The sequence below is a fragment of the Chromobacterium sp. W521 genome (genome assembly GCF_052805975.1).
Map to the genome: position 1 here is coordinate 111,472 of NZ_JBRBAF010000011.1, position 56,055 is coordinate 167,526.

Annotated in this window: 53 protein-coding genes (2 of these 53 cut by a window edge); 30 read left to right on the top strand and 23 right to left on the bottom strand. The window is 61.9% G+C overall.

From position 1 onward, the window contains the following. Positions 1–65, top strand: partial view of a hypothetical protein gene (locus ACUXV1_RS18030; protein ID WP_043638583.1) — the 3' end only. Its footprint begins 409 nt before the window's first position; only the last 65 of its 474 coding nucleotides appear in the window; the start codon falls outside the window, past its left edge; it ends in the stop codon at positions 63–65. A gap of 2 nt (positions 66–67) precedes the next feature. Continuing rightward, on the top strand, positions 68–481 hold the full coding sequence (locus tag ACUXV1_RS18035) for a YchJ family protein (RefSeq protein WP_081551014.1): 414 nt from the start codon (positions 68–70) through the stop codon (positions 479–481). Positions 482–488: 7 nt separating this feature from the next. On the opposite strand, the gene ACUXV1_RS18040 is transcribed toward ACUXV1_RS18035, so the two are convergent. Both ACUXV1_RS18040 and dcd read right to left on the bottom strand, forming a co-directional pair. Then, positions 489–983: a glutathione peroxidase gene (locus ACUXV1_RS18040; RefSeq protein ID WP_081551046.1), complete on the bottom strand. Its 495-nt coding sequence runs from the start codon at positions 981–983 to the stop codon at positions 489–491. A gap of 270 nt (positions 984–1,253) precedes the next feature. After that, positions 1,254–1,823: a dCTP deaminase gene (gene dcd, locus ACUXV1_RS18045; protein WP_019100498.1), complete on the bottom strand. Its 570-nt coding sequence runs from the start codon at positions 1,821–1,823 to the stop codon at positions 1,254–1,256. 174 nt (positions 1,824–1,997) lie between these two features. Between dcd and ACUXV1_RS18050 the strand changes: the two genes are divergently transcribed. From ACUXV1_RS18050 to ACUXV1_RS18065, 4 genes are all read left to right on the top strand, one after another. Then, positions 1,998–2,261, top strand: coding sequence for a FeoA family protein (locus tag ACUXV1_RS18050; protein ID WP_043638578.1), 264 nt, complete (start codon positions 1,998–2,000; stop codon positions 2,259–2,261). Further along, positions 2,258–4,030 (top strand): ferrous iron transport protein B, encoded by a 1,773-nt coding sequence (gene feoB, locus ACUXV1_RS18055; RefSeq protein ID WP_446016126.1) that lies wholly within the window; start codon positions 2,258–2,260, stop codon positions 4,028–4,030. Before ACUXV1_RS18050 ends, feoB begins: the two co-directional genes overlap by 4 nt. Positions 4,031–4,109: 79 nt before the next feature. After that, on the top strand, positions 4,110–4,577 hold the full coding sequence (gene bfr, locus ACUXV1_RS18060; protein WP_043591049.1) for a bacterioferritin: 468 nt from the start codon (positions 4,110–4,112) through the stop codon (positions 4,575–4,577). Positions 4,578–4,720: 143 nt separating this feature from the next. Continuing rightward, positions 4,721–5,653 (top strand): dihydroorotate oxidase, encoded by a 933-nt coding sequence (locus ACUXV1_RS18065; RefSeq protein ID WP_446016127.1) that lies wholly within the window; start codon positions 4,721–4,723, stop codon positions 5,651–5,653. Positions 5,654–5,737: 84 nt separating this feature from the next. Here ACUXV1_RS18065 and ettA read toward each other — a convergent pair whose 3' ends face one another. The 8 genes from ettA to gpmI form a co-directional block, all read right to left on the bottom strand. Beyond that, positions 5,738–7,405 (bottom strand): energy-dependent translational throttle protein EttA, encoded by a 1,668-nt coding sequence (gene ettA, locus ACUXV1_RS18070; RefSeq protein ID WP_039753826.1) that lies wholly within the window; start codon positions 7,403–7,405, stop codon positions 5,738–5,740. A gap of 87 nt (positions 7,406–7,492) precedes the next feature. Beyond that, on the bottom strand, positions 7,493–7,972 hold the full coding sequence (locus ACUXV1_RS18075) for a DUF456 domain-containing protein (RefSeq protein ID WP_019100492.1): 480 nt from the start codon (positions 7,970–7,972) through the stop codon (positions 7,493–7,495). Between the two features lie 47 nt (positions 7,973–8,019). Further along, positions 8,020–10,077, bottom strand: coding sequence for a polyphosphate kinase 1 (gene ppk1, locus ACUXV1_RS18080; RefSeq protein ID WP_043638572.1), 2,058 nt, complete (start codon positions 10,075–10,077; stop codon positions 8,020–8,022). Between the two features lie 71 nt (positions 10,078–10,148). Continuing rightward, on the bottom strand, positions 10,149–10,421 hold the full coding sequence (locus ACUXV1_RS18085) for an oxidative damage protection protein (RefSeq protein ID WP_019100565.1): 273 nt from the start codon (positions 10,419–10,421) through the stop codon (positions 10,149–10,151). A gap of 223 nt (positions 10,422–10,644) precedes the next feature. Beyond that, positions 10,645–11,949 carry an amino-acid N-acetyltransferase gene (argA, locus tag ACUXV1_RS18090; RefSeq protein WP_446016128.1) on the bottom strand — a complete coding sequence of 435 codons (1,305 nt, stop codon included), beginning with the start codon at positions 11,947–11,949 and terminating at the stop codon, positions 10,645–10,647. 143 nt (positions 11,950–12,092) lie between these two features. Further along, the gene (locus ACUXV1_RS18095; RefSeq protein WP_043638566.1) at positions 12,093–13,514 is read right to left on the bottom strand and encodes a S41 family peptidase; all 1,422 of its coding nucleotides are present in this window, start codon (positions 13,512–13,514) and stop codon (positions 12,093–12,095) included. A gap of 42 nt (positions 13,515–13,556) precedes the next feature. Next, complete coding sequence (locus tag ACUXV1_RS18100) at positions 13,557–14,885, bottom strand: murein hydrolase activator EnvC family protein (RefSeq protein ID WP_043638563.1); 1,329 nt, start codon at positions 14,883–14,885, stop codon at positions 13,557–13,559. A 100-nt stretch (positions 14,886–14,985) separates the two neighbouring features. Next, positions 14,986–16,509, bottom strand: coding sequence for a 2,3-bisphosphoglycerate-independent phosphoglycerate mutase (gpmI, locus tag ACUXV1_RS18105; protein WP_194427814.1), 1,524 nt, complete (start codon positions 16,507–16,509; stop codon positions 14,986–14,988). Between the two features lie 103 nt (positions 16,510–16,612). Between gpmI and ACUXV1_RS18110 the strand changes: the two genes are divergently transcribed. Continuing rightward, complete coding sequence (locus ACUXV1_RS18110) at positions 16,613–16,909, top strand: ArsR/SmtB family transcription factor (RefSeq protein ID WP_019100570.1); 297 nt, start codon at positions 16,613–16,615, stop codon at positions 16,907–16,909. A 125-nt stretch (positions 16,910–17,034) separates the two neighbouring features. On the opposite strand, the gene ACUXV1_RS18115 is transcribed toward ACUXV1_RS18110, so the two are convergent. The 3 genes from ACUXV1_RS18115 to ACUXV1_RS18125 form a co-directional block, all read right to left on the bottom strand. After that, positions 17,035–17,265 carry a hypothetical protein gene (locus ACUXV1_RS18115; RefSeq protein ID WP_081547255.1) on the bottom strand — a complete coding sequence of 77 codons (231 nt, stop codon included), beginning with the start codon at positions 17,263–17,265 and terminating at the stop codon, positions 17,035–17,037. A gap of 150 nt (positions 17,266–17,415) precedes the next feature. After that, a complete protein-coding gene (gene ubiA, locus ACUXV1_RS18120; RefSeq protein ID WP_081555437.1) occupies positions 17,416–18,288 on the bottom strand; it encodes a 4-hydroxybenzoate octaprenyltransferase in 873 nt (290 codons plus the stop codon). After that, the gene (locus ACUXV1_RS18125) at positions 18,285–18,812 is read right to left on the bottom strand and encodes a chorismate--pyruvate lyase family protein (protein WP_231138306.1); all 528 of its coding nucleotides are present in this window, start codon (positions 18,810–18,812) and stop codon (positions 18,285–18,287) included. Before ACUXV1_RS18125 ends, ubiA begins: the two co-directional genes overlap by 4 nt. A 134-nt stretch (positions 18,813–18,946) precedes the next feature. Here ACUXV1_RS18125 and ACUXV1_RS18130 point away from each other — a divergent pair, with 134 nt between their 5' ends. The 3 genes from ACUXV1_RS18130 (at position 18,947) to ACUXV1_RS18140 (ending at position 20,584) form a co-directional block, all read left to right on the top strand. Beyond that, positions 18,947–19,303 (top strand): CidA/LrgA family protein, encoded by a 357-nt coding sequence (locus ACUXV1_RS18130; RefSeq protein WP_043590991.1) that lies wholly within the window; start codon positions 18,947–18,949, stop codon positions 19,301–19,303. Further along, a complete protein-coding gene (locus ACUXV1_RS18135) occupies positions 19,296–20,012 on the top strand; it encodes an LrgB family protein (protein WP_043590992.1) in 717 nt (238 codons plus the stop codon). The genes ACUXV1_RS18130 and ACUXV1_RS18135 overlap by 8 nt, the downstream gene beginning before the upstream one ends. A 113-nt stretch (positions 20,013–20,125) precedes the next feature. Beyond that, positions 20,126–20,584: a SixA phosphatase family protein gene (locus tag ACUXV1_RS18140; RefSeq protein WP_043590995.1), complete on the top strand. Its 459-nt coding sequence runs from the start codon at positions 20,126–20,128 to the stop codon at positions 20,582–20,584. A gap of 59 nt (positions 20,585–20,643) precedes the next feature. Here the strand turns inward: ACUXV1_RS18140 and metE are convergent, their stop codons facing one another. Beyond that, positions 20,644–22,935, bottom strand: a complete 2,292-nt coding sequence (metE, locus tag ACUXV1_RS18145; RefSeq protein WP_446016130.1) for a 5-methyltetrahydropteroyltriglutamate--homocysteine S-methyltransferase — start codon at positions 22,933–22,935, stop codon at positions 20,644–20,646. A gap of 95 nt (positions 22,936–23,030) precedes the next feature. Between metE and ACUXV1_RS18150 the strand changes: the two genes are divergently transcribed. Continuing rightward, positions 23,031–23,957: a LysR family transcriptional regulator gene (locus ACUXV1_RS18150; protein ID WP_043638542.1), complete on the top strand. Its 927-nt coding sequence runs from the start codon at positions 23,031–23,033 to the stop codon at positions 23,955–23,957. Positions 23,958–24,098: 141 nt separating this feature from the next. Here ACUXV1_RS18150 and ACUXV1_RS18155 read toward each other — a convergent pair whose 3' ends face one another. The 5 genes from ACUXV1_RS18155 to glnA form a co-directional block, all read right to left on the bottom strand. After that, positions 24,099–24,839, bottom strand: a complete 741-nt coding sequence (locus tag ACUXV1_RS18155) for a substrate-binding periplasmic protein (protein ID WP_081555441.1) — start codon at positions 24,837–24,839, stop codon at positions 24,099–24,101. Between the two features lie 29 nt (positions 24,840–24,868). Continuing rightward, entirely contained in the window at positions 24,869–26,326 is a 1,458-nt protein-coding gene (ntrC, locus tag ACUXV1_RS18160) for a nitrogen regulation protein NR(I) (protein ID WP_446016131.1), read from the bottom strand. Between the two features lie 212 nt (positions 26,327–26,538). Then, positions 26,539–27,591 carry a nitrogen regulation protein NR(II) gene (glnL, locus tag ACUXV1_RS18165; RefSeq protein WP_194427819.1) on the bottom strand — a complete coding sequence of 351 codons (1,053 nt, stop codon included), beginning with the start codon at positions 27,589–27,591 and terminating at the stop codon, positions 26,539–26,541. 122 nt (positions 27,592–27,713) lie between these two features. Continuing rightward, complete coding sequence (locus ACUXV1_RS18170) at positions 27,714–28,196, bottom strand: DUF4124 domain-containing protein (RefSeq protein ID WP_081555443.1); 483 nt, start codon at positions 28,194–28,196, stop codon at positions 27,714–27,716. A gap of 110 nt (positions 28,197–28,306) precedes the next feature. Beyond that, positions 28,307–29,725, bottom strand: coding sequence for a glutamate--ammonia ligase (gene glnA / locus ACUXV1_RS18175; RefSeq protein WP_043591002.1), 1,419 nt, complete (start codon positions 29,723–29,725; stop codon positions 28,307–28,309). A gap of 374 nt (positions 29,726–30,099) precedes the next feature. Between glnA and ACUXV1_RS18180 the strand changes: the two genes are divergently transcribed. The 6 genes from ACUXV1_RS18180 (at position 30,100) to ACUXV1_RS18205 (ending at position 35,590) form a co-directional block, all read left to right on the top strand. Next, positions 30,100–30,552: a rhodanese-like domain-containing protein gene (locus tag ACUXV1_RS18180; RefSeq protein WP_081555597.1), complete on the top strand. Its 453-nt coding sequence runs from the start codon at positions 30,100–30,102 to the stop codon at positions 30,550–30,552. 192 nt (positions 30,553–30,744) lie between these two features. After that, positions 30,745–31,566, top strand: coding sequence for a shikimate dehydrogenase (aroE, locus tag ACUXV1_RS18185; protein WP_043638522.1), 822 nt, complete (start codon positions 30,745–30,747; stop codon positions 31,564–31,566). 117 nt (positions 31,567–31,683) lie between these two features. Beyond that, entirely contained in the window at positions 31,684–32,367 is a 684-nt protein-coding gene (mtgA, locus tag ACUXV1_RS18190; RefSeq protein ID WP_446016143.1) for a monofunctional biosynthetic peptidoglycan transglycosylase, read from the top strand. Positions 32,368–32,568: 201 nt separating this feature from the next. Further along, a complete protein-coding gene (mgtE, locus tag ACUXV1_RS18195; RefSeq protein ID WP_203389316.1) occupies positions 32,569–34,008 on the top strand; it encodes a magnesium transporter in 1,440 nt (479 codons plus the stop codon). Positions 34,009–34,016: 8 nt separating this feature from the next. Further along, positions 34,017–34,835: a peptide chain release factor N(5)-glutamine methyltransferase gene (prmC, locus tag ACUXV1_RS18200; protein WP_446016144.1), complete on the top strand. Its 819-nt coding sequence runs from the start codon at positions 34,017–34,019 to the stop codon at positions 34,833–34,835. Further along, positions 34,835–35,590, top strand: a complete 756-nt coding sequence (locus tag ACUXV1_RS18205) for a phosphatase PAP2 family protein (protein WP_446016132.1) — start codon at positions 34,835–34,837, stop codon at positions 35,588–35,590. Before prmC ends, ACUXV1_RS18205 begins: the two co-directional genes overlap by 1 nt. 264 nt (positions 35,591–35,854) lie before the next feature. Here the strand turns inward: ACUXV1_RS18205 and ACUXV1_RS18210 are convergent, their stop codons facing one another. Further along, positions 35,855–36,334 carry an FKBP-type peptidyl-prolyl cis-trans isomerase gene (locus tag ACUXV1_RS18210; RefSeq protein ID WP_081547288.1) on the bottom strand — a complete coding sequence of 160 codons (480 nt, stop codon included), beginning with the start codon at positions 36,332–36,334 and terminating at the stop codon, positions 35,855–35,857. Positions 36,335–36,473: 139 nt separating this feature from the next. Between ACUXV1_RS18210 and ACUXV1_RS18215 the strand changes: the two genes are divergently transcribed. Next, positions 36,474–37,607: a ribosomal protein uL16 3-hydroxylase gene (locus tag ACUXV1_RS18215; RefSeq protein WP_081547290.1), complete on the top strand. Its 1,134-nt coding sequence runs from the start codon at positions 36,474–36,476 to the stop codon at positions 37,605–37,607. 699 nt (positions 37,608–38,306) lie between these two features. On the opposite strand, the gene bamC is transcribed toward ACUXV1_RS18215, so the two are convergent. Both bamC and dapA read right to left on the bottom strand, forming a co-directional pair. Continuing rightward, the gene (gene bamC, locus ACUXV1_RS18220) at positions 38,307–39,434 is read right to left on the bottom strand and encodes an outer membrane protein assembly factor BamC (RefSeq protein WP_043638514.1); all 1,128 of its coding nucleotides are present in this window, start codon (positions 39,432–39,434) and stop codon (positions 38,307–38,309) included. 31 nt (positions 39,435–39,465) lie between these two features. Further along, on the bottom strand, positions 39,466–40,341 hold the full coding sequence (gene dapA, locus ACUXV1_RS18225) for a 4-hydroxy-tetrahydrodipicolinate synthase (protein WP_081555602.1): 876 nt from the start codon (positions 40,339–40,341) through the stop codon (positions 39,466–39,468). 175 nt (positions 40,342–40,516) lie between these two features. Here dapA and ACUXV1_RS18230 point away from each other — a divergent pair, with 175 nt between their 5' ends. Next, positions 40,517–42,148, top strand: a complete 1,632-nt coding sequence (locus tag ACUXV1_RS18230; protein WP_039755612.1) for an ABC-F family ATPase — start codon at positions 40,517–40,519, stop codon at positions 42,146–42,148. Between the two features lie 253 nt (positions 42,149–42,401). Continuing rightward, positions 42,402–43,142 (top strand): 3-oxoacyl-ACP reductase FabG, encoded by a 741-nt coding sequence (gene fabG, locus ACUXV1_RS18235; protein WP_043638508.1) that lies wholly within the window; start codon positions 42,402–42,404, stop codon positions 43,140–43,142. Positions 43,143–43,209: 67 nt separating this feature from the next. On the opposite strand, the gene cysB is transcribed toward fabG, so the two are convergent. Beyond that, positions 43,210–44,154, bottom strand: coding sequence for an HTH-type transcriptional regulator CysB (cysB, locus tag ACUXV1_RS18240; protein ID WP_081555603.1), 945 nt, complete (start codon positions 44,152–44,154; stop codon positions 43,210–43,212). A gap of 112 nt (positions 44,155–44,266) precedes the next feature. Here cysB and ACUXV1_RS18245 point away from each other — a divergent pair, with 112 nt between their 5' ends. The 10 genes from ACUXV1_RS18245 to ACUXV1_RS18290 all read left to right on the top strand — a co-directional run. Further along, the gene (locus ACUXV1_RS18245) at positions 44,267–44,971 is read left to right on the top strand and encodes a phosphoadenylyl-sulfate reductase (protein WP_446016133.1); all 705 of its coding nucleotides are present in this window, start codon (positions 44,267–44,269) and stop codon (positions 44,969–44,971) included. A 19-nt stretch (positions 44,972–44,990) separates the two neighbouring features. Continuing rightward, positions 44,991–46,649, top strand: coding sequence for a nitrite/sulfite reductase (locus tag ACUXV1_RS18250; protein WP_203389320.1), 1,659 nt, complete (start codon positions 44,991–44,993; stop codon positions 46,647–46,649). Further along, positions 46,633–47,145: a DUF934 domain-containing protein gene (locus tag ACUXV1_RS18255; RefSeq protein WP_446016134.1), complete on the top strand. Its 513-nt coding sequence runs from the start codon at positions 46,633–46,635 to the stop codon at positions 47,143–47,145. The genes ACUXV1_RS18250 and ACUXV1_RS18255 overlap by 17 nt, the downstream gene beginning before the upstream one ends. Positions 47,146–47,383: 238 nt before the next feature. Then, entirely contained in the window at positions 47,384–48,061 is a 678-nt protein-coding gene (locus tag ACUXV1_RS18260) for an OmpA family protein (RefSeq protein ID WP_043638494.1), read from the top strand. A 173-nt stretch (positions 48,062–48,234) separates the two neighbouring features. Continuing rightward, a complete protein-coding gene (locus ACUXV1_RS18265) occupies positions 48,235–49,170 on the top strand; it encodes a bifunctional riboflavin kinase/FAD synthetase (RefSeq protein WP_043638490.1) in 936 nt (311 codons plus the stop codon). Next, positions 49,167–51,944, top strand: a complete 2,778-nt coding sequence (ileS, locus tag ACUXV1_RS18270) for an isoleucine--tRNA ligase (RefSeq protein ID WP_081555608.1) — start codon at positions 49,167–49,169, stop codon at positions 51,942–51,944. Before ACUXV1_RS18265 ends, ileS begins: the two co-directional genes overlap by 4 nt. A 132-nt stretch (positions 51,945–52,076) precedes the next feature. Further along, positions 52,077–52,565 (top strand): signal peptidase II, encoded by a 489-nt coding sequence (lspA, locus tag ACUXV1_RS18275; protein WP_039755611.1) that lies wholly within the window; start codon positions 52,077–52,079, stop codon positions 52,563–52,565. Between the two features lie 27 nt (positions 52,566–52,592). After that, positions 52,593–53,534: a 4-hydroxy-3-methylbut-2-enyl diphosphate reductase gene (ispH, locus tag ACUXV1_RS18280; RefSeq protein WP_043638479.1), complete on the top strand. Its 942-nt coding sequence runs from the start codon at positions 52,593–52,595 to the stop codon at positions 53,532–53,534. 161 nt (positions 53,535–53,695) lie between these two features. Beyond that, positions 53,696–55,597 carry a molecular chaperone HtpG gene (htpG, locus tag ACUXV1_RS18285; RefSeq protein ID WP_107732727.1) on the top strand — a complete coding sequence of 634 codons (1,902 nt, stop codon included), beginning with the start codon at positions 53,696–53,698 and terminating at the stop codon, positions 55,595–55,597. 128 nt (positions 55,598–55,725) lie between these two features. Beyond that, positions 55,726–56,055 carry the 5' portion of a hypothetical protein gene (locus ACUXV1_RS18290; RefSeq protein WP_446016135.1) on the top strand. It continues 1,176 nt past the right edge of the window, so only the first 330 of its 1,506 coding nucleotides appear in the window; it begins with the start codon at positions 55,726–55,728; its stop codon lies off the right edge, out of view.

A 56,055-nucleotide genomic window follows, 5' to 3' on the forward strand; every position in this document is an offset into this window, starting at 1 on the left:
CGGCGGATCCCGCGTTCACTAACTTCCTGCTCAAACTCTACGGCTTGCCGGCCTTGGGAGCTTGAACATGGGCAAGAAAGCCAAGCCGGACGCTGCCGGCTGTCCCTGCGGACTGGGCGGCGATTACGCGGCCTGTTGCGGCCGTTACCTGAGCGAGGGCGGCGAGCCTGCGCCCACGGCGGTGGCCTTGATGCGTTCGCGCTATACCGCTTACGCGCGCGGCGACGAGGCGTATCTGCTGGCGAGCTGGCATCCCAGTACCCGGCCGCAGGCGCTGGACCTGGCCGCGGATGCAGGCGTGGTCAAATGGCTGGGCCTGGAGGTGCTGGCGACAGAGGCCGGCGGCGAGGCCGACGCCGAAGGGTGGGTGGAGTTTACCGCGCGCTATAAAGTGAGCGGCAAGGCCGAGCGCATGCGCGAGCGCAGCCGCTTTGCGCGCGAGGACGGCCGCTGGTTCTACGTGTCCGGCGAGTTGAGCTGAACTCGGTTCAGGCGGCGGATGTCGGCAGCAGGCTTTCGATCACGCGCTCCAGCGCCGCCGGCTTGACGTAGGGGGCGAAACGCCCGCGGATGCGCCCCTCGCCATCGATCAGAAACTTGGTGAAATTCCATTTGATGCGCCGGCTGCCCAGTAGACCAGGCTTGGCGGCGGCGAGATAGCGCCATAGCGGATGCGCATCCGCTCCATTGACATCAATCTTGGCGGACAAGGCGAAACTGACGCCAAAGTTCTTTTGACAGAACTGACCGATGGCGGAGGCGTTCCCCGGTTCTTGGCCGCCGAACTGATTGCAGGGAAAGCCGATGATTTCGAGGCCTTGATCGCGGTGGCGCTGGTACAGTTGTTCCAGGCCTGCCAATTGCGAGGTGAAGCCGCATTCGCTGGCGGTGTTGACCAACAGCAGCACTTTGCCGCGATAGTTCGCCAGCGGCAACGTCGGTCCGTTTAAAGTCTCAATGGAAAAATCATATATGTCCGGCATGTTTCCGCCCTTCGCCAAAGCGAAGATCATGGCAAGAAACCGGAAGAAGAGCAATTGAGCAGGGAGATAAAAAAAGGGGCGCAACGGCAAGGGGGAACCGCTACGCCCCAAGAAGAAATCAATTGCTGTACAAGGGCCGACCAACCGGGAAAGTCAGCTAACCCTCTGTTTATCCTAGAACATTAAGGTGAAATTGCGAGGACGGATTTGGCGTTGTTTAAATGACAAAGGGATGGCCAGGCCATCCCTTTTTTGCAGGTGGGAAGCGGTTCAGGGGCGCGGAAGCGTCACGCCCACCTGGCCCATGTATTTGCCGGCGCGGTCACTGTAGGACACGTCGCAAATTTCATCGGATTCAAAGAACAGCACCTGGGCCACGCCCTCGTTGGCGTAGATTTTGGCCGGTAGCGGCGTGGTGTTGGAGAACTCCAGGGTTACGTAGCCTTCCCATTCCGGCTCGAACGGGGTGACGTTGACGATGATGCCGCAACGGGCGTAAGTGGACTTGCCCAGGCATACGGTCAACACCGAGCGCGGAATGCGGAAATATTCGACGGTGCGAGCCAGCGCGAAGCTGTTGGGCGGGATGATGCAATAGCCCTTGCCGGAGACTTCCACGAAGGAGTTGGGGTCGAAGTTTTTAGGATCGACGATGGTGCTGTTGATATTGGTGAATACCTTGAATTCGTCGGCGCAGCGGATATCGTAGCCGTAGCTGGAGGTGCCGTAGGAGATCACCTTCTGGCCATCCACCATCTTGATCTGGTTGGCCTCGAAGGGTTCGATCATGTTGTACTCGTCCGCCATCCGGCGAATCCATTTGTCCGATTTGATGCTCATTGTCTTTGGCCCGTAGCTTGTCGATTGATTGTCCGCGATTTTAACCGCAAGCGCTGTGGGCGGCTATCGATAATCCAAGGCTGATCCGGATAGGACAATGCTATTGATGCAGGTCAAGCAGCGCGGGAATTGCCGCGGTTGGCCGATATTCGCGTGGTTTGGCTGGATATACTAATGCAAACCATTCTCGTTATTGATCGGATCATCATGTTGACTTTGGATGTATTTCCCGCTGGCCGCCACGGCGTGGTCGACCGTCTGGAGCTGGCCGAAGAGGCCATGCGTCGCGTCGCCGCCTTCGGTCTGACGCCGGGGTGCCGTTTTTATTTGCGCCGGGCGGCGCCCTTGGGCGGACCTTTGTTGCTGGATGTCGGCGCCACCCGCTTCCTGCTGCGGCGCAGTCTGGCGCGTTTCATCGTGGCGAGGGTGGAAGCATGAAGCGTTTCGCCCTGATCGGCTTGCCGAACACCGGCAAGTCCACTTTATTCAACCGCCTAACCGGCATGTCCCAGCGCGTTGGCAACTGGCCGGGCCTGACCATAGAACTGAGCAGCGCGCGGGTGTTGCTGGGCGGCCACATGGTGGAGTTGGTGGATTTGCCCGGCGTTCATGATTTAACCGGCTATTCCGACGATGAGGCGGTGGTGCGCGACGTGTTGCTGGCCAGCGCTTTCGACGGCGCCATCCTAGTGCTCAACGCCAGCCAGTTGGACCGGCAATTGCCGCTGGCTTTGCAGGTGTTGGCCAGCGGTCTCAATTGCCAGCTTGTGCTGAATATGGCGGACGAGGCCAAGGCATTGGGCGTGAGCCTGGACGTGGAGCGTTTGTCGGAACGTCTGGGCGCGCCGGTATCGCTGGTGTCGGCCAGACATATGCAAGGCTGGCCGCCGCTGATGGCGAGTTTGAACCGGCTGGCCAACGACGACGCTCCAGCCGCGAGAGCCATGCTGGACGCGGTACCGGATACCCAGGCGGCGATGGCGGAGGCCAAACACTTGCTGGACGGCTGCTGGGCCTTGCCGCCGATGCTGCCGGCGAGGCTGACCGAAAAGATCGACCACTGGCTGATGCATCCGTGGCTGGGTTTGCCGCTGTTCTTCGCATTGATGGCGCTGTTGTTCAATCTGACTTATCAGATCGGCACGCCTTTGCAGGAGCTGGCCGGGGCCGGGCTGGACTGGGTCAAGGAGCAGGCGCTGGCGCCCTTGCTCGCGCCGTTGCCTGAGATTGTGCAGAGCCTGGCGCTGGACGGGATCTGGCAGGGCGTGTCGACGGTGCTGACCTTCGCGCCCATTTTGCTGGTGTTCTTCGTACTGATGGCGATGGTGGAGGATTCCGGCTATCTGGCGCGCGCCGCCTATCTGACCGATGCCTTTATGGCTCGATTGGGGCTGGATGGCCGCGGCTTCGTGATGCAGTTGATGGGGTTTGGCTGCAATGTGCCGGCCATCCTGGGCACCCGGGTGATGCGAGAGCGCAAGCAGCGGCTGCTGACCATGCTGGTGATTCCATTCTCGTTGTGCTCGGCGCGACTGCAGGTGGTGGTGTTTTTCGCCGGATTGCTGTTCACGGCGGCGCAGGCGCCGTGGGTGTTGATGGGGCTTTATCTGATGAGCTTCGCCGTCGCGGTGTTCACCGCTTGGGTGTTCAAGCGTCGCTACGCCGGGGGCGAGGCCTTCTTGCTGGAAGTGCCGCCGTATCGGCTGCCCGGCTTGAGCCATTTGCTTGGCCGGGCGGTGGGCGAGGTGCGGGCCTTCCTGCAGCTGGCTTCCAGCTTCATCCTGTTGGGGGTGGTGTTGGTCTGGTTGCTGACTCATGTGCCGGCCGGCGATGGCAAGACGCTGGCCGACGTCTTGGGCAGCCTGTTGGCCCCAGTGTTGGACCCGATCGGCATTCGCCACGAGCTGGCGGCGGCCTTGTTGTTCGGTTTCATCGCCAAGGAAATTCTGCTGGGCAGCCTGGCTGTGATCTACGGGGTGTCGGAGGCGGGTCTGGGCGCTGTCCTGCTGCAACATCTGGACTGGCGTTCGGCGATGAGCTTCCTGATCTTCACCTTGATCTACGTGCCTTGCCTGTCCACGGTGGCGGCGATGTACCGCGAGTCGCGCAGCAAGTCCTATACCGCGATGGCGGTGGCGTGGTCGGTGGGCCTGGCCTGGCTGTTGTCGTTCGTGTTTTACCAAGCCAGCGTGCATCTGTGGCCTTGAGGGCTTAGAATGAATGGCTTGCGAATTCCGTTCGCGCCGGCGGATAGCCGGCGTCATTGAACTACAACAAGAGGTCGTTATGCAAGGTGATCCCAAAACCATCGAGTTGCTGAACGAACTGCTGGCGGAAGAACTATCCGCCGCGGACCAGTATTTCATCCACGCCGAGATGTACAAGGACTTCGGCCTGCACAAGCTGTTCGAGCGCATCGACCATGAACGCGAGGACGAGCTGTCGCACGCGCGGGTGCTGATCGCGCGCACCCTGTTCTTGCAAGGCAAGCCCAATGTGGCCAAGCGCGTGCCCATCGTGGTGGGGGAGAACGTGCGGGCGATGCTGGCCAGCGATCTGGAAGTGGAGTACCGCGTCGGCAATCTGCTGAAAAAAGTAGTCGCCCACTGCGAGAGCGTGAAGGACTACGTGACGCGTCAGGAACTGATGGTGTTGCTGGAAGAGACCGAGAACGATCACGCCCACTGGCTGGAGCAGCAGCTGCGTCTGATCGATATGGTGGGCGAACAGAACTACATTCAGTCACAAATGTAAGCGCAGGGTATGTTGACCTTGAGACGGCCGCCTTTCGAGCGGCCGTTTGTTTTGCCGCCGCCGCGCGGGTTTTGACATGGCGCAGCATGGCCGGGCCCGTCTCCGTCTATCATCGTCGGCAGATAAATTTGCCGGAGGGCGCGATGTCGCTGGATCTATCCGTTTCCTGGCTGGGCATGAAGATGTCCAGCCCCTTGTTCAACGCTTCCGGCGTCTATTGCCGCACGCGGGAGGAACTGGAGCGGGTGCGCCGTTCCGCCGCCGGCGCGGTGCTGACCAAGAGTTGCACGCTGGAAGCGCGCGCCGGCAATCCCGAGCCGCGTTACCGACGCACCGCGCTGGGCAGCATCAATTCCATGGGCCTTCCCAACGAGGGCTACCGCTATTATCTGGACTACGCCCAGGCTTACGACGACCCCAAGCCGCTGTTCCTGTCCGTGTCCGGCATGACGCTGGACGATACTCTGACCATTCTGGCCGAGCTGGCGGCGCTCAAGCTGCCTTGCCTGCCCGAGGTCAACCTGTCCTGCCCCAATCTGCCGGGCAAGCCGCAGTTGGGCTATGACTTCGCCGCCAGCGCCGAGGCCCTGGAGGCGATCAGCCGTGGCTATGCTCGGCCGTTCGGCGTCAAGCTGCCGCCGTATTTCGATCCGGCGCATTTCGCCGCCATGGCCGCGGTGTTGAACGCTTTCCCGCTGTTGCGCTTCGTCACCTGCATCAACTCGGTGGGCAACGGCCTGGTGATAGACCTGGACAGCGAGTCCGCGGTGATCAAGCCCAAGGGCGGCTTGGGCGGGCTGGGCGGCGATTATGTTTTGCCGACGGCGCTGGCCAATGTGCGCGAGTTCGCCGTGCTGCTGACGGACAAGCATGTGATCGGCTGCGGAGGCGTGAAGAGCGGAGCCGAGGCATTCATGCATATCCTGGCCGGCGCCACCGCCGTGCAGGTGGGAACCTGCCTGCACGAGGAGGGCGTCGGCGCCTTCGACCGCATTGAGGCGGAACTGGCCGCCATCATGCAGGCCAAGGGCTATCGGCGGCTGGAGGACTTCCGCGGGCGTCTGAAGACGCTGTGAGCACATGAAAAAAGCCCGGAGAGTCCGGGCTTTTTCTAAGGACCTGTTTACGATCGCGCGACGCAGCGGATCGTCAACACCTCCTTAGCGGGTGATCGGCTTGTAGCGGATACGTTTGGGCTTGGCGGCTTCCTCGCCCAGGCGCTTCTTCTTGTCGGCTTCGTATTCCTGATAGTTGCCGTCGAAGAAGGTCCATTGCGACTCGCCTTCCGCCGCCAGAATATGGGTGGCGATGCGGTCCAGGAACCAGCGGTCGTGCGAGATCACGAACACGGTGCCGGCGTATTCCAGCAAGGCGTCTTCCAGCGCCCGCAAGGTTTCCACGTCAAGGTCGTTCGACGGTTCGTCCAGCAGCAGCACGTTGCCGCCCTTGAGCAGGGTTTTGGCCAGGTGCAGGCGGCCGCGTTCGCCGCCGGAGAGCATGCCCACTTTCTTCTGCTGGTCGGCTCCCTTGAAGTTGAAGCGGCCGAGATAGGCGCGGCTGGACATCTCGAATTTGCCGACGGTGAGGATGTCGGCGCCGGCGGCCACGTCCTCGAACACGGTCTTGTCGCCGTCCAGGCCCTCGCGGGTCTGCTCGACAAAGGCCATCTGCACGGTCTGGCCGATGCTGACTTCGCCGCTGTCCGGCTGTTCTTTGCCGGCGATCATCTTGAACAAGGTCGATTTACCCGCGCCGTTGGGGCCGATGATGCCGACGATGGCGCCCGGCGGAGCCTTGAAGCTCAGGTTGTCGATCAGCAGGCGGTCGCCGAAGCCCTTGGACACGCCTTTGAACTCGATGACTTCATTGCCCAGGCGCTCGGCCACGGGGATGAAGATTTCCTGGGTCTCGTTGCGTTTTTGAGTTTCGTAGCTGGACAGCTCTTCGAAACGGGCCAAACGCGCCTTGGACTTGGCTTGGCGGCCTTTCGGGTTCTGACGCACCCATTCCAGCTCCTGCTTCATCGCCTTCATGCGGGCGCCTTCGCTCTTGGCTTCCTGCGCCAGGCGGGCTTCCTTTTGTTCCAGCCAGCTGGAGTAATTGCCTTTCCACGGAATGCCTTCGCCGCGGTCCAGTTCCAGAATCCACTCGGCGGCGTTGTCCAGGAAGTAGCGGTCGTGGGTGACGGCCACCACGGTGCCGGGGAAGCGCACCAGGAATTGTTCCAGCCATTCCACGGACTCCGCGTCCAGGTGGTTGGTGGGTTCGTCCAGCAGCAGCATGTCGGGTTTGGACAGCAGCAGCTTGCACAGCGCCACGCGGCGCTTCTCGCCGCCGGACAGCGGGCCGATCTTGGCGTCCCACGGCGGCAGGCGCAGCGCGTCGGCGGCGATTTCCAGCTGGTGTTCGACGTTGTCATTGGCGCCGGCGGCGATGATGGCCTCCAGCTTGGCTTGTTCTTCGGCCAGCGCGTCGAAGTCGGCGTCCGCTTCAGCGTAGGCGGCGTACACTTCTTCCAGGCGCTTTTGCGCGCCCATTACGTCGCCCATGCCGCTTTCCACTTCCTCGCGCACGGTTTTTTCGGGGTCCAGCTGCGGTTCCTGCGGCAGGTAGCCGATTTTGACGCCGGCCAGGTGTTGCACCTCGCCCTCGTATTCTTTGTCCGCGCCGGCCATGATGCGCAGCACGGTGGATTTACCGGCGCCGTTCAGGCCCAGCAGGCCGATCTTGGCGCCGGGGAAGAAGGACAGGGAGATGTCCTTGATGATCTGGCGCTTGGGCGGAACGATCTTGCTCACGCGGAGCATGGACATTACATATTGTGCCATCGGTATTCACGCTGGATTGAAGGGGATAAACCCGGATTCTACCAAATCCCCTGGTTTAGGCCAGCCGCGCGGCCATGGAGCCGGCCGCTAGAACAGTAGCGCCAGCGCCGCCGTGGCCAGCATGGCGAAAGCGCAGGCTACCTTGGCCACCGCGCCGACGATGAAGCCGATGAAGGTGCCGATGCCGACTTTGCCTGCTTGAAAGGCATCCTTGCGAGCGATGAACTCGCCGATGACGGCGCCGACCAGCGGGCCGAGCAGCACGCCCGCCAAGCCGAAGAACATGCCCACGATGCCGCCGATGAAGGCGCCCCACAGCGCCTGGCTGCTGGCGCCGCTGGCTTTTGCGCCAAGCAGGCCGGCGAAGAAATCTATCACCAGGCCCAATGCGGTGAGCAGGGCCATGATGATCAGACTGATCGCGCCCAGGTGGTTGAAGTTGTCCAGCCAGGCGGCCAGGAGCAGGCCGCCGAACATCAGCGGCAAGCCGGGGATGATGGGCAGCATGGTGCCTGCCAGACCGGCGACGATGAGCAGGGCGGCGAGACTGTAGCCGGCGATTTCCATGGTGGTCCTTGCGGGGATGCGCCCGCGGCGAAGCCGCGGGCCGGATGTCAGCGGGTGTACTCTTCCAGCAGCTGCAATTGCGCGCAATGCGGCTTGCCGCGGGAGGTGCGGCGCTTGTAGCCGCCGTCCGGCTGCATGTCCCAGGCGTTGACGTTGTCGTCCAGATAGAGGCGCAGCGCCTCTTTGATCACCCGGCGCTTGAGCTTGGCGTCGATGATGGGCACGCAGGTTTCGATGCGGCGGAAGAAGTTGCGGCCCATCCAGTCGGCGCTGGCGATCAGCAGGTCTTCTTTGCGGTCGTTGTGGAAGTAGAACACGCGCGGGTGTTCCAGGAAGCGGCCGACGATGGAGCGCACGCTGATATTCTCGGACAGCCCCGGCACGCCCGGCCGCAGCGCGCACACGCCGCGCACGATGAGCTGGATCTTGACCCCGGCCTGGCTGGCGCGGTACAGCGCGTGGATCACCTGGCTTTCCAGCAAGGCGTTCATCTTGGCGATGATCTGCGCCGGCTTGCCGGCCTGGGCGTGGGCGATTTCGCGGTCTATCGCCTCCATTACCATGCTGTGTAGCGTGAACGGGCTCTGGAACAGCAGCTTGAGCTGGCTGGCGCGGCCCAGGCCGGTCAGCTGCACGAAGATGTCGTTGACGTCGCTGGCGATCTGTTCATTGCAGGTCAGCAGGCCGAAGTCGGTGTAGAGGCGAGCGGTGCGCGGGTGGTAGTTGCCGGTGCCCAAGTGGACGTAGCGGCGAAGGCCGTGTTCTTCGCGGCGCACCACCATCAGCATCTTGGCGTGCACCTTGTAGCCGATCACGCCATAGACCACGTGGGCGCCGGCGTCCTCCAGCCGGCTGGCCCAGCTGATATTGGCTTCTTCGTCGAAGCGCGCCATCAGCTCCACCACCACGGTCACCTGCTTGCCTGCGCGGGCGGCGGCGATCAGCGATTCCATCAGCACCGAGTCGGTGCCGGTGCGGTACACCGTCATCTTGATGGCCACCACATGGGGATCGGACGCCGCCAGCGTCAGCATGTCAATCACCGGCTGGAAGCTCTGGAACGGGTGGTGCAGCAGAATATCGCCCTTGCGGATGGCATCGAACAGCGGCGTCTTCTTGCGCAGTATCTCCGGCAGCGTGGGGATGAAGGGAGTGAATTTCAGGTCCGGCCTATCCACCAGGTCCGGCACCTGCATCAGCCGCACCAGATTGACCGGGCCGTTGACGCGGTAGACGTCGCGCGGCTTCAGGTTGAACTGGGTCAGCAGGAATTCTTCCATATGCAACGGGCAGGTATCGGCGATCTCCAGCCGCACCGCGTCGCCGAACTGGCGCTGGCGCAATTCGCCTTGCAGGGCGGTACGCAGGTTTTTCACGTCTTCGTCTTCCACCGTCAGTTCGCTGTCGCGGGTGACGCGGAACTGGTAGCAGCCCTTGACCGCCATGCCGCTGAACAGCTCATGCACATGGGAATGGAGGATGGAGGACAGGAAGACGAAGGTGTGGCGATGGCCGTCGCTGACGTCCGCCGGCAATTTGATCACCCGCGGCAGGATGCGCGGCGCCTGGACGATGGCGATGCCGGAGGCGCGGCCGAAGGCGTCGCGCCCTTCCAGCTCCACCGCGAAGTTCAAGGATTTGTTCAGCACCTTGGGGAAGGGGTGGGACGGGTCGAGGCCGATGGGGGTGAGGATGGGCATCAACTCGCGGAAGAAGAAGTCCTTCACCCATTGCTGTTGAGCGGGGCTCCATTCGTTGCGGCGCAGGAAGATGATGTTTTCCTCGCGAAGCGCCGGAAACAGCACTTCGCTCATCACGGCGTACTGGTCGCGCACCAGTTGGTGCGCGGCGGTGGCCACCTTGGCCAGCGCCTGCTCAGGCGTGGTGCCGTCCGCCAGGATGCGCTCCGGCGTGACCTCGGCGGTTTCCTGCAGCCAGGCCACTCGCACTTCGAAGAACTCATCCATGTTGGAGGACACAATGCACAGGAATTTCAGCCGTTCCAGCAGCGGCAGGTTGGCGTCTTCCGCCTGGGCCAGCACGCGGCGGTTGAATTCTAGAAGGCCAAGTTCGCGGTTGATCAGCAGGTCTTGCGTGTGTGACATACGAGGTTCAAGCCAACAGTGGAGAGTTCAGGGAAAAATAAAGCCCTCGCTTGGAGGGCTGGGCATGGCGATTAGTTCTGCGGCGGAGTGTAGCCGGCGGGAGCGTCGGCGCCGTCGCCGAAGAAGTAGGCTTCCAACTGCGCGGCCAGATACTGGCGGGCGCGGGCGTCGGCCAGGCTCAGGCGGTTTTCGTTGATCAGCATGGTCTGATAGCGCAGCCAGCCTTGCCAGGCTTCTTTCGAGACGTTGTCAAACACTCGCTTGCCCAGTTCGCCCGGCAGCGGCGGGAAGTCGAGGGCTTCGGCTTCGCGGCCCAGCTTGACGCAATTGACGGTTCTGCTCATGGCGCAATCCTTAAAATATCAGAAAAAGGTTAATTCAATATTGTGTCACAGAGATGAAACGCTTCCAACCACGATGCGGCCCGAGAGCCCGTTCACGATCTTGTGAGCCAAGACGAAAACGGCTGAGAAAGCGGAGCGTAGGAGCGGTACATGAGCATTTCAAAGGGATACTCAGTGTGTAACGCTCCACAACGCGCAGCAGATCGTGAACAGGTTCTTGGATTCACAAGGCCTTGACGAACACCTTTGATCGACGCTGATAGTTATAGAACTGCTGCCGCGCCAGCGGCAGCGCGCTCTTGTCCGCTTCGGCGAAGCCCCGCTCCACGAACCAGTGCGCGGTTTGGGTGGTAAGCACGAACAGCGACTGCAAGCCTTGGGTGCGGGCCTGGTATTCCACGTGTTTGAGCAGCATCTCGCCAAAGCCGCCGTCGCGTTTGTCTTGAGCCACCGCCAGGCAGGCCAGTTCGGCGGTGCCGGCGTCGGGGAAGGGGTGCATGGCCACGCAACCATAGATCTTGCCGTCGTGCTCCAGCACCGAATATTCGCCGATCTCCACCTCCAGATGCTCGCGGCTGCGCTTGACCAGCACGCCTTGCTCTTCCAGCGGCTGGATCAGGCCGATGATGTCGCCGATGTCTTCGATGCTGGCGTTGCGCACTCGCACCAGCGGGTCGCGGGCGATCATGGTGCCATTGCCGCCGCGGGTGAAGTGTTCCACCAGCAGCGCGCCGTCGGCGTGACGGCTAATCAAGTGGGCACGGGGAATGCCTTCTCGGGTGGCGCGGATGGCGTAGGGCAGGTAGGCGCTGACGTCATCCTGCAGCCGGCCGGAGGCCAGCAGGTCTTCGGCCTGCTGTGCGGTCAGCGTGCTGATCAGTTCCTCGTCCAGCATCACGCCGCGCTGCTCGATCACGAAAATCAGTTTTTCCGCTTTCAGGGTAATGGCGACGTGGGTGGCCAGTTCTTCCATGGTCAGATTGAAGGCCTCGCCGGTCAGCGAATAGCCGATGGGCGACAGCAGCACCAGCTCGCCGTGGTCGAGGCGGGCGCGGATGGCGGCGCCGTCGGCGCGGCGCACCTGGCCGGTGTATTGCATGTCCACGCCATCGAGCACGCCCAGAGGCTGGGCGGTGACGAAGTTGCCGCCGGCCACGCGCAGGTGGGCGCCGTGCATTGGCGAATTGGGCATGCCCATGGACAGCAGCGCCTCGATGTCGCAGCGGGTGGCGCCGGCCGCTTTCTTGACCACGTCCATGGTGGCGGCGTCGGTGACGCGGCGGTCGCGGTGGAAGAGGCGGGCGATGCCGTGGCGTTTCAACAGGCCCTCGATCTGCGGACGGATGCCGTGCACCAGCACGATGCGCACGCCCAGGCTGACCAAGAGGTTGATGTCCTGCGCCAGGCTGGCGAATTCTCCGTCTTGCAAGGTTTCGCCGCTGACGGCCAGCACGAAGGTCTTGCCGCGGTAGGCGTTGATGTAGGGGGCGGCTTCGCGAAAGGAAAGCACGAATTCGCGGGTAAGCATGGGTCAGCGGCTCCGGCCGGAAAACTAGGGTTAAGCCGGATAGCGTAGCAGGAATGACGGTGTTTTGCAGGAGGACAATATAGCACGCGCATGAAAAACGCCCCTGGCGAAACCAGGGGCGCGTTGTGGCCTCGGAAGCGGGGTCAACTGCCTTTTTTCTGCAGGATCTGTTGTACCTTGAGGATGTTCAGCGCCTGCGACAGCTGGTTGTCGTTTTTAGGGTTGGGGTCGCGCGGGCCGAACTGGCTCTTTTCTTCCGGCTTGGCCTTGTCCTTGCCGTCGTCCGGCTTGGCGGGGGCGGGTTGCGGCGCTGGCGCGGGTTTGGCGTTGCTCTTGGGCGCCGGCTTGTCCTCGCCGTTGGGGTTGGCCAAGTGGTTTTCCAGGTCCGCTTCGCGAACGCGGATGGCTTGCTCGGCCGCGGTCAGCGTGCCGTCTTCCACTACCACGTCGGGCACGATGCCCTTGGCCTGGATTGAGCGGCCGTTCGGCGTGAAGTAGCGGGCGGTGGTCAGCTTGATGCCGCCGGCGTTGCCCAGCGGCATGATGGATTGCACCGAGCCCTTGCCGAAGGTCTGCGTGCCCACCAACACCGCGCGTTTGTGGTCTTGCAGCGCGCCGGCGACGATTTCCGACGCCGAGGCGGAGCCGCCGTTGACCAGCACGACCAGAGGCACGTTGCGGGCTTCCACCGGCAGCCGGGCCAGCGGATCGCTGCCGTTGGGACGGGCGTAGTTCTGCAGATTGGCGGTCAGCCGCATCTTGGCGTCCGGGGTGCGGCCTTCGGTGTAGACCACCAACTGGTTCTTGGCCAGGAAGGCGGCCGACACGCCAACCGCTCCGTTGAGCAGGCCGCCCGGATCGTCGCGCAGGTCCAGCACCAGGCCTTTCAGCGCCTGTTTGTTTTCCTTGTAAAGCGCCTGCACGCCGGCGGCCAGGTCCTCGGAGGTGTGCTCTTGGAATTGGGTGATGCGCACATAGCCGAAGTCCGGTTCTAGCAGCTTGTATTTGACGCTCTTGGTCTTGATCACCGCGCGCGCCAGCGTGAACACCAGGGGCTTGGTTTCAGACTTGCGGGCGATGGTCAGCGTGACCTTGGTGCCCGGCTTGCCGCGCATTTTCTTCACCGCGTCGGTCAGGGACAGACCGCGCACCGGGGTGTCGTCGATCTTGATGATCAGGTCGCCGCTCTTGATGCCGGCCTTCTGCGCCGGGGTGTCCTCGATGGGCGACACCACCTTGACCAAGCCGTCCTCGGCGCCGATTTCGATGCCGAGGCCGCCAAATTCGCCCTGAGTGCCTTCCTTGAGTTCCTTGAAGGCTTCCGGGTCCATGTAGTCGGAGTGCGGGTCCAGGCCGGTCAGCATGCCCTTGATGGCCGCGGTGATGAGCTTCTTGTCTTCCACCGGGTCGACGTAGTCTTGCTTGATGCGGCCAAACACTTCGGCGAAGGTGCGCAGCTCGCTTAGCGGCAGCGGGGATTCGCCCTTGTCGGCAAAGGCTTGCATGCTGAGCGTCAGCACGCCGCCGGCCATGGCGCCGGCCACTAGCCAGGCAATCTTCTTCATTCTTTGGCTGCTCATGTTTGTTATCTGTCTCCGTTGCCTGGCTCAGCGCGCCCAGGCTTGCGGGTTTAGGGGGCGTCCCATGTGTCGGATTTCAAAGTACAGGCCGGATTCGCCGCTGTCCAGTGTTCCAGTGTTGCCGATCGTGTCGCCGGCCTTGACGCTGCTGCCTACGGATTTACCTATTACGGATAGTCCGGTATAGACCGTCATATAGTTGCCGCCATGGTCGACCAGGATGGCATTGCCGAAGCCGCGCAATTGATCGGCGAATACTACGGTGCCGTCGGCCACGCTGCGAACCGGGGTGCCGTTGGCGGTTTGAATGAACACGCCTTTCCAGCTGACGCCTTGCTGGCGCGGTTTGCCGAAGCGGCCTACCAATTGTCCGGCCACCGGCATTTTCATTCTGCCCTGCAGGCTGACGAAGGCGCGGCCGGCGGCGCTGTCGTCGGCCACGTCGGTGATGGCTTCCTCTTTCACTGTCACTGTCTGCTTGGCTTCCTCCGGCACAGGCTTGCCTTGTTTCTTGGCGTTTGCAGCCAGCTTGCGGCGGCGTTCGTTCTCTTTGCGAGCCGCTTCGCGGGCGGCGGCCAGCTTGGCCTTGCGTTCTTCCGCCGCCTTGCGCGCGATCTCCGCGCGGCGGCGCTGGATTTCCCGGTTGATCTGGGCGATCAGGCCAGTCAGGCGTTTTTCGTTTTCCTGCAACTGGCTCAGTTTGCTCTGCCCGGTCTTGATTTCACCGGTGACCTTGTTGAGTTCTTGCTGCTGGCTGGCCTTGTCCTGCTGCAAGGAACTCTTTTCCTGGCTCTTGCGGTTTGACAGCGAGTTAAGGCGGGCCAGTTCCTGTTCCAGTTGGAAGGACAACGCTTCCAGCTCGTGCTGGTGGGTGATCAACTGGGCGACCAACTGCTGCTGAGCGCGGGCGATGTGCTGGTAGTAGGCGAGGTCGCGAGCGCTCTGATTGGGGTCGTTCGCGTTCATCATCAGCTTCATCGCGTCGTGCTGGCCGCTCTTGTACTGGCGCGCCAGCATCTGGCCTACGCGTTGGCGCACCGCCGCCAGGCTGTTGCGGCTGGCGTTGATCTGGGCGCGCAGCGCCTCTAGCTGCTGCTCCGAGCTGCTTTGTTTTTTCTCCAGCTTCACCAGCGCCTGGGTGGTCTGGCTAATGGCTTGTTCCGACTCCTTGATCGCCGATTGCGCCTCTTTTTGCACCGCCTGTTTTTGGGCAATGTCTTTTTTCAGCGTATCGATTTCCTTGCGCACCGATTTGAGGTCTTGCTGGTGCGGGGCGGTGGACAGCGCGGCGGAGGCCGGAGGCGCGGCGTGGCTGGCTCCGGCGATCAAGGCCGCCATCAGGACATAAGGTTTCATTGCCGGGAATATGCTTTCTACTTGGGCCGCGGACCAACAAGCGCGCCGTCCGCGGGCGGCGCGCTTGGGTCGATGACGCCGGCGGAGCCGGCGGCGGGGCTTATTGGAATTCGATCAACGATTGACCGCTCATCTCCGCCGGTTGTTCCAGGCCCATCATTGCCAGCAGCGACGGCGCGATGTCGCGCAGCGAACCGCCGGAGCGGATCCGGGCCGGACGGCCGACATAGAGGAAGGGCACCGGGCTCAAGGTGTGCTGGGTATGCGGCTGGTGGTGCTCGGCATCGTACATTTGTTCGCAGTTTCCGTGGTCGGCGGTGATCAATACCTCGCCGCCGGCGGCGCGCATCGCTTCCACACAGCGGCCGATGCAGCCGTCCAGCGCTTCCACCGCCTTGACCGCGGCGTCGAAGATGCCGCTATGGCCCACCATGTCGCCGTTGGCGTAATTGCAGATGATGGCTTGGTATTGGCCGGAGGCGATGGCGGCGACGATTTTGTCGGTGACTTCGCCGGCGCTCATTTCTGGTTGCAGGTCGTAAGTGGCCACCTTGGGCGATTGCACCAGAATGCGGTCTTCTCCAGGATATACCTGCTCTTCGCCGCCGTTGAAGAAATAGGTGACGTGCGGATATTTCTCGGTTTCGGCGATGCGCAGCTGCTTCAGACCCTGGCTGGCCAGGTATTCGCCGAAGCCGTTGCTGATCTTCTGAGGCGGGTAGGCGATGGACAAGCGGCTGTAGGCTTCGCCGTAGGAGGTCAAGGTGACGAAGTCTGCGAACTTGGGTTGGCGAGCCTGGAAGCCGTCGAAAGCCGGGTCGGTCAGCGCGCTGACCAGTTGGCGCGCGCGGTCGGCGCGGAAGTTCATGAATATAACGACGTCGCCGTCACGCATCGGGGCGGCTTCGCCGATGGCGGTGGCTTTGACGAACTCGTCGTTCTCATCACGGGCGTAGGCCGCTTCCAGCGCTTCCAGGCCGTTGCGTGAGTGGAACAGGCCTTCGCCCTCCACCAGCAGGCGATAAGCCGGCTCCACGCGTTCCCAGCGCTTGTCGCGGTCCATTGCCCAGTAGCGGCCGGTCACGGACGCCAGGCGCGCGGCGGGGCATTCGGCCAGCACCGCGTCCAGCCGCTCCAGATAGGTCTTGGCGCTGCGCGGCGGCGTATCGCGGCCGTCGAGGAAAGCGTGCACGCGGATGCGGGCGACGCCGGCAGCCTGGGCCGCGCGGATCAGCGAGTGGATGTGGTTTTCATGGCTGTGAACGCCGCCGTCGGACAGCAGGCCCATGATGTGCAGCGTCGAATCCTTGGCTTTGGCGATGGCGGAAACCAACGCGGGGTTGGAGGCGAAGCGGCCGTCTTCGATGTCGCAGTCGATGCGGCTGATGTCCTGTTGCACCACGCGGCCGGCGCCGATGTTGAGGTGGCCCACTTCGGAATTGCCGAACTGGCCGGAGGGCAGGCCGACGAAGTTTTCCGAGGCGTTGATGGTGCCGTAGGGGAAGGTCTGGCGCAGACGATTCCAGTTAGGCATCGAGGCATGAAGAATAGCGTTGTCATCGCCTTCGGTGCGATGGCCAAAACCGTCGAGAATCAACAACAACACCGGTTTGATGGATTTCATGGCATTCACATTCTGAATATTAGAAAATCTTGATGGTATTGGATTTTGTGTAGTATTGTACCGCAGTCAGACTAAATAAAATGACTCTACAGGGAGAGAAGCCTTGCTGTTCAACGATGACCAGATCGAGCAGACCTCGAGGGCGATGAAGGCCATGTCGCACCCGCTGCGTTTGAAGATCATATCGGTGCTGGAAGACCAGGAAGTGAGCGTGCAGGATATAGTCGAGCAGGTGGGCACGTCGCAGAGCAATATTTCTCAGCATTTGGCCATTATGCGCGACAAGGGCGTGTTGCGCACGCGCAAGGACGCGAACCGCGTTTATTACCGTGTTGGCGATATTCGCACGCTGGAGGTTTTGAAAATGATGCGCGAGGTGTTCTGTGGCTTCGGCGAATAATTCGCCGCCCGGCTGATCCCCGTCGTCGGCCTCTGGCCGGCCTTTGGTCGTATCAGGATATGAAAACGCCGCGGCGCATGACGAGCCGCGGCGTTTTTGCGCCGGGCGCGCGGCCCGGCGATCAATTACTTGGCGGCGGAAGCCGCTTTGTGTTCAGCTTTCTTTCCCGAATGCTTGTGTCCGGATTTCTTGTGGTGCGCGGCGCCCGAAGCATGCTTCTTGTGGTGCTTTTTGCCGGCCTGCTTGTGTTCGGCTTTATGCTCCATTTTCTTTTCTGCGGAGGGCGCGGACGCCGGGGTGGCGGCCATGGCGCTAGTGGCGAAAGCAGCGGCGATCAGAGCGGAAATCAGTTTCATGATATGTCCTTTCTTGTGTTGAAGCCGGCGGTGCATGTCGGCTGCAATTCCAAATGGGTGGAATATGCCTTCTCTGGGATTAAAGCCGTTTAGAAAAGTTCACAGAAAATAACAAAATGTTGCCGCGCCGCAAAATGATGACTTTGGGTTTTACGGCAGCCAGTAGCTGAGCGCCACGCCAATGAGGATGGCCGCGCCAACGCGGTTATTGTCGAGAAAGGCCTTAAAGCAGGCCGCTCGATCGCGTTCACGGATGTCCAGGTATTGCCTGGCCATCAAGGCGGCGGAGACCATCAGGGACAGGTAAAAAGGCCAGCCCAGCGCCAGGTGCCGGCCAATGCCGGCCATTAGCGCGAGAAAAGCGGCGTGGAACAGCATGATGGCCAGGACATCGTAGTCGCCGAAGGTGATCGCCGAGGTCTTGATGCCGATCTTGAGATCGTCAGGCTTGTCGCTGATGGCATAGGCGGTGTCGTAGGCCAGCGTCCAGCAAGCGTTGGCCAGCAGCAGCAGCCAGGCCAGCATTGGAACGGCGCCGGTCTGGGCGGCGAAGGCCATCGGAATGCCGAAGGAGAAGGCCAGGCCCAGATAGGCTTGCGGCACCGGGAAGAAGCGCTTGGTGAAAGGGTAGCTTGCGGCGATGAACAGCGCCGGCACGCTCAAGAGCAGGGTCAGGCCGTTCAGCGGCAGGATCAGCAGCAGCGACAGCAGCGCCAGGCCGGCGGCCAGCAGCAAGGCTTCCTTCTTGCCAACCGCGCCGCGGGCGAACGGCCGTTGCCGGGTGCGTTCCACGTGGCCGTCGAAGTCGCGGTCCGCGTAATCGTTGATCACGCAGCCGGCCGAACGCATCAGAAAGGTGCCGATAATGAAGATCAGCACGATCAGCGGGTCGGGCCGGCCTTGGCCGGCGATCAGCAGCGCCCACAGCGTCGGCCACAGCAGCAGGAAGGTGCCGATGGGCTTGTCCATGCGCATCAGTTGCATGTAAACGGTCAAGCGTTCATTAAGGCGGGCGGCGTTCATAGCAAGAAATTCTCCAGCTCCGGCAAAAAGAGTTCGCACACCAGCAGCGGCGCTTGCCGCAGCAGGAAGCGGCAGCGCCGCGCCGGGTAGCTGGGGTGCGGGCTGAGTTGGGCCGCCGGCGCGAACAGCGGATGATCGGCGGCAATGAGGCGATAGCGCAGCGGGTCGCGCAGCAAATCCGGCAGGCCACCGAACAATGTCAGGCCCAGTGAGCGGCTGCCTCGGTCTAGAATGGGCTGCCAGGCCGCGCAGTCCAGGCGGGTGACGCTGCGGGCGAACACGACCGGGGTGTCGTCCAGGGTCAGAGCCACCTCGCGCGCTTGCAGCGGCGCTCCGGCGGCCAGGCCGAGCTGTGGCGCCTCGTCTTCCAGACAGATGTCAGGGCCTTGCCGCAACACGCGCACGGCGAAGCGGCGACCAGTGCTTTGCAGCCGTTCGGTCAGCGAGCCGGCTTCGGTGAGGCAGGATTGCGCCGCGGCGGACAGCGCGGGCGGCTGAGGCAGCCAGAGTGGGGGATGAGACATGGCGCGCATTATGCCAAAGCCGGCGGGGGCTTGTCCCGCCCTTCTGCGGCGCGATGCGAGTCCATCTGTCTATCCCCAAGCGCGAACCGGGGCATTATCATGACGTCATCAAAGGCGGAAGGAGGAAAGATCGCATGATGGAGACGGCGCTGTGGCTGTTGGGCTATCAATTGGCGGGAGAAGTCTTGGCGCGCGGTTTGGGCGTTCCGGTGCCGGGACCGGTCATGGGCATGTTGCTGTTGTTCGCCACCTTGTGCGCGCGTCGCGGAGTGCCTACGACGCTGCAGACCCATGTGCCGCGCTTTCTTGCGCATATGTCCTTGCTGTTCATCCCGGCCGGCGGAGCGGTGCTGGCCTACCAGACGCTATTGGCCGATTACGGCGCGCGTCTGGCGGCGGTGCTGGCCTTGTCGACGCTGACCACCTTGCTGGTGCCGGGGCTGGCTTTGCATTGGATGCTGGGGCGGCGGGGCGGAGGAGGAGATGATTAGCGCCGACGTGTTGTCCGCGCTGCGGGAGTCGCCGTTGACGGGGGTTTTCGTCACTTTGCTGGCTTACCGCCTGGCCTTGGCGTTTAATCGCCGCTGTCGCGGCCATCCGCTGTCCAACCCGGTGTTGATCGGGGTACTGCTGGTGTTGGGCTGGCTGGTGCTGACGCGTACCGATTACCGCCAGTACATGCAGGGCGCGCAGTGGATACAAATGTTGTTGGGTCCGGCGACGGTGGCTTTGGCGGTGCCCTTGTACGGCAACCTGAGCCGGCTCAAGCGCGCGGCGGGGCCGCTGGCCTTGAGCATTGCCTTGGGCGGGGTCACCGGCGTCGTCAGCGCGGTGGGCTTGGGTTGGCTATTTGGTCTGCCGCATGAGGTGCTGCTATCCCTGAGCACGCGAGCGGTGACCACGCCGATTGCGATGAGCGTGTCGCAAAGCATAGGCGGGGTGCCGGAATTGGCGGCGATGTGCGTGATCCTGTCCGGCATTTTTGGCGCGGTGGCGGCGCGGCCGCTGTTCAACGGCCTGCGTCTGCGCAACGACATGGCGCTGGGCGTGGCCACGGGAATTTCCGCGCATGGGATTGGAACGGCGCGGGTGTTTCAGTTGTCGGAGACAGCGGGCGCCTTCGCGGGCCTGGCAATGGGCTTGAACGGGGTGTTCACCGCTTTGTTGGTGCCTGTGTTGCTGGCGCTGTTTCCCTTGTAGCGGGCCGGCGGCTTTTATTTCGTAGTCGCGCCAAGCCGCGCATCCCGCCTGGGGCGGGCGCTCGATTTGGCTCGCTTGCGTCTGGATTGAAAATATTTTAACGAGGGGTGTGTATGGATTTGATTTTGTGGCGCCACGCGGAGGCGGAGGACGGCTCCGATGATCTGGCAAGGGCGCTGACGCGGCGCGGGCAGCAGCAGGCGAGCCAGATGGCGGCTTGGCTGCGGGTGCGCCTGCCGCGCGATTATCTGCTGCTGGCCTCGGAGGCCAAGCGTTCGCAGCAGACAGCGGCCTTGCTGGCGAAAAGCTTTCAGACGGTGCCGGCGTTGAATCCGACGGCGTCGCCGGAAGAGGTGCTGGAGGCGATAGGCTGGCCGGAGGCGAACCGCACCGTGGTATTGGTTGGCCATCAGCCTTATATCGGCTGGTTGGCATCCACCCTGCTGTCGGAGCAGCAGCAATTGTGGAGCGTGAAGAAGGGGTCGGTCTGGTGGTTGAGTCACCGCGACCGCCACGGCATCGAGCAGACGCGTTTGAAGGCGATGATGACGCCCGGCATGTTGCAGCCTTGAGTCGGCACGCGAAAAGGCCCCTCGATCGAGGGGCCTTTTTCTTGTCAGTCTCAAACGTTTCAGACGGTGGCGTCGGCCTCCTGAGCCAGACGTCTGCGCAGCGTCTTGCTGACCTTGACCATGCTGGAGAGGGCCGCCTCCACCTCGGGCCAGCCGCGGGTTTTCAGGCCGCAGTCGGGGTTGACCCACAGTTTTTCCGGTTCGATCACTTGCAGCGCCTTTTCCAGTAGCTGCTGGATTTCAGCCTCAGGCGGCACCCGCGGGCTGTGAATATCGTAGACGCCGGGGCCGATGGCATTGGGGTAGCGGAAGTGGCCGAAGTCCTGCAGCAGCTCCATGTCCGAGCGCGAGGTTTCGATGGTGATCACGTCCGCGTCCAGCGCGGCGATGGCCGGCAGAATGTCACCAAACTCGGAATAGCACATATGGGTGTGAATCTGGGTGGAGTCCGCCACGCCGTGGCAAGACAGCCGGAAGGCATGGCCGGCCCAGTCCAGGTAGGCGGCGCGATCGGCGCGCTTCAGCGGCAGTCCTTCGCGGATGGCCGGCTCGTCGATCTGGATCACGCGGATGCCGGCGGTCTCCAAGTCGCGTACCTCGTCGTTCAGCGCAAGGGCGATCTGACGGCAGACTTCGTCGCGCGGCAGGTCGTCACGGACAAAGCTCCATTGCAGGATCGTGACCGGTCCGGTGAGCATGCCCTTGACCGGACGGGAGGTCAGGCTTTGTGCGTATTCCGCCCATTCCACGGTCATCGGCTGCGGCCGCGCCACGTCGCCGAACAAAATGGGCGGCTTCACGCAGCGGCTGCCGTAGCTTTGCACCCAGCCGCCGGCGGTGAACACGAAACCGGACAACTGTTCGCCGAAATATTCCACCATGTCGTTGCGCTCGGCCTCGCCGTGCACCAGCACGTCGATGTCCAGCGCCTCCTGGCGGCGTATCGCCAGTTCAATTTCCTGCTGCATTGCCTGACGGTAGGCATCGGCGGGCAGTTCCCCGCGTTTGAAGGCGGCGCGAGCGCCGCGGATGGATGCGGTTTGCGGGAAGGAGCCTATGGTGGTGGTGGGCAGCAGCGGCAGTTTGAGCCAGGCTTGCTGCGCGGCGGCGCGAACGGGATAGGCGCTGTGGCGGCGGTCGGCGTTGGCCGGCAGCGTAGCCAGGCGCTGCTGGACTTCGGGGCGGTGGATCAGCGGGCTGGCGGCGCGTTGCTGGCGGGCGTAGTCGCTACCGGCCAGTTCGTTGGCGATGGCTTCGCGGCCTTGCTCCACGCCGCGTTTCAGCACTTTCAGTTCATTAAGCTTTTGCACCGCGAAGGCCAGCCAGGTTTTGACGTCGACGTCGAGCTGGGTTTCCGCGGCCAGGTCGAAGGGCGTATGCAGCAGCGAGCAACTGGGAGCGATCCACAGGCGCTCGCCCAAATCGGCCGCAAGGGGTTGCAGACTGGCCAGCACGCGGGACAGATCGGCGCGCCAGATGTTGCGACCGTCGATGATGCCGGCGGACAGTACCTTGTCTTGCGGCCAGCCCTCGGCGAAAGCCGCCAGTTGCAGCGGCGCGCGCACCAAGTCCAGGTGCAGGCCGGCCACCGGCAAGCGTTGCAGCAGTTCGGCATGCTCGGCGACGCTGCCGAAGTAGGTGGCCAGCAGCAGCCGCAGCGGAGAGTCTTGCAATTGGCGATAAGCGGGTTCGAAGGCGGCCAGCCATTCCGACGGCAGATCCAGGGTCAGGATGGGTTCGTCGATCTGCACCCATTCCACTTTCGCCGCCGCCAGCGCGGCCAGCACGTCGCGGTAGGCTTGCAGCAGGGCGGGCAGCAGGGACAGCTTGTCCAGGCCGGCGTGCTTGGCCTTGCCCAGCCACAGCAGCGACAGCGGCCCCAGCAGCACCGGCTTGGCGCGCAGGCCCAGTGCCTGGGCTTCTCGCACTTGCGCCAGCAAGCGCTCAGGCTGGGCTTGGAAAGCGGTGTCGGCATGCCATTCCGGCACCAGGTAGTGGTAGTTGGTGTCGAACCATTTAGTCATTTCCAGTGCCGGCTGGCCGGCATTGCCGCGCGCCAGCTGGAAATACTGCTCGGTGCTCAGCTTGGAGGCGTCGAAGCCGAAGCGCGGCGGCACCGCTCCCACCAGCAGTTGCGCGTCCAGCACGTGGTCGTACAAGGAGAAGTCGCCTACCGGGGACAATTCAACGCCGGCGCCTTTTTGCAACAGCCAATGGCGCTGGCGCAGTTCACGCGCGCCGCCCAGCAGCGCGGCTTCGTCGATTTCGTTTTTCCAGTAGTTTTCCAGCAGGGTCTTCAGTTCGCGCTTGGCGCCGATGCGGGGAAAGCCGAGCAGGTGCAGGGTGGTCATGGTGGACTCCTTCGTTCGTGATGTCCCTAGCATTACGCAAGCTGTTGTATGATACAAACTCATTATTTTGCCAGTTAACATGAAATGAATTCATAATGAGCTTTCTGGAGATTAGACATCTGCGCACCCTGTTGGCGCTGGCCGAAACCGGCAGCGTGTCCTTGGCCGCCAGTCGCTTGTTCCTGACCCAGTCCGCGCTTTCGCACCAGCTCAAACAGTTGGAGCAGGGCTACGGCATGAGCTTGTTCGAGCGCAAGACCCAGCCGCTGCGCTTCACCGCCGCCGGGGAAAGGCTGTTGGCGCTGGCGCATGATCTGAACGCCAGGGTGGCCGCGGCGGAGCGCGACCTGGCGCGTCTGCGGCAGGGGGAGGTCGGCGAACTGAGGGTGGCGGTGGAGTGCCATACCTGCTTTGACTGGCTGATGCCAGCGATGGACGCGTTTCGTCAGCATTGGCCGGGCGTTGAGCTGGATATCGTGTCCGGCTTTCACACCGATCCGGTTAGCCTGCTGCTGAGCCATCGCGCCGATCTGGCCATCGTGTCCGAGGCGGAGCCGCAGGCCGGCATCGATTACCAGCCGCTGTTCGCTTATGAAATGGTGGGCATCGTGGCGCGGGATCATCCGCTGGCGAACAAGCGCTGCTGGCTGGCGGAGGACTTTGCCGGAGAAACGCTGATCCATTACCCCGTGCCGGACGAAATGCTGGACCTAGTGCGCAAGGTATTGCGCCCGGCGGGCGTCAACCCGGCGAGGCGCAGCAGCGAGCTGACCATCGCCATCATCCAACTGGTGGCCAGCCGCCGCGGGGTGGCGGCTTTGCCGTATTGGGCGGTCAAACCCTATCTGGAGCGCGGCTACGTGGTGGCGCGGCCAATAGGCGAACGCGGTTTAAGCAGCGAGTTGTACGCCGCGGTGCGCGGCGACGACGGCGGCCTGGCCTATATGCAGGATTTTCTGGCCACGGTGAGGGAGCAGAGTTTCGCGACCTTGCCAGGGCTGACGCCGCTGGGCGCGGCTTGACTTGGGGCCTGTTTACGATCTGCTGCGCGTTGGCGGAGAGATTGCGCGATGAGCGGCGTCTTCGAAATGCGCATGTGCCACTTGACCATTCCGTTCTACTCAGCCGCTTTCGCCTTAGCTCGCGAGATCGTAAACAGGTTCTTAGGGCAGGTCCAGTTGCCGGCGCAGCGACGGCAATTGACTCCAGACGCAGCGCATGCGTTCCGGATGCGCCTGGCCGTAAGCCTTGGCGAACACCAGATAATTGTTTTCGGTTTTCAGCGGCGGCAGCAGTTTTTTCATGCGCAGCTGCGGGTGTTGCGCCAGATAAGCGTCGCCGCCGGGCTCGTGCATGGCGAAGGCGGCGATGCGGCCAGCCTGCAGCTTGGCGAAATTCTCCTCCAGATCGGCGCCGGCCTCGGTGGGGATCCGGCGAGCCGTCAATACGCGTGTAACGGACCAGCCTCGATTGACCCCCACGCTGTCGTCCTCGGGCAGATCCAGCCGGTAGCCGTCCCAACGCAGCGTTGAATCCTGCGGGACGTAGAGCACGTAGGAGAGGGCCGTCAGCCTGAGCCGGCTGTCCGCTGACCCGTCGCGCATTGGGTAGAGCATCTGTTTGGCGCGGTCGGTCTGGAAGGACAGCATGGCGGCGGCGTCGGCCTGGTTCAGGGCCAGGCCGCGCAACAGCCGTCGCGCCGGCAGTTGTCGGAACTGCGCGTTCAGGCCGCAATGTTCCGCCGCTTGCCGCGTGAGGTCGATCACGGGGCCGGATAGTTGTGTGGAGGTATGCTGGATGAAGGGCGCGGGTTCGGCGCTACCGACGACGATGCGCAAGAGTGGGGCCGCATGGACCCACCCGCCGGCCAGCAGGGTGAGCAGCGCTAGCGTGGACTTGGACATGGGCAGGCCCTTGCGGAATGATCATGGATTCATTTTATGAGCCCGAGATCGGCCTTGTCATGGATTTCATCCGCGTGAGCTTCCAAACCCAACTCCTGGATCTTGCGAGTCAGCGTGTTGCGACCCCAGCCCAGCAGGTGAGCGGCTTCCACTTTGCGGCCGCCGGTGTGGGCCAGGCCGCTGCGAATGCAACTGATCTCGAAGCGGCGGGCCAGTTCGTCGATGATGCCGACCTCGCCGGCGCGCAGACGGCGGCTGACTTCCTCCGCCAGCAATTGCGGCCAGTCCAGTTGCCCGGTTTCGGCGCCGCCGGGATGGCGGGCGCCGGCGGAGGGATCGCGCAGCTCCTGGGGCAGGTCGGCCGCTTCCACGGTTTGGCCGGGCGCCATCACGCTAATCCACTGACACAGATTCTCCAGCTCGCGCACATTGCCGGAGAACAGGCTGTGTTTGACCACCTCCATGGCGGCGTCGCTGAGCCGCTTGGGCTCCACGCCCAACTGGGTGGCGCTCTTGGCCAGGAAGTGGCGGGCCAGCAGCGGGATGTCTTCGCGCCGCTCGCGCAGCGGCGGCAGCCGCAGGCGGATCACGTTCAGGCGGTGGTAGAGGTCTTCGCGGAACTGGCCGTCGCGCACCCGCTGTTCCAGGTTTTGGTGGGTAGCGGCGATGACGCGGACGTTGGCCTTGATCGGGGTGTGGCCGCCGACGCGGTAGAAGTGGCCGTCGGACAGCACGCGCAGCAAACGGGTTTGCAGCTCGGTGGGCATGTCGCCGATCTCGTCCAGGAACAGCGTGCCGCCCTCGGCCTCCTCGAAGCGGCCGCGGCGGGTGGCTTGCGCGCCGGTGAACGCGCCTTTCTCATGGCCGAACAGTTCCGACTCCAGCAAGTCCTTGGGGATGGCGGCGGTATTGAGCGCGATGAAGGGTTTGCCGGCGCGCACAGAGTGGCGGTGCAGGGCCTCGGCCACGCGCTCCTTGCCGGTGCCGGATTCGCCGGTGATTAGCACGGTGACGTTGGACTGCGATAGCCGGCCGATGGCGCGGAACACGTCCTGCATCGCCGGAGCCTGGCCCAGCAGCACCGGCATCGCCTCCTGATGATCGCTGACCGCGATGTCCGGGCGGCTTTCCGCCAGCGCGCGTTCGATCAGCAGCACCGCCTGATCGACGTCGAAGGGCTTGGGCAGGTATTCAAAGGCGCCGCCCTGGAAGGCCGCCACCGCGGAATCCAGGTCGGAATGCGCGGTCATGATGATGACGGGCAGCGCGGGGTGTTCTGATTTGACTTTGGAGAGGAATTTCAGCCCGTCGGTGCCCGGCATGCGGATATCCGAAATAATGACTTGCGGAGCGCGGTCGTACAGCGCGTTCAGCGCGTCGTCGGCGCTGGCGAAACTGTCGAAGCCGATGCCGGCGCGTCCCAGCGCTTTTTCCAGCACCCAGCGTATTGCCTTGTCGTCGTCAATAATCCATACCGCTTGGTTCATCACGAAATCCTCATGCTGTGGCCGCCAGCGCCCGCCGGCCGCCGCAAGGTGTTGTTGTCGATGCGTCTCAGAACCTGTTCAAGTCTCGCGAGCACGAGCGAGACAAGGTGAGAACAGCTGGTAAAGCTGAATATACAGGCGGTTCATCAGCCTTTCGAAGGTGTGCTCGCCGTGCGATGTCTCGCGCAACGCTGCGGACTTTGAGCCGCTTCTCAGTCGGTGGCGAAGGGCAACATGACCGTAAAACAGGTTTGCCCCGGCCGTGAGTCAAATTCGATATTGCCGCCGTGCTGGTGGACGAAGGCCTGCGCCAGAGTCAGGCCCAGGCCGGTGCCTTCGGCGCGGCCGGTGACCAGCGGGTAAAAAATATGGTCCTTGATCTCGTCGGGAATGCCGGGGCCGTCATCGATGATCTGCAATTTCAATGCCAGGGTGTGGCGCTTGCGCGCCAGCGTCACCTGACGCGCCACTCGGGTGCGCAGAATCAATTCGCCGCGGCCCTTCATCGCCTGAATCGCGTTTTTGACGATGTTGAGCGCTACCTGGATCAGTTGTTCCTTGTCCGCCACCAACTGCGGCAGGCTGGTGTCGTAGTCGCGGCGGATTTGCAGGCCTTGCGGGTATTCCGCCAGCGCGATGCTACGCACGCGCTCCAGCACTTCGTGGATATTGATCTCGCCGCGAACATGGCTGCGGTGCGGCGCCAGAAGGCGGTCGACCAACGATTGCAGCCGCAGCGCCTCCTCCTTGATCACCGCGGTGTATTCTTTCAGCTCCGGGCGGTCCAGCAGTTCGTGCTCCAGCAACTGCGCCGCGCCGCGAATGCCTCCCAGCGGGTTTTTGATCTCATGGGCCAGGTTGCGGATCAGTTCGCGGTTGGCCTGGTGTTGCAGCAGCAGGCGCTCTTCGTTGGCGATCTTCAACTGCTGATCCAGCGGCCGCAGCTCGATCAACGCCAGCCCGCCGTCCGCGTCCACCGGTGCGACCGACAGCGCGATGTGCAGCGGCTGCTCGCTGTGCTGCGGGACCAGTTCCAAGTCGTGTTCGATGAAGCTGGCGTTGTGGCGCAGCGCGGTGGACAGCGCCTGACGCAGCGCCGGGCAGGGCTGGAACAGATCGAACAGGCTGTGGCGCAGCAATTCGCGGCTGCCGAGCGCCAGCAGGTTTTCGCAAGCGGGATTGACGAAATGCAGCGCGCCGTCGGGATCGACGATCAGCACGGGGGTGTCCAGCAGTTCTAGTCCGGCAAAGCTGGTCGGCGGCATGGTGCGGTGTGTCCTGTAGGCTGGGGCGAAGGGCTTGCGCAGGCTGAGCAAAATTCGGGCCATGCCCGCGTGCCCGGGAATGGCCCATTCATCGTCAGTATGCACCAATGTGGTGCGTCAAACTAGTTCTGGCCCAACTCGCGGCGCAAGGCTTCCACGTTTTTCTGGCGGTCGGTGACTTCGTCTTGCAGCTTCTGCACCCGGTTCAGATATTTTTGGTAATTGCGGGTTTCGTCGCCGTTGCGCGTGGCTTTGCCGTCGGTCAGCGCTTTTTCCGCTTCGGTCAACGCCTTCTGCTCATTGGCCAGCTCCTGTTCCAGGATCTTGCGGCGGCCGTTGTCCCGCTGTTTCTGGGTGCCGGGATCGACGCTGGGGTAGTTGCCGGCGGGCTTGGCGTCGCCGTTTCCGCCGCTGCTGTTGCCGGGGGCATTGTTTTTCTTGTGTTGGCTAGGATAGGAAGAGAGCGGATTGAGCCGGATTGCCTGCGCGCCGCGAATCGGCACATTGGTGAAAGTGACGTTGCCGTCTTTGTCCACGTACTTGTAAACAGTGGCTTGAGCAGAGGCGCTCAGCAACAGCATCAGACAAAGCGATAGAGTTTTCATGGGCGGCGTGTCGAGTTCCGGGTTTAAGCACTGCAATGATATGCAAATCCGCGGGACAAGTCATATATGAAAACGGCAGCCCAGGGGCTGCCGTTTTTAGTCGCGCCGTTTTACAGCGAGTAATACATCGCGAATTCCACCGGATGGGTGGTCATGCGGGTCAGGTTGACTTCCTGCATTTTCAGCTCGATGTAGGCGTCGATCCAGTCATTGGAGAACACGCCGCCGCGGGTCAGGAATTCGCGGTCTTTGTCCAGAGCGGCCAGGGCCTCGTCCAGGCTGGCGCACACGGTCGGGATCAGCTTATCTTCTTCCGGCGGCAGATCGTACAGGTTCTTGTCCGCGGCGTCGCCCGGGTGGATCTTGTTCTGGATGCCGTCCAGGCCGGCCATCAGCAGCGCGGAGAAGCACAGGTAGGGGTTGGCCAATGGGTCCGGGAAGCGCGCCTCGATACGACGGCCCTTGGGGCTGGCCACGTGCGGGATGCGGATGGAGGCGGAGCGGTTCTTGGCGGAATAGGCCAGCTTCACCGGCGCTTCGTAGTGCGGCACCAGGCGTTTGTAGGAGTTGGTGCCCGGGTTGGTGATCGCGTTCAACGCCTTGGCGTGCTTGATGATGCCGCCGATGTAGTAAAGCGCGGTTTCGGACAGGCCGGCGTAGCCGTCGCCTGCGAACAGGTTCTTGCCGTCCTTCCAGATGGACTGGTGAACATGCATGCCGGAGCCGTTGTCGCCGACGATGGGCTTGGGCATGAAGGTGGCGGTTTTGCCGTAGCTGTGAGCCACGTTGTGCACCACGTATTTCAGAATCTGGGTCCAATCCGCGCGCTGGGTGAGCGTGCTGAACTTGGTGCCGATCTCGTTCTGGCCGGCAGTGGCCACTTCGTGGTGGTGCACTTCCACCGGGATGCCCAGCTCTTCCAGCAGCAGCACCATGGCGGAACGGATGTCTTGGGAGGAGTCCACCGGCGGCACCGGGAAGTAACCGCCCTTAATGCCGGGGCGGTGGCCCATATTGCCGCCCTCGAACTCCTCGGCGGAGGCCCAGGCGGCTTCTTCCGCCTTGATCTTGACGAAGCAGCCGGACATGTCGGTGCCCCAGGTCACGCTGTCGAAGATGAAGAATTCCGGTTCCGGGCCGAAGTAGGCGGTGTCGCCCAGTCCGGAGGCTTTCAGATAGGCTTCGGCGCGCTTGGCGATGGAGCGCGGGTCGCGGTCGTAGCCCTTGCCGTCGGCCGGGTCGATCACATCGCAGTGCATGAAGACGGTGGGTTCGTCGTAGAACGGGTCGATGCGCGCGGTGGCCGGGTCGGCCATCAGCAGCATGTCGGATGCCTGGATGCCTTTCCAGCCTGCGATCGAGGAGCCGTCGAAAGCGTGGCCGTGTTCGAACCATGCGTCTGGATCGTCCAGCAGGACATGGGCCGGAATCGACACGTGCTGTTCTTTGCCGCGGGTGTCGGTAAAGCGCAGGTCGATGAACTTGACATCATTTTCGGTAATCAGCTTGACTACGTCTGCAACCGCCATGGTTTTCTCCTGAAAGGCTACATGCATCATGTGCGAATGAGTGGATGGCTAGCGCTTAAGCATTAAGCGTGCCAGCTTTGAAATCGCTGAGATTCCATTGTGTCATAGCCCAAAACCGGGCGCTAGCGAAGTTGAATGAACCAGGGTGGTGCCTGGGCCTGGCTGATGCACCAAAATAGGGCGTTGACGGCGTTGCGGCCGTCTTCGTCGATATGGATAATCCGTATATAAGGTAATAAGAGCGGCTCACAAAACCCCGCTGAGAGTCGGTTCAATGGCTGCTGCGCTGAACAGGTTCTAAGATGCCAAGGCCAGTCGGCGCAGCATCAGGGGGAGCGGCTAAACAAGGCGGCCCGGCCGCGAGGAGAGCATGCATGGATCAGATGACGCAGCTATTGCAGCAGGCTCAGCGCCGAGGGGAAGAGCAGGGCTTGCCCTATCGCGGTGCCTTGACGCCGCAGGAGGCGCATCAGTTGAAACAAGCCATGCCGGAAGCGGTGCTGCTGGATGTGCGCAGTGCGGCGGAATGGCAGTTCGTCGGCGTGGTGCCCTATGCCCAGCGGCTGGAGTGGCGCAGCTTTCCCGGCATGCAGCCCAATCCGCGTTTCCTCGAGCAATTGCAAAGCATGTTGCCCAAGGAGGGCGTGCTGATGCTGATGTGCCGATCCGGCGTGCGCTCCGACGAGGTGGCGCGCATGGCAGCCGCCGCCGGCTACACCGAGGCCTACAACGTGTTGGAGGGTTTTGAAGGCGACAAGGACGCCGCAGGCCACCGCAACACCGTGGGGGGCTGGAAAGCGCGCGGGCTGCCCTGGCAACAAGGCTGAACCGGGGGCTGCGCGGCGATGTCGTGGTTGATGTTTGGCGTATTCCACGGCAAAGTGTCATAGCGCCGCCGCTACGTCGGCGCGGACGCGGCGAGAGCCGCCAACAAAGCCAAGCGCGACGCGGCGCGAGGGTTTTGTTAGCCACTCTCTAATCCGATACCAAAAACATACCCAATCTTGGAAAACTGACTCATGACCGACCGTTACGCCGTTATCGGCAATCCTGTTTCGCACAGCCAGTCACCGTTCATCCATAACGAATTCGCGGCGGCCACCGGCCAGGATATCGCTTACGACAAATTGTTCGCGGAACTGGGGCGTTTCAACGACGTGGTGGCCGAGTTCGTCGCCGCCGGCGGCAAGGGCCTCAACATTACGCTGCCGTTCAAGGGGGACGCTTACCGTTTCGCCAACGAGCTGACCGAGCGCGCCCGCGCGGCGGAAGCGGTCAACACCTTGTGTTTCCGCGACGGCAAGATCTACGGCGACAATACCGACGGCGTGGGCCTTGTGCGCGACATCGTCGATAATCTGGACTACCCGATCGCCGGCGCCAAGGTGCTGATTCTAGGCGCTGGCGGCGCGGTGCGCGGCGTGCTGGAACCCATTCTGGAGCAAAAGCCCGCCTCTTTGACCATCGCCAACCGCACCCTGATCAAGGCGGAGGCGCTGGCGCACCACTTTGCGCCCTGGGGCAAGGTGGAGGCGATCGGCTACGAGCAATTGAAGGGCCGCAGCTTCGACATCGTGATCAACGCTACCTCGACCAGTCTCAGCAATGAATTGCCCCCCATTCCCTACGGTTTGTTTACTGCGCGCACCCTGGCTTACGACATGGTGTACAGCAAGGGCCTGACTCCCTTCCTGCAGCGCGCTCAGGCAGAGAACGCCGGCATGCTGGCCGACGGCCTGGGCATGCTGGTGGAGCAGGCGGCGGAATCCTTCTCCATTTGGCGCGGCGTGGAGCCGGCCACTCGCAAAGTGACCAATATGCTGCGGGAAGTGCTGGCCTGACGCCTGCCCGGGTCTAGCCGGGCCGGACCTATTTTGAGCTGTGCTGGCATTCCCCTCCCGCGGTTTGAATCCCAATCCCCCTTGCTCTGCGAGGGGGCTCGCTTTGCGAGTCAGATGATGCGTCTCTTCCTGAAAGTGTTGGCGGCCCTGATGGCCGCCTTTCTGCTGTATAACCTGTGGATCTTTGGCCACATTGTTTATTGGCGCGGCCACAATCCATCGGCCAGTTCCTTCATGAACGAACAGCTGGCCAAGCTGCAGGAGGACGATCCCGAGGCGGAACTGCGCCACAAATGGGTGAGTTACGAGCAGATATCCCCCAATCTCAAGCGCGCGCTGATCGCATCCGAGGACGCCAAGTTCGTCGATCACGAGGGATTCGACTGGGATGGCATTGAGGCCGCGTTCGAAAAAAACATGAAGAAGGGCAAGATCGTCGCTGGCGGCTCCACCATCAGTCAGCAACTGGCCAAGAATCTATTCCTGTCCAGCAGCAAGACCCCGTGGCGGAAGGTGGAGGAGGCCTTGATTACGGTGATGCTGGAAACCGTGCTGGACAAGCGGCGCATCTTCGAGATCTATCTGAATGTGATCGAATGGGGCAACGGCGTGTTCGGCGCGGAGGCGGCGTCGCGCTACTACTACCATTCCAGCGCGGCCCGGCTGTCCTCGGCTCAGGCGGCCAAGCTGGCGGCGATGGTGCCCAACCCGCGCTACTATGACACCCACCGCAGCGCGCCGGGCCTGGCGCGTAAAACCCGTATCATCCAGCGGCGGATGGGCTATGTGGAACTGCCTTGAGCGTCTGTGGGGCGGATTGGAGCGGCGCAGGGCGCATGTTACAATTGCGACTTTCTTTGAGTGCGCCGTGCGCGAGGCATGGCGGCTACGCAATGGACTTACCCAGTTATCCCGTAATCCAATCCCGATTTACCGTTAGAGAATAATGCCCGCCTCAGACCGCCCGCGCCGCGCGCGCCATCTGGGCGGAAGGAGACGTGCATGACGGTTGCCTTCAAGCAACAATCCGCCGATCGTCTGCAAGAAAGCCTGGCCCTGGTGCAGCGCCTGATCGAGCGCCAGCGGCAGTTGGAAGATCTTGTATCCCGCCAGGAGGCGTCCGAGCCGCCGACGGACCCGCTGGCCCCGCATTACAATCTGGAGGCGCTGCGCCTCAAGTTGGAGCAGCTGCACCCGGCCGATGTCGCCCATATTCTGGAAGCCTTGCCGCTGGAAGACCGCTTGCTGGTTTGGGACCAGGTGGAAGGCGCGCGCGACGGCGCCATCCTGTTGGAAGTATCCGACGCGGTCAGGGAATCGCTGATCGAAGTGATGGAGTACGGCGAGCTAGTGAACGCCGCCGAACAGCTGGACGCGGACGAGCTGGCCGAGCTGGCGCCGGACATGCCGCGCCAAGTGGTGTACGAAGTGATGGGCGGGCTGGACGAGGAGGAGCGCGCCCAACTGCAATCGGCGCTGTCCTACGACGAGGACAAGGTCGGCGCGCTGATGGACTTTGACCTAGTCAAGATCCGCGCCGACGTCAGTTGCGAAGTCGTGCTTCGCTATCTGCGCCGTTTCGACGAGTTGCCGGCGCATACCGACAAAATTTTCGTGATCGACGATTTGGGCCTGCTCAAGGGCGTGCTCTCCATCCGTAAACTGCTGGTGTCCGACCCCGACGCGCTGGTGGCCGAAGTGATGGCCACCGAACTGGTCAGCTTCAGTCCGGACGAAGACGCTGCCGACGCTGCGCTGGCCTTCGAGCGCTACGACTTGATTACCGCGCCGGTGGTGGACGAGGCCGGTAAGTTGATTGGCCGGCTGACCGTGGACGAGATGGTGGACGTGATCCGCGAAGAGTCCGACAGTGAAGTGCTGAACCTGGCCGGTTTGAAAGAGGAAGAAGACCTGTTCGCGCCGGTGATCGACTCGGTGAAGAACCGCTGGGCCTGGCTGGCGATCAATCTATGCACCGCCTTCGTCGCTTCGCGCGTGATCGGCGTGTTCGAGCACTCCATTTCCCAATTGGTGGCCTTGGCCGCCTTGATGCCCATCGTTGCCGGCATCGGCGGCAACTCCGGCAACCAGACCATCACCATGATCGTGCGCGCGCTGGCCATGGGGCAGATGCAGCTGAGCCAGGCTTGGCGCTTGTGGCGCAAGGAGCTTGGCGTCAGCATGATCAACGGCGTGTTGTGGGGCGGGGTGATAGGCAGCGTGGCCTGGTTGTTGTACGGCAGTTTCTCGCTGGGCCTGGTCATGCTGGGCGCGATGTTGCTCAACCTGATGCTGGCCGCCACCATGGGGGTGCTGATTCCCTGCCTGATGCAACGTTCCGGGCGTGACCCGGCGCTGGGTTCCAGCGTGCTGATCACCGCCTGCACCGATTCCGGCGGGTTTTTCATCTTCCTGGGTTTGGCCACCCTGTTCCTGTTGTGACGACCATGTTGACGATAGCCGAGGCCTTGCGCCTATACCCCTTGCCCCGTCTGGAAGCGCGCATGCTGTTGCAGCAGGCGGCGCCGGAGCTGACCCACGCCCGCATCGCCGCTTATCCGGAGCAGGCGCTGAGCGCGGAACAAGACGCGTGTTTCCGCGCGTTGGCGGCCCGGCGGGCAGCGGGAGAGCCAGTGGCCTATCTGATTGGCAGGCGCGAGTTTTACGGCCGCGATTTCGCCGTGGGGCCGCAGGTGCTGATTCCCCGGCCGGAAACCGAGCATCTGATCGAGGCTGCGTTGGAGCGGACCGGCCGAGGCGCCGCCCGCGTGGTGGACCTGGGCACCGGCAGCGGGGCTATCGCCGCGACTTTGGCGCTGGAAGCGCCGGCTTGGCGGGTGAGCGCTGTCGATCTGTCGCCCGAGGCGCTGGTCGTCGCCCGCGGCAACGCCGAGCGTCTGGGCGCGCGCGTCGATTTTTATCAGGGCAGTTGGTATCAAGCGCTGCCGGCGGACGCGGTCTTTGATCTCATTGTCTCCAATCCGCCTTACATCCGGCGCGACGACGAGCATTTGGGGCTGGGGGACGTGCGTTTCGAGCCGCGGATGGCGTTGACCGACGAAGCCGACGGTCTGGCCTGTCTGCGCGCCATCGCCGCAGGCGCGCCGAGGCGGCTGGCTCCGGGCGGTTGCTTGATCGTCGAGCATGGCTACGATCAAGGCGAGGCAGTGCGTCGGCTTTTCTCCGACGCGGGTTTGCTGCAAGTGGAAACCATTGTCGATCTGGCGGGTCTGGATCGAATCACCCTTGCAACGATGAAAGCTGACTGATGTGGTTTAAGTTGTCCTGTTTACGCCGGCTGTGGCCGGCGTTGTTGTTGTCGCCTTTGATTCTGTCCTTGCTGTTGTCGCCGGACTTGAACCGGGAGGTTTTTCTTGCCGTGCATCAGGGGGCGCGCATCGTGCCCGCCGTCTGCTGGCGGCTGCTCAATGTGTTGGGCGATTGGCCTACGGTGCTGGCCCTGCTGCTGGCCCTGAGCTGGCGACGGCCGGACAAGCTGCCGGCTTTATTGTTCGGCTGCGGCGCCGGCGTGTTTCTGGCCATTGTGCTCAAAGCGGGCTTCGCCGTGCCGCGGCCGCCGTTGGTGCTGCCTCCTGGCGCGGTGCAATTGCTGGACGACTTGCCCGGCAACGGTTCTTTTCCCTCCGGCCATGCAATGGCCTCCGCCACGCTGGCGAGCTTTCTTTACTATTCAGGCATGGTGCGACAGGGCTTGTGGCTGAGCGTCGGCGTGGTCTTGGTGATGTGCGCTCGGCTGGCTACCGGCGTGCATTGGCCGCTGGATGTGACGGTGGGCGCCTTGCTGGGGTGGGCCGCTATGTTTGGCGCCTGCCGCTGGGCCTGGCCTCAAGGGTGGCCTGCGGGTTTGAGCGCGCGGCTGCAATCGTTGATGCTGCCTGCTCTGGCGCTGCAGTTGTTGTGGTTGTTGTACAAGCCCGGCAGCCATGAGGAGTACGGCTTGAGGCTGGCGGTGTGCTCGCTGGTGCTTGTCGCTGGTTGCCGGCGCTGGTGGCTCGCTCGTTAGTGCCTGCTTACGATCTGCTGCGCGTCGGCGATACGGCGTTGAAAACGGCTTCGAAATGCTCATGTACCACGCGTACATTCCGCTTTCTCAGCCGTTTTCGCCTTGTCTCGCCCTGGCTCGCGAGACTTTGAGCAGGCCCTTTAGAGATGGCGCGGCGGATTCCGCGCGCAGGCATGACAAAGGCGGCCCATCGGGCCGCCTTTGTCGAAATCAGGCCGGCGAACCGGCAAAAGCATTACAATGCCGGCTTGGCTGGCTGCCTGATCAATGGTGGTGGCCGTGCTCGCCGTGGGCGTGGCCGTGGCTGACTTCATCGGCGCTGGCTGCGCGGATTTCCACAACCTTGGCGGCGAAGCGGATGCTTTGGCCGGCCAGCGGGTGGTTGGCGTCGACAACGGCCTTGCCGTCGGCGATGTCGGTGACGCGGAACAGCAGCACGTCGCCGGTTTCCGGATCGTCAGCTTCGAACATCATGCCGACTTCGACGTCAGCCGGGAACACGTCCAGATCTTCCAGGCGGATCAGTTCTTCTTCCGGGTCGCCGAAAGCGTCGTCCGGCGTCATCTTGACGTCGATGGAGTCGCCAACGGCCTTGCCTTCCAAAGCTTCTTCCACCAGCGGGAAGATGCCGTCGTAGCCGCCATGCAGATAGCTGATCGGCTCTTCGGTTTTGTCGAGGAGGTTGTTGTCAGCGTCGAACATCTCGTAGTGGAGGGTAACGACGGTGTTTTTGGAGATTTGCATGAGTGCGGATCCGTGAAGGAAGGTCAATAAAGCAGATGGCGGCGCAAGCCGGCCATCGAAAACGATTTTCAGATGCGCCGCCATTGCGCGCATCCCTTATTGTAAACCATTGCCGGGCGTTTCAGCCCGTGAAACTGCCATGAACACAACAACTTTGCTGGGCGGGATGTCGCCCGAACAGTTCCTTGCCGAGTACTGGCACAAGAAGCCTTTGCTGATCCGCGGCGCCCTGACCGAAGTGGGGCCGCTGGCGGATTTTTCGGTGCTGTCTCAGCTGGCGACCCGCGAAGACGCTGAATCGCGCTTGATTGAATGTCGCGACGGACGCTGGAGCCTAGAGCGCGGTCCGTTCCGCCCGGCGCGCTTCCGCCGCCTGCCGGAGACGGACTGGACCTTGTTGGTGCAGGGCGTCAACCAGCACCTGCCGCACATCGACGAGCTGCTGTGGCGTTTCAATTTCATTCCTTACGCGCGGCTGGACGATTTGATGATCAGCTACGCGCCGCCGGGCGGCACGGTGGGCCCGCATTTCGACGCCTACGATGTGTTTCTGCTGCAAGTGGGCGGGCGCAAGCGCTGGCAGATATCCACCCAGCACGACGACGACTTCATCGAAGACGCGCCGATCCGGGTGCTGAAGGATTTCCGCTGCGAGCAGGAGTTCGTGCTGGAGCACGGCGACATGCTCTATCTGCCGCCAAAGTGCGCGCATCACGGCGTGGCGTTGGATCCCGGCATGACTTATTCGATCGGTTTTCGCGCCCCGCCGGCGCAGGAACTGGCGACACAATTCCTGGTGCATTTGCAAGACCGCCTCTGCGTGGAAGGCGTGTACGCCGACCCCGACCTCACGTTGCAGCAAGATCCGGCGCGAATAGGCGATGAGATGGTGGAGCAGGTTAGCCGGCTGCTGGAGCAGATTCGCTGGGACAAGGCCGCGGTGGGCGACTTTCTGGGCCACTATCTGACCGAACCCAAGGCGCATGTCTTTTACGAGGCGCCGGAAGAGGAGTTGGACGAAGACGAATTCGAGATCGAAGCGGCCGAGCATGGATTGGAGCTGGATCGCAAGAGTCAGATTCTGTTCTGCGGCGACAGTTTCTATTGCAATGGCGAGAAACTGGAGGTGGAAGAGGGGGATTTCGAGGCCTGGCGCGCCTTCGCCAATGCCAGACGCATTGCAGGCGCGGCGCTTGGGCCCGGCATGCAGGAATGTTTGTATGAGGGATATCTGGCAGGCTATTGGCATTTGGCGACGAATGTAGCAAAATAACCACAGAAATTGTTCGGATGCGCAAGTGATATCGACAAATTCTGGCCTCAACGACAGGGGTAAACGCCCGTTTTTGTGGCTATGCTGCTTTGCGGAAGAGGATTATGGGCAAAGGTGTTTTTTTGGAATTTTGCCCCCTATACAGCCTTTTTTTTCGTGATACAATTTGCGCACTGATGGATTTTCAGTCGCCCGGCTTATTTCGAAGACCGTGCGATAACTGACGTCTTGTTCAACTTATCCTCAAAGGTAATGAAAAAATGAAACAGTCGCTCCTCGTTGCTGCCCTGCTGGCTGTAGCCCTGTCCGCTTGCGGTAAGAAAGCTGAAGCTCCGGCTGAAGCTTCCGCTCCTGCTGTTGAAGCATCCGCTCCGGCTGCCGCTCCGGCATCCGCTCCGGCTGCTGAAGCTTCCGCTCCGGCTGCTGCTTCCGCTCCGGCTGCTGAGGCTTCCGCTGCCAAGTAATTCTTGGCCTGCGACAAAAAAACCGGCTATGGCCGGTTTTTTTGTATCTGTAGCAAATGGAACAAGGGGTGTTGCAACATGAAAACAACACAATTGTCTGTTCGCTACAAAGTGTTACATTTTTGCCTGATTGTCTATGGCCGGATTAACTGATCGGCAGTTTGATAATCAAGGTGCAAAGAAAAGCCCGCGATAGCGGGCTTTTCTTTTTTAAGGCACGCGCTGATTTCGCGTCTTATTGCAGCTCGGTTTGCAATTTCGACAGCGCGGCCTTGCTGAACGCGTCGGACAGAGGCTTGCCCTGCTTGTCCTGAATGGACACCGTGCTGGAGCCGGGCGCGGTTTCCTTGATTTGCACGCGGTATTCCTGCTCGGTGGGCTTGGCGGACTTGCCGTCGTTGCTCTTCCAGAAGGCGAGGCTGGACCAGAAGCCGCCGGATTCGTTCTTATCGGTTTCGCTCTTGGCCGGTTTGACGAAGTAAACGCCTTGGGAGCGGTCTCGGTCGCTGACCACCAGGCCGACGCGATCCAGCGCCAAGCCGACGCGGCGCCAGGCGCGGTCGAACTCGTCGCTGAGCACCAACTGGCCGTCGACGATGGGCGTTTGCGGCTTGGTCGGCGCGCTCAGCGTCTGCTTGACCTGTTCGCGAGCTTTGTCCTCGGCCATGCCCAGATTCATCATGAAGCGGCCCAGCAACTCGGCTTCCAGGCCTGGGTCGGTGGCGCGGGGCTGCCAGATGGTGTTGGTCTTGGTTGTGTCGGCATAGACTTCTTCCATGCCGCGGTGGGAGAAGTAGACTTCGGTGCCGTTGGCGGTCTTTTCCAGACGAATGCGGAATTTGTCGCGCTCGCCGGTGGAGTAGACGCTGCCGAGACCGACGGTTTCCAGCAGTTTGCGCAGGCCGTCGTTGGGCAGCTTGGCGCGGTTTTCCGCCCAGTCCGTTTCCATGACGCCTACGGCCGGGTCTTCGCTCTTGATGACGAAGCCGTTGTCTTGCCAGAAGGCCTTCAATGCCGGCCACAGCTGTTCCGGGCTCTTGCCGGATACCACCAGCCAGCGTTGGGTGCCGGCGCGCTCCATCTTGACGTTGTCCAGCTGGTTCAGCGCAACCGAGCTGCCGGCCGCCGGCTGTTGGGCCGGAGAGTCGACTTTGGCGCCTTGGGCTGCGGCGCTGGCTGCGCCGGGGATGGTGTACTTGTTCTGGATTTGCGGCGCGGTCAGGTCGGGCGGCACTTCCAGAGTGTTGACGGTTTTAGGCTTGTCGGACTGGTAGTCCAGCTTCTTGGTCAGCGGCTGTTGCGAGCTGCAACCGGCGATAATGCCGGTTGCCAGCAGAATCGCGGCGGGCGCGGTTCGTTTCATGCGGTCTCCCATCGTTTCGGCAGAGGAAGGATTAAAGGATGTCGGCTTGTTTCATCGCCGCTTCCACGGAGGCTTGCGCGTCGATGGAGAGCGGGGTCAGCGGCAGGCGTATGCCGGAGGGAATCCGGTTCATCCGCGCCAGCGCCCACTTGGCCGGAATCGGGTTGGGTTCGATAAACAGCTGCTTGTGCAGGCCTTGCAGCTTGTCGTTGATTTCGCGAGCCAGCTTGGCGTTGCCGCCGGTGGCGGCTTTGCAAAGCTCGCTCATCAATTTGGGCGCGATATTGGCGGTGACCGAGATCACGCCATGGCCGCCGCACAGCATGAAAGCCATGCCGGTGGCGTCGTCCCCGGAGTAGAGGGTGAAGCCGTCCGGAACGCGCATGACCAGATCACAGGCGCGGCCGATGTCGCCGGTGGCGTCTTTCAGGCCGACGATGTTGGGGTGGGCGGCCAGGCGCAGCGCGGTGTCGTTGCTCATGTCGGCAACGGTGCGGCCGGGCACGTTATAAAGGATGACCGGCAGCTTGCTGGCATCGGCGATCGCTTTGAAATGCTGGTAAAGACCTTCCTGAGTGGGCTTGTTGTAATAAGGCACGACCGACAACACGTAATCGGCGCCAACCTCCTGAGACAAGTGGCTCAGTTCGATCGCTTCGGCCGTGGAGTTGCCGCCGGCGCCGGCGACGACTTTGACGCGGCCGGCGGCGTATTCCACAACCGCCTTGACCACGGCGATGTGCTCGGTCACGTTCAATGTGGCGGATTCGCCAGTGGTGCCAACCGCGACAATGCCGTCGGTGCCATTCTCAATATGGAAATCGACGAGTCGTCGCAGTGCCTCGTAGTCGACCGAGCCGTCTGCGGACATCGGGGTGACCAGGGCGACCAAGCTGCCGGTAAGCATAGTTCAGCCTATCTCAGGGAATAGAAAACAAGGCTTACGATTGTAGCGGAATTCGAGAAGCTGGCAAAAGGTAGGCGGCGTTTCCTTGACGGACGGTTCGGGAAAACGCCTGCACTGTGCTAGAATCCCACGTTTTTCCGATACTTACGGCTATTTGGCTGAAGGATCCCTAAGCGTGATTACCACAAGCAATATTACCATGCAGTTTGGCGTCAAACCTTTGTTCGAAAAGGTTTCCGTCAAATTTGGCGAAGGCAACCGTTACGGCCTGATCGGCGCCAACGGTTCCGGCAAATCCACTTTTATGAAGATTCTGGGTGGCGACCTGGAGCAGACCAGCGGCGAGGTGGCCATTGAGAACGGCCTGCGCCTGGGTAAGCTGCGCCAGGATCAGTTCGCCTATGAAGATCAGCGCGTCATCGACGTGGTGATGATGGGGCATTCCGAAATGTGGGCGGCGATGAGCGAACGCGACGCCATCTATGCCAACCCGGAAGCCAGCGAAGACGATTACATGCACGCGGCCGAACTGGAAGCCAAGTTCGCCGAATACGACGGCTACACCGCCGAGGCGCGCGCCGGCGAACTGCTGATGGGCGTGGGCATTCCGGTGGAACAGCACGCCGGCCCGATGAGCGAAGTAGCGCCGGGCTGGAAATTGCGTGTTTTGCTGGCTCAGGCTCTGTTCTCCAATCCGGACATCCTGTTGCTGGACGAACCCACCAACAACCTGGACATCAACACCATCCGCTGGTTGGAAAACGTGCTCAACGAGCGCAACTCCACCATGATCATCATTTCGCACGACCGTCACTTCCTGAATTCGGTGTGCACCCACATGGCGGATTTGGACTACAACACCATTCGCATCTACCCGGGCAATTACGACGACTACATGATCGCGTCGGCCCAGGCGCGCGAACGCCAGTTGTCGTCCAACAGCAAGGCCAAGGAGCGTATCCAGGAACTACAAGAGTTCGTGGCCCGCTTCTCTGCCAACAAGTCCAAGGCGCGCCAGGCGACCAGCCGACTGAAGCAGGTGGACAAGCTGAAGTCCGAAATGGTGGAAGTGAAGCCGTCCAGCCGTCAAAACCCGTTCATTCGTTTTGAAATGGACGACAAGTTCAAACTGCACCGTCAGGCGGTGGAGGTGGATCACCTCAATAAGGCTTACGATACCAAAGTCCTGTTCAAGGATTTGAGCCTGATCCTGGAGGCAGGGGCCCGCTTGGCCATTATCGGCCCTAACGGCGCGGGCAAGACCTCGCTGGTTAAATTGCTGGCCGGCGCCTTTGACGCGCAGTTCGCCGAAGGCCTGAGCGCTGACCACGGCTCGATCAAATGGGCGGAGAAAGCCCAGGTGGGCTATTTCGCCCAGGACCACGAGGCCGATTTCGACAGCGACATGACGCTGACGGAATGGATGCGCGAATGGGGCCAGGAAGGCGACGACGAGCAGGTGATCCGCGGCACGCTGGGCCGTCTGTTGTTTGGCGGCGACGAGGTGGGCAAGCCGGTTCGCGTGCTGTCCGGCGGCGAGAAGGGCCGCATGCTGTACGGCAAGCTGATCCTGCAAAAGCCGAATGTGATGATTATGGATGAGCCGACCAACCATATGGACATGGAGTCGATCGAATCCCTGAATATGGCGCTGGAGAAGTACAAGGGCACCTTGATCTTTGTCTCCCACGACCGTCAGTTCGTCAGCTCGCTGGCGACGCATGTGTTGGAGCTGGACGGCAAGGGCGGGTACGACTACTACACCGGCAACTACGAAGACTACTTGGCCAGCAAAGGCCTGGAGTAAGGTGCTGCTTATGGTCGGTTACACTCGGTAACTGACCTGTAGAGCAGTTGCTTTACCGGCGGGAGTGAGTGCGCTATATTGCAGTGCGTCTTGTGCACTGCAATGGCTGCGGCGCACAAACTTCCGCTTTTCTTTTTGCTTTAAAAAATAACCAATAAAAACAGGTATTTGGCCATAGGTGGTCGATGGTTGAGTTGTGAGTCCGGCCTCTGGGCGGATTGCCTGTCATCTACAAAGTCAGTAAGGAAAATCCATGCGCTTGAAAGGTAAAGTCTCCATCATCACCGGCGCCGCCAGCGGCATCGGCAAGGCGACAGCCGAGAAATTCGTTAAAGAAGGCGCGGTCGTCGCCGTTTGCGACCTCAATCTGGACGCTGTTAACGCGGTGGTAGAGGAGTTGCAGCAGGCCGGCGGCGAAGCCATCGGCTACAAGGTGGATGTGACGAATAAGGGTCAGATCGCGGACATGGTTGCCGATCTGAAAAACCGCCGCGGCCGCATCGACGTTCTGGTCAACAACGCCGGCATCGTCATGGACGCTCAACTGATGAAGATGACCGAAGACCAGTTCGACAAGGTGATCGACATCAATCTGAAAGGCGTTTACAACTGTGCCCGCGCGGTGATCGACACCATGGTGGAGCAGGGCGGCGGCGTGATTCTGAACGCGTCCTCGGTGGTGGGCGTCTACGGCAACTTCGGCCAGACCAACTACGCTGCGTCCAAGTTCGGCGTTATTGGCTTCGTCAAAACCTGGGCCAAGGAATTGGGCAAAAAAGGCATTCGCGCCAACGCGGTGTGCCCGGGCTTCGTTGCCACCCCCATCCTGCAATCGATGCCGGAGAAGGTGATTCAGGCGATGGAGGACAAAGTGCCGATGCGGCGCATGGCCGATCCGACCGAGATCGCCAACGTCTACGCCTTCCTGGCGTCCGACGAAGCCAGCTACATCAACGGCGCGGCCATCGAAGTGACTGGCGGCCTGACGCTCTGATTCTTCGCGCCCGCACGTGAAAACGCCCCGATGTCGGGGCGTTTTGCTTTGTCGGGCCACGGAGGCTTCAATCTTCGCTGTCCGGGTCCCGGGCCAGCAGAGCGGCTTCGACTTCGCGTCGGTGCAAATGCGGCGCGAACAGCTCGATAAAGGTGTAGGCGAAGCCGCGCAGATAGGCGTCCTTGCGGATGCCGATCTTGGTCGTGGACGGTTCGAACAGATGGCCGGCGTCCAACAATTGCAGATTGACGTCGCGCTCCGGCTCGTAAGCCATGCTGGCGATGATGCCTATGCCCAGTCCCAGGCCGACATAGGTCTTGATCACGTCGGTGTCGATCGCGGTCAGCACCACGTTGGGCGCCAGCCCCTGGTCGGCGAAAGCTTTGTTGATCTTGGAGCGGCCGGCGAAGGCGAAGTCGTAGGTGACGATGGGGTAGCGGGCGATGTCCGCCAGCGTCAGCGGGCGATCCAACTCCGTCAGCTCGTGTCCTTCCTGCACCACGATGGAACGGTTCCATTCATAGCAGGGCAGCATCGCCAATTCTTTGTACAAAGCGATGCCTTCGGTGGCGATGGCGAGGTCGGCTTCGCCGGACACCACCATTTCGCAGATCTGGGTGGGGCTCCCCTGCTTGATCGACAGCCTCACTTTGGGGTAACGTCGAACGAATTCGGCGATGGCCGGCGGCAGCGCGTAGCGTGCTTGGGTGTGCGTGGTGGCGATGGTCAGCGCGCCTTCCGCCTCTTTGGAGAATTCGTCGCCCACCCGTTTCAGATTCTGCGCTTCGCGCAGAATGCGCTCCGAGATGCGCAGCACCTCTTTGCCCGGCTCGGACACTGAAACCACCCGCTTGCCGTTGCGGATGAAGACCTGGATGCCCAGTTCATCCTCCAGCAGCCGGATCTGCTTGGAAATGCCCGGCTGCGAGGTGTGCAGTTTTTCCGCGGCTTCCGAGACGTTCAGCCCTTGCTTGGCCACCTCCACCAAGTAACGCAGTTGTTGCAGCTTCATGCGACGCCATCCTCTATAAAACCTGTAGTAATTAAATACTAACACAATATTCTTTTCGGTTTATAAGCGGCTTGGGTAGGATTGTCATGAAATTTCCTGCCTGGAGTCTCTGATGAGCCTGGAAGCAAAACTGGACGCCACCGTCGCCTGCCTCAGGACGATCGCCGCCGCGCATCCGGACGCCGTGCTGGCCAACAGCTACGGCGCGGAGGACATGGTGCTGACCGATCTGATCGCCCGTCTGGAGCTGGGCATAGCGGCCTTTAGCCTGGACACCGGCCGCCTGCCGGCGGAAACCTACGATCTGATGCAACGGGTGGAAGAGCGCTACCCCAGCCACCCAGTCGCCGTGTATTTCCCTCAGGCCGCCGCGGTGGAGCAATACGTCGGTCTCCATGGCATCAACGGCTTTTACCGCAGCGTGGACGCGCGCAAGTCCTGTTGCCAGGTACGCAAGCTGGAGCCGCTGCGGCGCGCGCTGGCCGGGCGATCCGCCTGGATCACGGGGTTGCGGCGCGAACAGTCGCCGACGCGTCAGGACCTGCAGGTCAGCGAATACGACGCCGACAACGGCCTGCAAAAATACAGCCCGCTGCTGGACTGGAGCGAGCGTGATGTCTGGGACTACCTGCGCGCGCACGAAGTGCCCTACAACGCCCTGCATGACCGCCATTATCCTTCTATCGGCTGCGCGCCCTGTACCCGGGCCATTTCGGTGGGCGAGGACGTCCGAGCTGGACGCTGGTGGTGGGAAAACCCCGATTCCAAGGAGTGCGGCCTGCACGTCAAGGCCAGCCCGTTGAAACGTCCGGCATAGCGCCGTCTGAAAGAGCACCATGTATCAATATGATGAAGTCGATCACCGCATCGTCCGCGAGCGCGTGGTCCAGTTCCGCGATCAGACCCGGCGCTATCTGGCCGGCGAGCTGAGCGAGGACGAGTTTCGCCCGCTGCGTTTGATGAACGGCCTGTACGTGCAGCGCCACGCGCCGATGCTGCGCGTCGCCATTCCCTACGGCCATCTGCGCAGCGGCCAGCTGCGCAAGTTGGCCGACATCGCCCGCCGCTACGATAAGGGCTACGGCCATTTCACCACCCGCCAGAACATTCAGTTCAACTGGCCGGAGCTGGCGCGGGTGCCCGATATCCTGGAAGAGCTGTCCACGGTGGAGATGCATGCGATCCAGACTTCGGGCAACTGCGTGCGCAACACGACGACCGACGCGTTCGCCGGCGTGGCCGGCGACGAACTGCTGGACCCGCGGCCCTGGTGCGAAATCATTCGACAGTGGAGCACCTTGCACCCCGAGTTCACCTTCCTGCCGCGCAAATTCAAGATCGCGGTGTCCGGCAGCGTGGAAGACCGCGCAGCCACCCGCGTGCACGACATCGGCCTGCACGTGGTGCGCAACGAGGCCGGCGAAGTGGGCTTCCGAGTGATGGTGGGCGGCGGTCTGGGGCGTACCCCCATCGTCGGCGACGTGGTCAAGGATTTTTTGCCCACGCCGCACCTGCTGACCTATCTGGACGCGGTGCTGCGGGTCTACAACCGCTTTGGCCGTCGCGACAACAAGTACAAGGCGCGCATCAAGATTCTGGTCAAGGCGATGACGGTGGAGGGCTTTGCCGCCAAGGTCGAGGACGAATGGCTGCATATCAAGGGCGGTCCTGCCACCCTGCGTGACGAGGACGTCGCTCATTACGCCAGCTTTTTCACTGACCCGCCGTATCAGACGCTGCCGGCCAATCCCCCCGAACTGCGGGCACTGCTCGAAGAGGACAAAGGCTTCGCCCGTTGGGCGGAGCGCAATACCCGCGCCCACAAGCGGCCGGGCTATCGCTCGGTGGTGCTGTCGCTGAAGCGGGCCGGCGTGCCGCCCGGCGACATCAGCGCGGAACAGATGGACGCGGCGGCGGATTTGGCAGATCGCTTCGGCTTTGGCGAGTTGCGCGTCGCCCATGAGCAAAACCTGGTGCTGCCGGACGTGCCGGAGAAGGATTTGCACGCGCTATGGCTACTGGCGCGCGAGCATGGCTTCGCCACGCCCAATATCGGCCTGCTCACCGACATTATCTGCTGTCCGGGCGGCGACTTCTGCTCGCTGGCCAATGCGCGTTCGATTCCGGTTGCGGAGGCTATTCAGCAAACCTTCGAGGACATGGACTATCTGTACGACCTTGGCGACATTGACTGCAATTTCTCCGGTTGCATGAACGCTTGCGGTCATCACCATATCGGCAATATCGGTATACTCGGCGTCGACAAGAACGGGGAGGAGTGGTACCAGATCACGCTGGGCGGCAGCCAGGGCAGCGCCACCAGCATAGGCAAGGTGATAGGGCCCTCGTTTGCTCAGGCCGACGTGCCCAAGGCTTTCACCACCATCATGAGTGTCTATTTGGAACAACGCAGTTCGGGTGAGCGCTTCATTGAAACCGTGCGCCGTATCGGCATCGAACCCTTCAAGGAGCGGGTGTATGCCAAACATCATTAAACAGGGACAAATCCGGCCGGACGATTGGAATCTGCTGCGCAGGGACGAAAACGGCCAGTTGCCGGAAGTCGCGGCGGGCGGCAATGTGATCGTGCCGCTGTCCGATTGGCTGGAGCGGCGCGCGTTCTGGCGCAGCCATGCTGCTCGGGTGGGGGTTTGGCTAGGGCCGGACGAGGATCCCGCGCAGCTACTGGCCGATTTGCCAGAGCTGGAGTTGATCGCCGTCGATTTTCCGGCCTTTACCGATGGCCGCGGCTACAGTCATGCCCGCTTGCTGCGCGAGCGTTACGGCTATCGCGGGGAACTGCGGGCGATTGGGGATGTCTGGCAAGACTTACTGTACTCCATGGCGCAAGTCGGTTTTGATGCATTCGCCATTAAGGACGGCAAGGCGCTGGAATCTTCGCTGGATGGTTTTAATACTTTTAGCGAAAACTATCAGGCTACTGTGCTCAATCCGCTGCCACTGTTTCGTAGGCGCGTCACATCGCTGTAATGTGTGGTTTATGCGAGACAGAGGCCACAAAAAAACGCTTTTTTTGACGTTTTTTTGCAACGGATTGCTCTCAATCTGTGGCGTCCTAAGTTGACATGGGGTTGCAGCGTTTCTATAGTGCGGGTTAACTGCATAAACACAGTTTGCAGATCACCCTGTTGTTTGCAGTAAAATTGTTCGTGTGGTCTTTGCGTCAGCCCGCATTGCTACCCATTTTATAGATTAAAGAGGGAATAACATGACTAAACAGCTGAAACTGAGCGCCCTGGTTGCTGCTCTGTTGGTTTCCGCTAGCGCTTTTGCTGCTAAACCTGGCTATGCCGTTGACCAGTCCACCGAATCCGTGACTCGCAACAACTACGGCGAGTGCTGGAGAACCAACTTCTTCGACAAGGCTAAAGACGGCCTGGTTGAATGTGGCGATCGCGAAGCTGCCAAGCCGGTAGCAGAAGCTCCGAAGCCGGTGCTGGTTTCCGAAAAAGAAAAAGTCACCCTGTCCGCTAAAGTGCTGTTCGACTTCGACAAGGCCAAGCTGCGCGCTGACGCCAAGAACGAACTGGACCCGCTGGTTGAAAAGCTGAAAGCCAACGCTGGCAAAGGCTACCTGAAGTCCGTTGAAGTTGCTGGCTACACCGACTTCATGGGTTCCGCTGCTTACAACAACCGTCTGTCGCAAGAGCGCGCCGACGCTGTTAAAGGCTACTTCATCGCTGCTGGCGTTCCGGCTGAAAAAGTGACCTCCGTAGGTCGCGGCGCCGCCGAAGCCAAGATGACTGCCGAGTGCAAGGCCAAATTCCCGAAATACCAGAAGAAAGGTTCCAAGCAGAACCTGGCTATCAAGGAATGCATCGAGTCTGATCGTCGCGTTGAGCTGACCATCGACGCGGTTAAAGAGTCCCTGGTTGAGAAGAAGTAATCTCGATTAGCTGCTCTGTTCAAAAAGCCCCGCAATCTTGCGGGGCTTTTTGCATTGTATGGCGGATAGCCGGCTCTGTTCGCCGTTGCCGGCCCAATTGCGTTTCATGTCTGGACGCTATCCGTAGCTGGCAGATACAATCGAAGGTTTTCAGGACGCAATAAGACCAGCACATGCAGGTATTTTTTGGAGATCCGCGGCGTTACCAGCTGCCAGCCTGCGCCTTGACCATAGGCAATTTCGACGGCGTGCACCTTGGCCATCAGAAAATGCTGCAGCGTCTGCGGCTGGAAGCCGACGCCCGAGGCCTGCCGACGGCCCTGTTGACCTTCGAGCCCCATCCGAGGGAGTTCTTCGCGCGCGACAATCCGCCTGGCCGTTTGTCCACGTTGCGAGACAAACTGGTGTTTCTGCAGCGGCTGGGTTTGGTTGATTATGTGTTCGTCTATCGCTTCAATCGCGGCTTTGCCGGCATGTCGGCGTCGGATTTCATCGACAAGGTTCTGGTCCAGGGGCTGCAGACCAAGTATTTGCTGATCGGCGACGACTTCCAGTTCGGCGCCAAGCGGCAGGGCCATTTCGAGATGCTGAGCTCCTGTCCCCATTTCGTCACCGAGGCGATGCCGACGGTGTTGGCCATGGGTGAACGCGCCTCCAGCACCTTGGTGCGCGAGCGGCTGGCCGCAGGCGACCTGAGCGGCGCGGAAAGCCTGCTGGGGCGCGAGTATCAGATTTCCGGTCGTGTGGTGCATGGCAAGAAGCTGGGCCGTACCATAGGCTTTCCCACGGCCAACATCCATTTGCCGCATTTGCGTCCGGCCTTGCAGGGCGTATTCGTCGTGCAGGCGGAAACCGCCGACGGCGTGTTGGGCGGCGTGGCCAGCCTGGGTTTGAACCCGACGGTCAGCAACACACCGGACTACAAACTGGAAGTGCATCTGTTCGATTTCGCCGGCGATCTCTACGGGCAGCGGCTGACGGTGCGATTCCTGAAGAAACTGCGCGACGAGGCGCGGTATGATGATTTATCGGCGCTGATCGCTCAGATTGAAAAAGACGCGGGCAGCGCCAAGACCTATTTGACAAGTTTGCAGCGAGAGCAGGCATGAGCATCGATTATCGTAAAACCGTAAACCTGCTGGATACACCCTTCGCCATGCGCGGGGATCTGGCCAAACGCGAACCGGCCTGGGTCAAGCGCTGGCAGGAAGAGAAGCGCTACGACAAGTTGCGCAAGCTCTCCGCTGGCCGCCCCAAGTTCATCCTGCACGACGGCCCTCCGTACGCCAACAACGACATCCACCTGGGCCACGCGGTCAACAAGGTGTTGAAGGACATCATCGTCCGCTCCAAGACGCTGGCCGGTTTCGACGCCCCTTATGTGCCGGGCTGGGACTGCCACGGCCTGCCCATTGAACTGATGGTGGAGAAGCTGCACGGCAAGGACATTCCCGCCGCCAAGTTTCGCGAACTGTGTCGCGAATACGCGAAAGAGCAGGTGGCGCGCCAGAAGAAGGGCTTCATTCGTCTTGGCGTGCTGGGCGATTGGGACAATCCCTATCTGACCATGGATTTCAAGACCGAGGCCGATATCGTGCGGACCCTCGGCAAGATCTTCGAGAACGGCTATCTGAGCAAGGGCGAGAAGCCGGTGCACTGGTGCATCGAATGCGGCTCGTCGCTGGCCGAGGCCGAAGTGGAATACGAAGACAAAGTGTCGCCGGCGATCGATGTCGGCTTCAAGGTGCTTGACGCCGACAAGGCTTCGGCCGCCTTCGATGCCGACGCTTCCGGCGCGATGGCCGTAATCTGGACCACCACGCCGTGGACGCTGCCGGCCAACCAGGCCGTCGCCGCCGGCGCCAATCTGGATTATCAGTTGATCGACACCCCCAAGGGCAAGCTGATCCTGGGCAAGGATCTGGTCGAGTCGGCGATGAAGCGCTATGGCATCGAAGAGTTCCGCGTGCTGGGCGAAGCCAAGGGCGAGGCGCTGGAGCTGATTCAGTTGAGCCATCCGTTCTACGACCGCCAGGTGCCGGTGATTCTGGGCGACCACGTTACCACCGACGCGGGTACCGGCTTGGTGCATACTGCGCCGGCTCATGGTCTGGAAGATTTCCAGGCCGGCTTGCAGTACAAACTGCCGGTGGCCAATCCGGTGGCCGACGACGGGCGCTACAAGAGCACCACCGAACTGTTCGCCGGCATGCTGGTATGGGACGCCAACCCGCGCGTGATCGAAACCCTGGAAGAGCGCGGCACGCTGGTGCACAAGGCCAAGCTGGAGCATAGCTATCCGCATTGCTGGCGCCACAAGACGCCGATCATCTTCCGTGCCACGCCGCAGTGGTTCATCAGCATGGACCGCCAGGCTAATGGCGGCGAGACGCTGCGCGAGATCAGCCAGCGCGCCGTCGATGCCACCGAGTTCTTCCCAGCCTGGGGCCGCGCGCGTTTGGACGCGATGATCAAGAACAGCCCCGACTGGTGCGTGTCGCGCCAGCGAAACTGGGGCGTGCCGATGACTTTCTTCATCCACAAGGAGTCGGGCGAGCTGCATCCGCGTTCCGTCCAACTGCTGGAAGAAGTGGCGCTGCGCATTGAACAGCAGGGCATCGAAGCCTGGTTCAGCCTGGACGCCAAGGAGTTGCTGGGCGAAGAAGCCGAGCAATACCGCAAGCTCTCCGACACTCTGGACGTGTGGTTCGATTCCGGCTCCACCCACTTCGCGGTGCTGAAGCAGCGCCCGGAGCTGGCTTGGCCGGCGGACCTGTACCTGGAAGGCTCGGACCAGCATCGCGGCTGGTTCCAGTCCTCGCTGAAAACCGGTTGCGCCACCATAGGCCGCGCGCCGTACAAGCAGCTCTTGACCCACGGCTTCACCGTGGACGACAAGGGCTACAAGATGTCCAAGTCGCGCGGCAACGGCATTGCGCCGGAAGAGATCTGCGGCACCTTGGGCGCCGACATCCTGCGTCTGTGGGTGGCCAGCGCTGACTACTCCGGCGATATGTCGCTGTCGCAGGAAATCTTGAAGCGCACAACGGAAAGCTATCGCCGTCTGCGCAATACCATCCGCTTCCTGCTGTCCAATCTGTCGGATTTCGACCCGCTGGAACACGCCGTTCCGCTGGCCAATATGGTGGAACTGGACCAGTACGCGTTGCTGCGCGCCCGTGAAGTGCAGGAGAAGGCGGCGGGTGAACTGTACTCGCGCTATGCCTTCCACCATGTGGTGCAGGAAGTGGTGGGCTATTGCTCCGAGGATCTGGGCGCCTTCTACCTGGATGTGATCAAGGACCGTTTGTACACCACCAAGGCGGACAGCCATGCGCGCCGAAGCGCCCAGACCGCGCTGTACCACATCACCCGCAGCTTGCTGCTGCTGGTGGCGCCCATCCTGTGCTTCACCGCCGACGAGGCGTGGAACGTGCTGGTGGACAGCGAGGAAGAGTCGCCGCTGTATCACGTCTGGCATGAATTCCCGGCTCAGTCCGCCGAGCGCGAAGCGGCCTTGTCCGCCAAGTGGCTTGCCATTCGCGAACTGCGCGCTCAGGTCAACAAGCAGATCGAAGCGCTGCGCAGCGCCGATCAGCTGGGCTCCTCCTTGCAGGCGGAGATCGAAATCGAAGCCGACGGCGAGCTGTTGCAGTGGCTGAACGCCTTGGGCGATGAACTCAAGTTCGTGCTGATTGTCTCTAAAGCCAGCGTCAAGCAAGGCGAGCAAACCCGCGTCAGCGTGGTGTCGTCGACGCAGCAGAAGTGCGAGCGTTGCTGGCACTACCGCGCAGACGTCGGCAGCCATGCCGGCCACGGCGCGGTGTGCGGTCGTTGCGTGGACAATATCGACGGCAAGGGCGAGACGCGCCGCTTCGCCTGATCCGCGTCGACGACGCGGCGGCACGGCCGGGCCGGAAGGATGGGGGCGCTCAGCATTCCCGACTTCCGGCGCTTTGATATAGAGTGCGCGGAGTTCCGCTTCGCGTCGTGGAAAGGTCTGATGGAATCTGCAATGACTATGCCCAAGGCCAAGCAATGGCCGAAGTGGTTTGCGCTGGCGGCGGTAATCGTGTTGCTGGATCAATTGTCCAAGATCTATTTCAACGGCAATTACCAGTACGGCGAAGTCCGGGAAGTCATTCCCGGCTTTTTCGGTTTTACCTTGCTGTACAATCCGGGCGCGGCGTTCAGCTTCCTGCACGATGCCGGCGGCTGGCAGAAGTATCTGTTCTCGGGCCTGGCTTTCGCCGTGTCCGGCTGGCTGGGCTGGAATATCTTCAAGAACCGCTTTAGCGGGCTGATGAATCTGGCCGCGGCTTTCATCATGGGCGGCGCGCTTGGCAATGTGATCGACCGCATCGTCCACGGCCATGTGATCGATTTCATCCAGGTGCATTACTACAGCAGCTGGTCGTACCCGGCCTTCAATCTGGCGGACTCCTTCATTTGCGTGGGAGCCGCCCTGATGGTGCTGGATAGTTTCAGAAAGCCGCGCGCCTGAGCGCCGCGGCTTGAGCAAGGATTTGTGATGACGAAGACCATTATGCTGGCCAACCCGCGCGGTTTCTGCGCAGGCGTGGACCGGGCCATCGCCATCGTCGAGCGGGCGATTGAACTGTACGGCGCGCCGATCTATGTGCGTCATGAAGTTGTGCACAACCGTTTTGTCGTCGAGAACCTGCGCGCCAAGGGCGCGGTGTTCATCGAGGAATTGAAGGATGTGCCCAGCGGCAGCACCCTGGTGTATTCCGCTCATGGCGTGCCGCAGTCGGTGCGCGAAGAGGCGGCGGCTTTGGGCCTGCAGGTGTTCGACGCCACCTGTCCCCTGGTGACGAAGGTGCATGTCGAAGTCAAGCGAATGAACAAGGCGGGCATGGAGATCGTCATGATCGGCCACGCCGGCCACCCCGAGGTGGAGGGCACCATGGGGCAGGTGGACGGCGGCATGTATCTGGTGGAAAACGTCGCCGACGTCGCCGGCTTGCAGGTGCGCAACCCGGCGGCCTTGTCCTACGTCAGCCAGACCACGCTGTCGGTGGATGAGACCCGCGACATCATCGCCGCGTTGAAGGCACGTTTCCCGGAGATCTCCAGCCCGAAAAAAGACGATATCTGCTACGCCACGCAAAATCGGCAGGACGCGGTGAAGGTGCTGGCCGACGAATGCGACATCGTGGTGGTGGTGGGGTCGCCCAATAGCTCCAACTCCAACCGCTTGCGCGAAGTGGCCGCGCTCAAGGGCGTGGACGCCTATATGGTGGACAACGCCGGTCAATTGGAGGAGGCCTGGTTCGCCGGCAAGCGGCGGGTGGGCGTCACCGCCGGTGCCAGCGCGCCGGAGGTGCTGGTGCAGGCGGTGATAGACCAGATCAAGGCTTTCGGCGCGGACAGCGTCAGCGAGCTGGACGGTGTGGAGGAGAACACGGTGTTTGCGTTGCCGCCCGCGCTGCGCGAAGACAAGCGCGCCTGAGCCCGCCCGGCGGCCTCGACGCCAAACTGGCCCCGCGCTCCCCCGCGGGGCTTTTTCATGTTCGCGCGGGGGCGATCCTGTGTTGCGGGCAGGGGTATTGAAAAGTCCGGGACAGCCCTTATCTGATGCGCATCGTTGACCAACTCTTGTGATAAGTCACCATGAGCGCATTGAAAGAAACCCTGGGTTTTCAGACCGAAGTCAAGCAGCTGCTGCAGCTGATGATCCACTCCTTGTATTCCAACAAGGAGATCTTCCTGCGTGAACTGATTTCCAACGCTTCCGACGCCGCCGACAAGCTGCGTTTCGAAGGTTTGGCCAAGCCCGAGCTGTTCGAAAACGAGCCTGAGCTGAAGATCACCATCGGCTACGACGCCGAGGCGCGCACGCTGACCATCGCCGACAACGGCATCGGCATGAGCCGCGACGAAGTCATCGCCAATATCGGCACCATCGCCAAGTCCGGCACCAAGGCCTTTTTCGAGCAGTTGTCCGGCGACGCCAAGAAAGACGCTAACCTGATCGGTCAGTTCGGTGTCGGCTTCTACTCCGCCTTTATCGTGGCTGATAAAGTCACGCTGACCACCCGCCGCGCCGGCGACGCCGCCGACTCCGCCACTCGCTGGGAATCCGAGGGCGCCGGCGAATACACGCTGGAGCAAGTGGAGAAGGCCGGCCGCGGCACGGAAATCGTGCTGCACCTGAAGGAGGGCGAGGACGAACTGCTGAACGACTGGAAGCTGAAAGGCATCGTTCGCAAGTACTCCGACCACATCTCGATCCCGATCGAGATGAAAAAGGGCAATAGCTACGGCGAAAACGGCGAAGTCATCGTCAGCGACGAGATGGAAGCCGTGAACTCCGCTTCCGCGCTGTGGACCCGCGGCAAGAGCGAGATCAGCGAAGAGCAGTACAAGGAGTTCTACAAGCATGTGGCTCACGACTTCACCGACCCGCTGGCCTGGAGCCACGCTCGCGTCGAGGGCCGCCAGGAATACACCGAGCTGTTGTACATCCCGTCGCGCGCGCCCTTCGACTTGTTCGATCGCGAGCGCAAACAGGGCGTCAAACTCTACGTGCGCCGCGTCTTCATCATGGAAGACACCGAGAAGCTGATGCCGCACTACCTGCGCTTCGTGCGCGGGGTGATAGACAGCAACGACCTGCCGCTGAACGTGTCGCGCGAGATCCTGCAAGAAAGCAAGGACATCGACGCCATCCGCAACGGCTGCGTCAAGAAAGTGCTGGGCCTGCTGGAAGACCTTGCCGCCAATCAGCCGGAAAAATACGCCGAGTTCTGGCAAGAGTTCGGCCAAGTGCTGAAAGAGGGCGTCGGCGAGGATATGGCCAACAAGGAACGCATCGCCAAGCTGCTGCGTTTCGTCTCCACCGCGTCCGAAGGCGCTGAGCCGACGGTGACGCTGAGCGACTACGTCGCCCGGATGAAGGAAGGCCAGGACAAGATCTACTACATCACCGCCGATACCCTGGCCGCGGCCAAGAACAGCCCGCACCTGGAAGTGTTCAAGAAGAAGGGCGTCGAGGTGCTGTTGCTGACCGATCGCGTAGACGAGTGGGTGGTGGGCTCGCTGTTCGAGTTCGACGGCAAGGCGCTGCAGTCCGTGGCCAAGGGCGCGCTGGATTTGGGCGCGCTGGAAGACGAAGCCGACAAGGAAGCGCAAAAGCAGGTGGAGGAAAGCGCCAAGCCGGTGGTGGAGAAAGTGCAGAAAGCCTTGGCCGACCGGGTCAAGGACGTGCGCGCCACCGCCCGCCTGACCGAGAGCCCGGCCTGCCTGGTAGCCGGCGAGCATGATATGAGCGCCCACTTGGAGCGCATGTTGAAAGCGGCGGGGCAGAAGGTGGAGGCTAGCAAGCCCACGCTGGAGATCAACCCCGAGCACGTGCTGGTGAAAAAACTGGCCGACGAGGCCGACGAGGCCCGCGCCAGCGATCTGGCCCAGGTGCTGTACGATCAGGCCTTGCTGGCCGAAGGCGGCAAGCTGGAGGATCCGGCGGCCTTCGTCAAGCGCATCAACAAGCTGATGCTGGAGCTGTCGGCTTAAGCCGAACGTCGTCCCCATCGGAATGCCCCGCCGCGCGCGGGGCATTTTTTTTACGCTGGCAATAATGCCGCGCCAAAAATCATGGCTGGGGGTATCATCGGCGGCTTCTCTCTAGCTATGACTTAGTCATGATGGAACTGTCGCTGATTCACGCTCTGCCGGAAGGCCCCTGGGCGGCACTGGACCTCAAGGCGATCCAGGCGCAATTGGAGGCGCTGGCGACGCAGCCGGCCACCCTTGCCGCGGACAAGGCCAGTCAGTGGTTGGGACAATGGCTGCGCTTGGCCTTGGCGCCGGCGGAACGCTTGCAACTGCTGCAGGCGCTGCGTGCGCCGTTGGCCGCGCTGGTTGCCAGGCTGGAGCGCGCGGCGGCGCGGCAGGAATTGTCCTGCACCCCGGAGGCGCGCGCCGCATTGCAATCGGCCCGTCAATTGCTGCGGCAATGGCATGAGCAGTGC

Bases quoted from the DNA above. Each gene is read 5' to 3' on its own strand.
- ACUXV1_RS18035 (WP_081551014.1), top strand. From the start codon at position 68: ATGGGCAAGAAAGCCAAGCCGGACGCTGCCGGCTGTCCCTGCGGACTG.
- ACUXV1_RS18040 (WP_081551046.1), bottom strand. From the start codon at position 983: ATGCCGGACATATATGATTTTTCCATTGAGACTTTAAACGGACCGACG.
- dcd (WP_019100498.1), bottom strand. From the start codon at position 1,823: ATGAGCATCAAATCGGACAAATGGATTCGCCGGATGGCGGACGAGTAC.
- ACUXV1_RS18050 (WP_043638578.1), top strand. From the start codon at position 1,998: ATGCAAACCATTCTCGTTATTGATCGGATCATCATGTTGACTTTGGAT.
- feoB (WP_446016126.1), top strand. From the start codon at position 2,258: ATGAAGCGTTTCGCCCTGATCGGCTTGCCGAACACCGGCAAGTCCACT.
- bfr (WP_043591049.1), top strand. From the start codon at position 4,110: ATGCAAGGTGATCCCAAAACCATCGAGTTGCTGAACGAACTGCTGGCG.
- ACUXV1_RS18065 (WP_446016127.1), top strand. From the start codon at position 4,721: ATGTCGCTGGATCTATCCGTTTCCTGGCTGGGCATGAAGATGTCCAGC.
- ettA (WP_039753826.1), bottom strand. From the start codon at position 7,405: ATGGCACAATATGTAATGTCCATGCTCCGCGTGAGCAAGATCGTTCCG.
- ACUXV1_RS18075 (WP_019100492.1), bottom strand. From the start codon at position 7,972: ATGGAAATCGCCGGCTACAGTCTCGCCGCCCTGCTCATCGTCGCCGGT.
- ppk1 (WP_043638572.1), bottom strand. From the start codon at position 10,077: ATGTCACACACGCAAGACCTGCTGATCAACCGCGAACTTGGCCTTCTA.
- ACUXV1_RS18085 (WP_019100565.1), bottom strand. From the start codon at position 10,421: ATGAGCAGAACCGTCAATTGCGTCAAGCTGGGCCGCGAAGCCGAAGCC.
- argA (WP_446016128.1), bottom strand. From the start codon at position 11,949: ATGCTTACCCGCGAATTCGTGCTTTCCTTTCGCGAAGCCGCCCCCTAC.
- ACUXV1_RS18095 (WP_043638566.1), bottom strand. From the start codon at position 13,514: ATGAAGAAGATTGCCTGGCTAGTGGCCGGCGCCATGGCCGGCGGCGTG.
- ACUXV1_RS18100 (WP_043638563.1), bottom strand. From the start codon at position 14,885: ATGAAACCTTATGTCCTGATGGCGGCCTTGATCGCCGGAGCCAGCCAC.
- gpmI (WP_194427814.1), bottom strand. From the start codon at position 16,509: ATGAAATCCATCAAACCGGTGTTGTTGTTGATTCTCGACGGTTTTGGC.
- ACUXV1_RS18115 (WP_081547255.1), bottom strand. From the start codon at position 17,265: ATGAAACTGATTTCCGCTCTGATCGCCGCTGCTTTCGCCACTAGCGCC.
- ubiA (WP_081555437.1), bottom strand. From the start codon at position 18,288: ATGAACGCCGCCCGCCTTAATGAACGCTTGACCGTTTACATGCAACTG.
- ACUXV1_RS18125 (WP_231138306.1), bottom strand. From the start codon at position 18,812: ATGTCTCATCCCCCACTCTGGCTGCCTCAGCCGCCCGCGCTGTCCGCC.
- ACUXV1_RS18130 (WP_043590991.1), top strand. From the start codon at position 18,947: ATGATGGAGACGGCGCTGTGGCTGTTGGGCTATCAATTGGCGGGAGAA.
- ACUXV1_RS18135 (WP_043590992.1), top strand. From the start codon at position 19,296: ATGATTAGCGCCGACGTGTTGTCCGCGCTGCGGGAGTCGCCGTTGACG.
- ACUXV1_RS18140 (WP_043590995.1), top strand. From the start codon at position 20,126: ATGGATTTGATTTTGTGGCGCCACGCGGAGGCGGAGGACGGCTCCGAT.
- metE (WP_446016130.1), bottom strand. From the start codon at position 22,935: ATGACCACCCTGCACCTGCTCGGCTTTCCCCGCATCGGCGCCAAGCGC.
- ACUXV1_RS18150 (WP_043638542.1), top strand. From the start codon at position 23,031: ATGAGCTTTCTGGAGATTAGACATCTGCGCACCCTGTTGGCGCTGGCC.
- ACUXV1_RS18155 (WP_081555441.1), bottom strand. From the start codon at position 24,839: ATGTCCAAGTCCACGCTAGCGCTGCTCACCCTGCTGGCCGGCGGGTGG.
- ntrC (WP_446016131.1), bottom strand. From the start codon at position 26,326: ATGAACCAAGCGGTATGGATTATTGACGACGACAAGGCAATACGCTGG.
- glnL (WP_194427819.1), bottom strand. From the start codon at position 27,591: ATGCCGCCGACCAGCTTTGCCGGACTAGAACTGCTGGACACCCCCGTG.
- ACUXV1_RS18170 (WP_081555443.1), bottom strand. From the start codon at position 28,196: ATGAAAACTCTATCGCTTTGTCTGATGCTGTTGCTGAGCGCCTCTGCT.
- glnA (WP_043591002.1), bottom strand. From the start codon at position 29,725: ATGGCGGTTGCAGACGTAGTCAAGCTGATTACCGAAAATGATGTCAAG.
- ACUXV1_RS18180 (WP_081555597.1), top strand. From the start codon at position 30,100: ATGGATCAGATGACGCAGCTATTGCAGCAGGCTCAGCGCCGAGGGGAA.
- aroE (WP_043638522.1), top strand. From the start codon at position 30,745: ATGACCGACCGTTACGCCGTTATCGGCAATCCTGTTTCGCACAGCCAG.
- mtgA (WP_446016143.1), top strand. From the start codon at position 31,684: ATGCGTCTCTTCCTGAAAGTGTTGGCGGCCCTGATGGCCGCCTTTCTG.
- mgtE (WP_203389316.1), top strand. From the start codon at position 32,569: ATGACGGTTGCCTTCAAGCAACAATCCGCCGATCGTCTGCAAGAAAGC.
- ACUXV1_RS18205 (WP_446016132.1), top strand. From the start codon at position 34,835: ATGTGGTTTAAGTTGTCCTGTTTACGCCGGCTGTGGCCGGCGTTGTTG.
- ACUXV1_RS18210 (WP_081547288.1), bottom strand. From the start codon at position 36,334: ATGCAAATCTCCAAAAACACCGTCGTTACCCTCCACTACGAGATGTTC.
- ACUXV1_RS18215 (WP_081547290.1), top strand. From the start codon at position 36,474: ATGAACACAACAACTTTGCTGGGCGGGATGTCGCCCGAACAGTTCCTT.
- bamC (WP_043638514.1), bottom strand. From the start codon at position 39,434: ATGAAACGAACCGCGCCCGCCGCGATTCTGCTGGCAACCGGCATTATC.
- dapA (WP_081555602.1), bottom strand. From the start codon at position 40,341: ATGCTTACCGGCAGCTTGGTCGCCCTGGTCACCCCGATGTCCGCAGAC.
- fabG (WP_043638508.1), top strand. From the start codon at position 42,402: ATGCGCTTGAAAGGTAAAGTCTCCATCATCACCGGCGCCGCCAGCGGC.
- cysB (WP_081555603.1), bottom strand. From the start codon at position 44,154: ATGAAGCTGCAACAACTGCGTTACTTGGTGGAGGTGGCCAAGCAAGGG.
- ACUXV1_RS18245 (WP_446016133.1), top strand. From the start codon at position 44,267: ATGAGCCTGGAAGCAAAACTGGACGCCACCGTCGCCTGCCTCAGGACG.
- ACUXV1_RS18250 (WP_203389320.1), top strand. From the start codon at position 44,991: ATGTATCAATATGATGAAGTCGATCACCGCATCGTCCGCGAGCGCGTG.
- ACUXV1_RS18255 (WP_446016134.1), top strand. From the start codon at position 46,633: ATGCCAAACATCATTAAACAGGGACAAATCCGGCCGGACGATTGGAAT.
- ACUXV1_RS18260 (WP_043638494.1), top strand. From the start codon at position 47,384: ATGACTAAACAGCTGAAACTGAGCGCCCTGGTTGCTGCTCTGTTGGTT.
- ACUXV1_RS18265 (WP_043638490.1), top strand. From the start codon at position 48,235: ATGCAGGTATTTTTTGGAGATCCGCGGCGTTACCAGCTGCCAGCCTGC.
- ileS (WP_081555608.1), top strand. From the start codon at position 49,167: ATGAGCATCGATTATCGTAAAACCGTAAACCTGCTGGATACACCCTTC.
- lspA (WP_039755611.1), top strand. From the start codon at position 52,077: ATGACTATGCCCAAGGCCAAGCAATGGCCGAAGTGGTTTGCGCTGGCG.
- ispH (WP_043638479.1), top strand. From the start codon at position 52,593: ATGACGAAGACCATTATGCTGGCCAACCCGCGCGGTTTCTGCGCAGGC.
- htpG (WP_107732727.1), top strand. From the start codon at position 53,696: ATGAGCGCATTGAAAGAAACCCTGGGTTTTCAGACCGAAGTCAAGCAG.